The sequence below is a fragment of the Amycolatopsis lurida genome (assembly GCF_900105055.1).
Classification (GTDB): Bacteria; Actinomycetota; Actinomycetes; order Mycobacteriales; family Pseudonocardiaceae; genus Amycolatopsis; species Amycolatopsis lurida.
Window position 1 is genome coordinate 5,018,027 of the sequence record NZ_FNTA01000004.1, and the last position, 55,345, is coordinate 5,073,371.

At 68.5% G+C, this 55,345-nt stretch carries 57 protein-coding genes (1 of these 57 only partly in view); 27 read left to right on the top strand and 30 right to left on the bottom strand.

Annotated features, from left to right (window positions below):
* Positions 1-1,659 carry the 3' portion of an SDR family oxidoreductase gene (locus BLW75_RS29115; RefSeq protein ID WP_034308706.1) on the top strand. The gene continues 33 nt to the left of window position 1, outside the view, so 1,659 of the gene's 1,692 nt are visible here — the last part of the coding sequence; its start codon lies off the left edge, out of view; it ends in the stop codon at positions 1,657-1,659.
* Positions 1,660-1,676: 17 nt separating this feature from the next.
* Entirely contained in the window at positions 1,677-2,267 is a 591-nt protein-coding gene (locus BLW75_RS29120) for a TetR/AcrR family transcriptional regulator (RefSeq protein WP_034308502.1), read from the top strand.
* A 52-nt stretch (positions 2,268-2,319) separates the two neighbouring features.
* On the opposite strand, the gene BLW75_RS29125 is transcribed toward BLW75_RS29120, so the two are convergent.
* Positions 2,320-3,468: a citrate synthase 2 gene (locus BLW75_RS29125; protein ID WP_034308505.1), complete on the bottom strand. Its 1,149-nt coding sequence runs from the start codon at positions 3,466-3,468 to the stop codon at positions 2,320-2,322.
* Between the two features lie 292 nt (positions 3,469-3,760).
* On the opposite strand from BLW75_RS29125, the gene BLW75_RS29130 reads away from it, so the two are divergent.
* The 6 genes from BLW75_RS29130 to BLW75_RS29155 are packed head-to-tail and all read left to right on the top strand — an operon-like array spanning position 3,761 to position 8,160.
* Positions 3,761-4,063 (top strand): urease subunit gamma, encoded by a 303-nt coding sequence (locus BLW75_RS29130; protein ID WP_034308507.1) that lies wholly within the window; start codon positions 3,761-3,763, stop codon positions 4,061-4,063.
* Between the two features lie 10 nt (positions 4,064-4,073).
* A complete protein-coding gene (locus tag BLW75_RS29135; RefSeq protein ID WP_034308510.1) occupies positions 4,074-4,367 on the top strand; it encodes an urease subunit beta in 294 nt (97 codons plus the stop codon).
* Positions 4,367-6,088: an urease subunit alpha gene (locus tag BLW75_RS29140; RefSeq protein ID WP_034308512.1), complete on the top strand. Its 1,722-nt coding sequence runs from the start codon at positions 4,367-4,369 to the stop codon at positions 6,086-6,088. The genes BLW75_RS29135 and BLW75_RS29140 overlap by 1 nt, the downstream gene beginning before the upstream one ends.
* On the top strand, positions 6,088-6,762 hold the full coding sequence (locus BLW75_RS29145; RefSeq protein WP_034308514.1) for an urease accessory protein UreF: 675 nt from the start codon (positions 6,088-6,090) through the stop codon (positions 6,760-6,762). The genes BLW75_RS29140 and BLW75_RS29145 overlap by 1 nt, the downstream gene beginning before the upstream one ends.
* Complete coding sequence (gene ureG, locus BLW75_RS29150; protein WP_034308517.1) at positions 6,752-7,459, top strand: urease accessory protein UreG; 708 nt, start codon at positions 6,752-6,754, stop codon at positions 7,457-7,459. The genes BLW75_RS29145 and ureG overlap by 11 nt, the downstream gene beginning before the upstream one ends.
* The gene (locus BLW75_RS29155; protein ID WP_034308520.1) at positions 7,456-8,160 is read left to right on the top strand and encodes an urease accessory protein UreD; all 705 of its coding nucleotides are present in this window, start codon (positions 7,456-7,458) and stop codon (positions 8,158-8,160) included. The genes ureG and BLW75_RS29155 overlap by 4 nt, the downstream gene beginning before the upstream one ends.
* Before the next feature lie 79 nt (positions 8,161-8,239).
* On the opposite strand, the gene BLW75_RS29160 is transcribed toward BLW75_RS29155, so the two are convergent.
* The gene (locus BLW75_RS29160) at positions 8,240-9,340 is read right to left on the bottom strand and encodes a lipase family protein (RefSeq protein ID WP_034308522.1); all 1,101 of its coding nucleotides are present in this window, start codon (positions 9,338-9,340) and stop codon (positions 8,240-8,242) included.
* A 91-nt stretch (positions 9,341-9,431) separates the two neighbouring features.
* On the opposite strand from BLW75_RS29160, the gene BLW75_RS29165 reads away from it, so the two are divergent.
* Positions 9,432-10,052 carry a TetR/AcrR family transcriptional regulator gene (locus BLW75_RS29165; RefSeq protein ID WP_034308524.1) on the top strand — a complete coding sequence of 207 codons (621 nt, stop codon included), beginning with the start codon at positions 9,432-9,434 and terminating at the stop codon, positions 10,050-10,052.
* Positions 10,053-10,103: 51 nt separating this feature from the next.
* Here the strand turns inward: BLW75_RS29165 and BLW75_RS29170 are convergent, their stop codons facing one another.
* Genes BLW75_RS29170 through BLW75_RS29200 form a run of 7 tightly spaced genes read right to left on the bottom strand, consistent with a single transcriptional unit; the run spans position 10,104 to position 16,879 of the window.
* Positions 10,104-10,697, bottom strand: a complete 594-nt coding sequence (locus BLW75_RS29170; RefSeq protein ID WP_034308526.1) for a GTP-binding protein — start codon at positions 10,695-10,697, stop codon at positions 10,104-10,106.
* On the bottom strand, positions 10,675-11,055 hold the full coding sequence (locus BLW75_RS29175; protein WP_034308529.1) for a DUF742 domain-containing protein: 381 nt from the start codon (positions 11,053-11,055) through the stop codon (positions 10,675-10,677). The genes BLW75_RS29170 and BLW75_RS29175 overlap by 23 nt, the downstream gene beginning before the upstream one ends.
* A gap of 20 nt (positions 11,056-11,075) precedes the next feature.
* The gene (locus tag BLW75_RS29180; protein ID WP_005156032.1) at positions 11,076-11,501 is read right to left on the bottom strand and encodes a roadblock/LC7 domain-containing protein; all 426 of its coding nucleotides are present in this window, start codon (positions 11,499-11,501) and stop codon (positions 11,076-11,078) included.
* Positions 11,498-14,137, bottom strand: a complete 2,640-nt coding sequence (locus BLW75_RS29185; RefSeq protein WP_034308532.1) for a sensor histidine kinase — start codon at positions 14,135-14,137, stop codon at positions 11,498-11,500. Before BLW75_RS29185 ends, BLW75_RS29180 begins: the two co-directional genes overlap by 4 nt.
* Before the next feature lie 2 nt (positions 14,138-14,139).
* Complete coding sequence (locus BLW75_RS29190; protein ID WP_034308535.1) at positions 14,140-14,928, bottom strand: ABC transporter ATP-binding protein; 789 nt, start codon at positions 14,926-14,928, stop codon at positions 14,140-14,142.
* The gene (locus BLW75_RS29195) at positions 14,925-15,878 is read right to left on the bottom strand and encodes an ABC transporter permease (RefSeq protein WP_034308536.1); all 954 of its coding nucleotides are present in this window, start codon (positions 15,876-15,878) and stop codon (positions 14,925-14,927) included. Before BLW75_RS29195 ends, BLW75_RS29190 begins: the two co-directional genes overlap by 4 nt.
* Positions 15,875-16,879 carry an ABC transporter substrate-binding protein gene (locus tag BLW75_RS29200; RefSeq protein ID WP_034308539.1) on the bottom strand — a complete coding sequence of 335 codons (1,005 nt, stop codon included), beginning with the start codon at positions 16,877-16,879 and terminating at the stop codon, positions 15,875-15,877. The genes BLW75_RS29195 and BLW75_RS29200 overlap by 4 nt, the downstream gene beginning before the upstream one ends.
* A 376-nt stretch (positions 16,880-17,255) precedes the next feature.
* Here BLW75_RS29200 and BLW75_RS29205 point away from each other — a divergent pair, with 376 nt between their 5' ends.
* The 5 genes from BLW75_RS29205 (at position 17,256) to BLW75_RS29225 (ending at position 22,322) form a co-directional block, all read left to right on the top strand.
* The gene (locus BLW75_RS29205; protein WP_034308542.1) at positions 17,256-17,627 is read left to right on the top strand and encodes a hypothetical protein; all 372 of its coding nucleotides are present in this window, start codon (positions 17,256-17,258) and stop codon (positions 17,625-17,627) included.
* A 525-nt stretch (positions 17,628-18,152) separates the two neighbouring features.
* Complete coding sequence (gene pdxH, locus BLW75_RS29210) at positions 18,153-18,830, top strand: pyridoxamine 5'-phosphate oxidase (RefSeq protein ID WP_034308544.1); 678 nt, start codon at positions 18,153-18,155, stop codon at positions 18,828-18,830.
* 118 nt (positions 18,831-18,948) lie between these two features.
* The gene (locus BLW75_RS29215) at positions 18,949-20,232 is read left to right on the top strand and encodes an MFS transporter (protein WP_034308546.1); all 1,284 of its coding nucleotides are present in this window, start codon (positions 18,949-18,951) and stop codon (positions 20,230-20,232) included.
* 24 nt (positions 20,233-20,256) lie between these two features.
* Positions 20,257-20,841: a DUF3558 family protein gene (locus tag BLW75_RS29220; RefSeq protein WP_034308548.1), complete on the top strand. Its 585-nt coding sequence runs from the start codon at positions 20,257-20,259 to the stop codon at positions 20,839-20,841.
* A 95-nt stretch (positions 20,842-20,936) separates the two neighbouring features.
* Positions 20,937-22,322, top strand: coding sequence for an APC family permease (locus BLW75_RS29225; protein WP_034308550.1), 1,386 nt, complete (start codon positions 20,937-20,939; stop codon positions 22,320-22,322).
* 91 nt (positions 22,323-22,413) lie between these two features.
* Here the strand turns inward: BLW75_RS29225 and BLW75_RS29230 are convergent, their stop codons facing one another.
* The 3 genes from BLW75_RS29230 to BLW75_RS29240 are packed head-to-tail and all read right to left on the bottom strand — an operon-like array spanning position 22,414 to position 24,631.
* Positions 22,414-23,241: an MBL fold metallo-hydrolase gene (locus BLW75_RS29230; RefSeq protein ID WP_034308553.1), complete on the bottom strand. Its 828-nt coding sequence runs from the start codon at positions 23,239-23,241 to the stop codon at positions 22,414-22,416.
* Positions 23,238-24,068 (bottom strand): MBL fold metallo-hydrolase, encoded by an 831-nt coding sequence (locus BLW75_RS29235; protein WP_034308555.1) that lies wholly within the window; start codon positions 24,066-24,068, stop codon positions 23,238-23,240. The genes BLW75_RS29230 and BLW75_RS29235 overlap by 4 nt, the downstream gene beginning before the upstream one ends.
* Positions 24,068-24,631 (bottom strand): TetR/AcrR family transcriptional regulator, encoded by a 564-nt coding sequence (locus tag BLW75_RS29240; RefSeq protein ID WP_034308558.1) that lies wholly within the window; start codon positions 24,629-24,631, stop codon positions 24,068-24,070. The genes BLW75_RS29235 and BLW75_RS29240 overlap by 1 nt, the downstream gene beginning before the upstream one ends.
* Positions 24,632-24,752: 121 nt before the next feature.
* On the opposite strand from BLW75_RS29240, the gene BLW75_RS29245 reads away from it, so the two are divergent.
* Positions 24,753-25,469, top strand: coding sequence for a helix-turn-helix domain-containing protein (locus BLW75_RS29245; RefSeq protein ID WP_091598535.1), 717 nt, complete (start codon positions 24,753-24,755; stop codon positions 25,467-25,469).
* Entirely contained in the window at positions 25,466-26,242 is a 777-nt protein-coding gene (locus tag BLW75_RS29250) for a nucleotidyltransferase family protein (RefSeq protein ID WP_143055366.1), read from the top strand. The genes BLW75_RS29245 and BLW75_RS29250 overlap by 4 nt, the downstream gene beginning before the upstream one ends.
* On the opposite strand, the gene BLW75_RS29255 is transcribed toward BLW75_RS29250, so the two are convergent.
* On the bottom strand, positions 26,187-27,695 hold the full coding sequence (locus BLW75_RS29255) for a fatty acyl-CoA synthetase (RefSeq protein ID WP_034308562.1): 1,509 nt from the start codon (positions 27,693-27,695) through the stop codon (positions 26,187-26,189). The genes BLW75_RS29250 and BLW75_RS29255 overlap by 56 nt on opposite strands.
* Before the next feature lie 52 nt (positions 27,696-27,747).
* Here BLW75_RS29255 and BLW75_RS29260 point away from each other — a divergent pair, with 52 nt between their 5' ends.
* From BLW75_RS29260 to BLW75_RS29275, 4 genes are all read left to right on the top strand, one after another.
* Entirely contained in the window at positions 27,748-28,653 is a 906-nt protein-coding gene (locus BLW75_RS29260) for an aldose 1-epimerase family protein (RefSeq protein ID WP_034308565.1), read from the top strand.
* Positions 28,653-29,138 (top strand): GNAT family N-acetyltransferase, encoded by a 486-nt coding sequence (locus BLW75_RS29265; RefSeq protein ID WP_034308712.1) that lies wholly within the window; start codon positions 28,653-28,655, stop codon positions 29,136-29,138. Before BLW75_RS29260 ends, BLW75_RS29265 begins: the two co-directional genes overlap by 1 nt.
* Before the next feature lie 11 nt (positions 29,139-29,149).
* Positions 29,150-30,379, top strand: a complete 1,230-nt coding sequence (locus BLW75_RS29270; protein WP_034308567.1) for an amidohydrolase — start codon at positions 29,150-29,152, stop codon at positions 30,377-30,379.
* A 68-nt stretch (positions 30,380-30,447) separates the two neighbouring features.
* Positions 30,448-31,026, top strand: a complete 579-nt coding sequence (locus BLW75_RS29275) for a hypothetical protein (RefSeq protein ID WP_034308568.1) — start codon at positions 30,448-30,450, stop codon at positions 31,024-31,026.
* Between the two features lie 4 nt (positions 31,027-31,030).
* Here BLW75_RS29275 and BLW75_RS29280 read toward each other — a convergent pair whose 3' ends face one another.
* Positions 31,031-31,648, bottom strand: coding sequence for a Uma2 family endonuclease (locus tag BLW75_RS29280; RefSeq protein ID WP_091598541.1), 618 nt, complete (start codon positions 31,646-31,648; stop codon positions 31,031-31,033).
* Positions 31,649-31,721: 73 nt separating this feature from the next.
* On the bottom strand, positions 31,722-32,867 hold the full coding sequence (locus BLW75_RS29285; RefSeq protein ID WP_034308573.1) for an acyl-CoA dehydrogenase family protein: 1,146 nt from the start codon (positions 32,865-32,867) through the stop codon (positions 31,722-31,724).
* 103 nt (positions 32,868-32,970) lie between these two features.
* Between BLW75_RS29285 and BLW75_RS29290 the strand changes: the two genes are divergently transcribed.
* The 4 genes from BLW75_RS29290 to BLW75_RS29305 all read left to right on the top strand — a co-directional run bounded on the left by BLW75_RS29290 (position 32,971) and on the right by BLW75_RS29305 (position 37,515).
* A complete protein-coding gene (locus BLW75_RS29290) occupies positions 32,971-33,555 on the top strand; it encodes a TetR/AcrR family transcriptional regulator (RefSeq protein ID WP_034308575.1) in 585 nt (194 codons plus the stop codon).
* Between the two features lie 48 nt (positions 33,556-33,603).
* Positions 33,604-34,545, top strand: a complete 942-nt coding sequence (locus tag BLW75_RS29295; protein ID WP_034308577.1) for a carbohydrate kinase family protein — start codon at positions 33,604-33,606, stop codon at positions 34,543-34,545.
* A 192-nt stretch (positions 34,546-34,737) separates the two neighbouring features.
* Positions 34,738-36,054: a citrate synthase gene (locus BLW75_RS29300; protein ID WP_091598543.1), complete on the top strand. Its 1,317-nt coding sequence runs from the start codon at positions 34,738-34,740 to the stop codon at positions 36,052-36,054.
* 111 nt (positions 36,055-36,165) lie between these two features.
* On the top strand, positions 36,166-37,515 hold the full coding sequence (locus BLW75_RS29305) for a cryptochrome/photolyase family protein (RefSeq protein ID WP_034308579.1): 1,350 nt from the start codon (positions 36,166-36,168) through the stop codon (positions 37,513-37,515).
* A gap of 54 nt (positions 37,516-37,569) precedes the next feature.
* Here BLW75_RS29305 and BLW75_RS29310 read toward each other — a convergent pair whose 3' ends face one another.
* The 8 genes from BLW75_RS29310 to BLW75_RS29345 all read right to left on the bottom strand — a co-directional run bounded on the left by BLW75_RS29310 (position 37,570) and on the right by BLW75_RS29345 (position 43,350).
* The gene (locus BLW75_RS29310; RefSeq protein ID WP_034308581.1) at positions 37,570-38,760 is read right to left on the bottom strand and encodes an ABC transporter permease; all 1,191 of its coding nucleotides are present in this window, start codon (positions 38,758-38,760) and stop codon (positions 37,570-37,572) included.
* On the bottom strand, positions 38,757-39,683 hold the full coding sequence (locus BLW75_RS29315) for an ABC transporter ATP-binding protein (RefSeq protein WP_034308584.1): 927 nt from the start codon (positions 39,681-39,683) through the stop codon (positions 38,757-38,759). Before BLW75_RS29315 ends, BLW75_RS29310 begins: the two co-directional genes overlap by 4 nt.
* Positions 39,680-39,910: a hypothetical protein gene (locus tag BLW75_RS29320; protein ID WP_034308586.1), complete on the bottom strand. Its 231-nt coding sequence runs from the start codon at positions 39,908-39,910 to the stop codon at positions 39,680-39,682. The genes BLW75_RS29315 and BLW75_RS29320 overlap by 4 nt, the downstream gene beginning before the upstream one ends.
* Positions 39,907-40,362, bottom strand: coding sequence for a hypothetical protein (locus tag BLW75_RS29325; protein ID WP_034308589.1), 456 nt, complete (start codon positions 40,360-40,362; stop codon positions 39,907-39,909). The genes BLW75_RS29320 and BLW75_RS29325 overlap by 4 nt, the downstream gene beginning before the upstream one ends.
* Entirely contained in the window at positions 40,359-40,904 is a 546-nt protein-coding gene (locus BLW75_RS29330; RefSeq protein ID WP_034308592.1) for a hypothetical protein, read from the bottom strand. The genes BLW75_RS29325 and BLW75_RS29330 overlap by 4 nt, the downstream gene beginning before the upstream one ends.
* Complete coding sequence (locus BLW75_RS29335) at positions 40,901-41,170, bottom strand: helix-turn-helix transcriptional regulator (protein WP_034308595.1); 270 nt, start codon at positions 41,168-41,170, stop codon at positions 40,901-40,903. Before BLW75_RS29335 ends, BLW75_RS29330 begins: the two co-directional genes overlap by 4 nt.
* 81 nt (positions 41,171-41,251) lie before the next feature.
* Positions 41,252-42,790, bottom strand: coding sequence for a glycerol-3-phosphate dehydrogenase/oxidase (locus BLW75_RS29340; protein WP_034308598.1), 1,539 nt, complete (start codon positions 42,788-42,790; stop codon positions 41,252-41,254).
* A complete protein-coding gene (locus BLW75_RS29345; RefSeq protein WP_034308600.1) occupies positions 42,787-43,350 on the bottom strand; it encodes a TetR/AcrR family transcriptional regulator in 564 nt (187 codons plus the stop codon). The genes BLW75_RS29340 and BLW75_RS29345 overlap by 4 nt, the downstream gene beginning before the upstream one ends.
* A gap of 97 nt (positions 43,351-43,447) precedes the next feature.
* On the opposite strand from BLW75_RS29345, the gene BLW75_RS29350 reads away from it, so the two are divergent.
* On the top strand, positions 43,448-45,067 hold the full coding sequence (locus BLW75_RS29350; RefSeq protein WP_198935694.1) for an FAD-binding oxidoreductase: 1,620 nt from the start codon (positions 43,448-43,450) through the stop codon (positions 45,065-45,067).
* Here BLW75_RS29350 and BLW75_RS29355 read toward each other — a convergent pair.
* The 4 genes from BLW75_RS29355 to BLW75_RS29370 all read right to left on the bottom strand — a co-directional run bounded on the left by BLW75_RS29355 (position 45,045) and on the right by BLW75_RS29370 (position 49,979).
* Positions 45,045-45,692, bottom strand: coding sequence for a gamma-glutamylcyclotransferase family protein (locus tag BLW75_RS29355; RefSeq protein WP_034308603.1), 648 nt, complete (start codon positions 45,690-45,692; stop codon positions 45,045-45,047). The genes BLW75_RS29350 and BLW75_RS29355 overlap by 23 nt on opposite strands.
* A complete protein-coding gene (locus BLW75_RS29360; protein ID WP_034308605.1) occupies positions 45,686-46,780 on the bottom strand; it encodes an S-(hydroxymethyl)mycothiol dehydrogenase in 1,095 nt (364 codons plus the stop codon). The genes BLW75_RS29355 and BLW75_RS29360 overlap by 7 nt, the downstream gene beginning before the upstream one ends.
* A gap of 80 nt (positions 46,781-46,860) precedes the next feature.
* Positions 46,861-48,126: a peptidase C39 family protein gene (locus BLW75_RS29365; protein WP_198935695.1), complete on the bottom strand. Its 1,266-nt coding sequence runs from the start codon at positions 48,124-48,126 to the stop codon at positions 46,861-46,863.
* A gap of 131 nt (positions 48,127-48,257) precedes the next feature.
* On the bottom strand, positions 48,258-49,979 hold the full coding sequence (locus BLW75_RS29370) for a TIGR03767 family metallophosphoesterase (RefSeq protein WP_034308607.1): 1,722 nt from the start codon (positions 49,977-49,979) through the stop codon (positions 48,258-48,260).
* 159 nt (positions 49,980-50,138) lie between these two features.
* Between BLW75_RS29370 and BLW75_RS29375 the strand changes: the two genes are divergently transcribed.
* Positions 50,139-50,588, top strand: a complete 450-nt coding sequence (locus tag BLW75_RS29375; protein WP_244175798.1) for a hypothetical protein — start codon at positions 50,139-50,141, stop codon at positions 50,586-50,588.
* Positions 50,589-50,866: 278 nt separating this feature from the next.
* Here the strand turns inward: BLW75_RS29375 and BLW75_RS29380 are convergent, their stop codons facing one another.
* Positions 50,867-51,475 carry a TetR/AcrR family transcriptional regulator C-terminal domain-containing protein gene (locus BLW75_RS29380; protein WP_034308612.1) on the bottom strand — a complete coding sequence of 203 codons (609 nt, stop codon included), beginning with the start codon at positions 51,473-51,475 and terminating at the stop codon, positions 50,867-50,869.
* Between the two features lie 58 nt (positions 51,476-51,533).
* Here BLW75_RS29380 and BLW75_RS29385 point away from each other — a divergent pair, with 58 nt between their 5' ends.
* A complete protein-coding gene (locus BLW75_RS29385; RefSeq protein ID WP_034308614.1) occupies positions 51,534-51,989 on the top strand; it encodes a hypothetical protein in 456 nt (151 codons plus the stop codon).
* Here the strand turns inward: BLW75_RS29385 and BLW75_RS29390 are convergent.
* Both BLW75_RS29390 and BLW75_RS29395 read right to left on the bottom strand, forming a co-directional pair.
* Positions 51,958-53,220 carry an ABC transporter substrate-binding protein gene (locus BLW75_RS29390; RefSeq protein ID WP_034308616.1) on the bottom strand — a complete coding sequence of 421 codons (1,263 nt, stop codon included), beginning with the start codon at positions 53,218-53,220 and terminating at the stop codon, positions 51,958-51,960. The two genes, BLW75_RS29385 and BLW75_RS29390, sit on opposite strands and share 32 nt — an antisense overlap.
* A 100-nt stretch (positions 53,221-53,320) precedes the next feature.
* Entirely contained in the window at positions 53,321-54,958 is a 1,638-nt protein-coding gene (locus BLW75_RS29395) for a long-chain fatty acid--CoA ligase (RefSeq protein WP_034308618.1), read from the bottom strand.
* Between the last annotated feature and the right edge of the window lie 387 nt (positions 54,959-55,345).

Sequence of the window (55,345 nt, forward strand, 5' to 3'; positions counted from 1 at the left end):
CGGGTGACCGGCGTCGACGACGCGCCCACGGTGGTGCTCGTCCACGGCTACCCGGACAACGGCTCCATGTGGGACGGCATCGCCGCCCTGCTCGAACGCCGCTACCGGGTCGTCGTCTACGACGTCCGCGGCGCGGGTCGCTCGGACAAGCCGTCGGGACGCGCGTCCTACAAGCTGGACCAACTGTCCGATGACCTGGCCGCGGTCGTCGACGAGGTGCAGCCCGAAGGCAAGGTCCACCTGCTCGCGCACGACTGGGGCTCCATCCAGACCTGGCATTCGGTCACCGGCGAGAAGCTGCGCGGACGGCTGGCGTCGTTCACGTCGATCTCCGGGCCGAGCCTCGACCACGCCGGCGCGTGGTTCCGCGACCAGGTGCGCCCGAGCCCGAAAAGGCTCAAGAACGCGCTTGTCCAGTGGGCGCATTCGACCTACATCCTCGGGTTTCAGATCCCCCTGATCCCGCAGGTGCTCTGGCGCACCGGCGCGATGGGCGCGCTCATCGGCCGGATGGATCCGGCGGCCGCGGCGCCGTCCACTTCGGATGGTCTGTACGGACTCAACCTCTACCGCGCCAACATGTTCACCCGCCTTTCCCGGCCGCGGCCGCACCAAGCCGAGATCCCGGTGCAGGTGCTCGCGCCCACCGGCGACAAATTCGTCACCACGCCGTTGCAGACCGAGATCGAGCGCTGGGCGCCGGACCTCCGGATCCGCCGGATCGTCGGCACGCACTGGGTGGTCCGCGAGAAGCCCCAGGTGATCGCCGACGCCACCGCCGAGCTGATCGACCACGTCGAAGGCGGCGAGGAGAGCCGTGCGCTCAAGCGCGCCCGGTCCGGCGGCTTCGCGCACAAGCTCGTCGTCGTCACCGGCGCCGGCAGCGGGATCGGCCGCGCGACGGCGCTCGCGTTCGCGGACAAGGGCGCCGACCTGGTCATCACCGACATCAACGGCTCGGCCGCCACGGAAACCGCGAAACTCCTGCGGGACAAGGGTGTCACCGTCGGCGAGTACACAGTGGACTCTTCCGACGCCAAGGCGGTCGAGAAGTTCGCCCAGCAGGTCAAGGAGGAGTTCGGGGTTCCGGACATCGTCGTCAACAACGCGGGGATCGGCCTGTCCGGCCCGTTCCTCGACACGACGGTCAAGGACTGGGAACGCCTCATCGACGTGAACCTGTGGGGCGTCATCCACGGCTGCCGCGTCTTCGCCGAGCAGATGCGCGAGCGGGCCGAAGGCGGCCAGATCGTCAACGTCGCTTCGGCCGCCGCCTATCTGCCGTCGAAGATCCTTTCCGCCTACGCCACCACCAAATCCGCTGTGCTGACGTTGAGCGTGTGCCTGCGGGCCGAGCTCGCCGCCGAGAACATCGGTGTCACCGCGATCTGCCCCGGCATCGTGAACACGAACATCACCAGCACCACCCGCTTCGTGGGCGTCGACGAGATCGAGCAGAAGCGGCGCCAGAAGTCGAGCAGCAAGCTGTACGCGAAACGCGGTTTCGGCCCGGAGAAGGTCGCGCGCGACATCCTGCGCGCGGTCGAGAAGGACAAGGCCATTCAGCCGTCGACGCCGGAGGCCAAGGCCGCGCTCGTCCTCTCCCGGCTCACCCCCGGACTGCTGCGGGCCGCGGCGAAACTGGACGTCAGCCCGTGACCCGGCGCCCTCGCCGCATGTCGCCGGAAGCGCGCCGCGAGGACCTGATCCGCGCCGCGCTGGACCTGTTCGGCTCGCGCGCGCCCGAGCTCGTCACGGTCGACGACATCATCGCCCGGGCCGAGGTCTCGCGGCCGCTGTTCTACCGGTACTTCTCGAGCCTGCGCGAACTGCAGGTCGAAGCGCTGAAGACGGTCACCGAAGGGCTCATCGACGGCCTTGCCGGACTCGAGGAAGGCCCGCCCGAAACCCGGCTGCGGGCCGCCGTCCGCGGCCTGATCGACGTCGCCGATCACTACCGAGCGGGTTATGTCGCGCTGTTGCGCAGCGGCTCCGTGATCGCGACGTCGGAGACGGACGCCGCGATCGACGAGGTCCGCAACCGCGCCGTCGAGCTGATCCTCGGCGCGCTGGGAGTGCCGGAGCCCTCGCCTATGCTCCTGTTGACCTTGCGCTGCTGGACCGCGGTGGTGGAGGGCTCGCTGTTGAGCTGGCTGCAGGAGCGGGCCGTACCGCGCGAGGTGCTCGATGGGTGGCTGGTCGATCAGCTCACGGCCATGCTCTCGGCGACCGCTGCCCACGATTCTTCGGTCCCGCAGCTGCAATGAACGGGCCGTTCCTCGCGAAATTCGCAAGGAACGGCCCGTTTCATAGCGCGCGTCAGGACTGCTTGATCACCAGGTCCCAGCCTTCGACGTCTTCCGGCTTGCGCGGCTCGGGGCCGACGTACTTGGCCGACGGCCGCACGAGACGCCCGGTCTTCTTCTGCTCCAGGATGTGCGCGGCCCAGCCGGCGGTGCGCGCCGAGCTGAACATCGCGGGCATCATATGCGGCGGCACCTCGGCGAAGTCCAGGATCACGGCCGCCCAGAACTCGACGTTGGTCTCGATCGGGTGGTCCGGACGCCGCTCGCGCAGCTCCTTCAGCGCCACCTGCTCCAGCTCGGCGGCGGCCTCGTAGCGCGACGCGCCGAGCTCCTGGCACGTGCGGCGCAGCACGCGCGCCCGCGGGTCCTCCGCGCGGTACACGCGGTGCCCGAAGCCCATCATCCGTTCCTTGCGGTCCAGGATGCCCTTGACCAGGCCGACCGCGTCGCCGGTCTTCTCGACCTCTTCGATCATCGGCAGCACGCGCGCCGGCGCGCCGCCGTGCAGCGGGCCGGACATGGCGCCGATCGCGCCGGACAGCGCCGCGGCGACGTCGGCGCCGGTCGAGGCGATGACCCTGGCGGTGAAGGTGGAGGCGTTGAGGCCGTGTTCGGCGGCCGAGACCCAGTAGGCGTCGATGGCCTTGACGTGGGCCGGGTCGGGCTCGCCACGCCACCGGACCATGAACCGCTCGGTGATCGACTTGGCCTCGTCGACCCTGGTCTGCGGGACGGCGGGCTGCCCGATGCCGCGAGCGGACTGGGCGACGTACGAAAGCGCCATCACCGAGGCGCGGGCCAGCTGGTCGCGCGCTTCGTCGTCGGTGATGTCGAGCAGCGGCCGGTAGCCCCAGATGGGGGCGAGCATGGCCAGCGCGGCCTGGACGTCGACGCGGACGTCACCGGTGTGCACCGGCAGCGGGAACGGCTCGGCGGGCGGTAGCCCGTGGCCGAAGCGGCTGTCGACGAGAAGTCCCCAGACGTCACCGAAGGTCACCTTGCCGGCGAGATCCTCGATGTCGACACCGCGATAGCGCAGCGCGCCACCGTCACGGTCGGGCTCGGCGATTTCGGTCTTGAAGGCGACCACGCCTTCGAGACCGGGTCGGAAACCGTCGTCGACCTGGTCGGACGGCTTGGTGCTGATCGTGGAGGCACTCACTGTGGTGAAACCTTTCGATGCGCATTCCCCGGCTTTGTGTTTCATGCGTGGACGGGTTGCACGCAGCGAAGGCGCGCCTCATCGCACGGATGGACAAACTTTGCTCCACGTCGCGGCGCGGGGCAATCGAAAGATGTGGTGCTTTCGGTCACGATTACGAGAACGATTCAGTGAAATCGGCGCTCGTACGCGAAGAGTTACGGTTCCGTTCACTTTCCGTGTACCGGGCGCCGAGGTAAATCCTGTGTTTCGAGAACCGGCGGCGGGCGGTTTCCGGTGATAGACCTTTCCCATGCACCTGAGCCCCCAGGAGCGGGACAAACTGCTCATCCACGTCGCGGCGGACGTAGCGCGCAAACGCCTGGAACGAGGGGTCCTGCTGAACTACCCCGAGGCGGTCGCGCTGATCACCGACCACGTCCTCGAGGGCGCCCGCGACGGCCGGACGGTGAGTGAGCTCGTCGAGAGCGGGCGTTCGGTGCTCTCGCGGGCGCAGGTACTGGGCGGAGTACCGGAGATGGTCGATTCCGTGCAGGTCGAAGCCACTTTTCCGGACGGTACGAAGCTCGTCACCGTGCACGACCCGATCGTTTAGGGGGCCGCGAGTGCGACCAGGGGAGATCATCACCGGCGACGGGCCGGTGGAGCTGAACCCGGGCAGGCCGCGGGTCCGGCTGCTCGTGCGGAACCTCGGCGACCGGCCCGTCCAGGTCGGCTCGCACTACCATTTCGCGGCGGCGAATCCGGGACTCGAATTCGATCGCGACGCCGCGCGAGGACATCGGCTCGACGTGCCCGCGGGGACCTCGGTGCGGTTCGAACCGGGCGTCGAACGCGAAGTGGACCTTGTCCCGCTGGCCGGGAACCGCGCGGTGCCCGGATTGCGGATGGGGTCCTGATGCCGTCGATCGATCGCGAGCGGTACGCCGAACTGTTCGGCCCGACGACCGGCGACCGGATCCGCCTCGCGGACACCGATCTGCTGATCGAAGTCACCGAAGACCGCAGTATGGGGCCGTCCGGCAGCGGCGACGAAATGTTGTTCGGCGGCGGCAAGGTCATCCGCGAGTCCATGGGCCAGGGGATGGCGACCCGGGCCGAAGGCGCGCCGGATCTGATCATCACCGGCGCCGTGATCCTGGACCACTGGGGGATCGTCAAGGCCGACGTCGGCGTCCGCGACGGCCGGATCGTCGGCATCGGCAAGGCCGGCAATCCCGACACCATGGACGGTGTGGACCCGGCGCTGGTCGTCGGCCCGTCCACGGAGGTGCTGTCCGGCAACGGGAAGATCCTCACCGCGGGCGGGATCGACTGCCACGTCCACTTCATCTGCCCGCAGCTGACCGAGACCGCGCTGGCGTCCGGCCTCACCACCCTCGTCGGCGGCGGGACCGGCCCGGCCGAAGGCAGCAAGGCCACCACCGTCACCCCCGGCGCGTGGAACCTCGGCCGGATGCTGCAGGCGATGGACGGCCAGCCGGTCAACGTCCTGTTGCTGGGCAAGGGGAACACCGTCCGGCACGAGGCACTGCGGGAACAGCTCGCCGCCGGCGCGGGCGGGTTCAAACTCCACGAGGACTGGGGCAGCACCCCGGCCGCGATCGACGCCTGCCTCACCGTCGCCGACGAGTCCGGGGTCCAGGTGGCGATCCACACCGACACCCTGAACGAGGCGGGTTTCCTGGAGTCCACTGTGGACGCCATCCGCGGCCGCTCGATCAACGCGTACCACACCGAAGGCGCGGGCGGTGGGCACGCGCCGGACATCATCCAGGTCGCCGGGCTGCCCAACATCCTGCCGTCGTCGACGAACCCGACGCGTCCGCACACCGCGAACACCCTCGACGAACACCTCGACATGCTGGTCGTCTGCCACCACCTGAACCCGTCGGTACCCGAGGATCTCGCGTTCGCCGAAAGCCGGATCCGGCCGACGACCATCGCCGCCGAGGACGTCCTGCACGACCTCGGCGCGATCTCCATGATGAGCTCGGACTCGCAGGCGATGGGCCGCATCGGCGAGGTGATCATCCGGACCTGGCAGACCGCGCACGGGATGAAACGGCGGCGCGGCGCCCTGCCCGGCGACGGCGCGGCCGACAATCTGCGGGCTCGCCGCTATGTCGCCAAGTACACGATCAACCCCGCGATCGCGCACGGCATGGAACGCGAGATCGGCTCGGTGGAGGTCGGGAAACTCGCGGATCTCGTGCTGTGGGAGCCGAAGTTCTTCGGTGTCCGGCCGCATGTGGTGCTCAAGGGCGGTTTTCCGGCGTGGGCGGCGATGGGCGACGCGAACGCGTCCATCCCGACGCCGCAGCCGGTGCTCGCGCGGCCGATGTTCGGCGCGGCCCCGGTGGTCGCCGCCGCGAGCGGTTTCCATTTCGTGGCACCGGAAGCACTGGAAAGCGGGGTGGCGGAGCGCTTCGGCATCACGCGGAAGCTCATGCCGATCTCGAACACGCGCTCGCGAGGCAAGGCCGACATGGTGCTGAACGACGCGACGCCGGACATCCGGGTGGATCCGGACAGCTTCGCCGTGCACGTCGACGGCGACCTGATCGAGCCGCGGCCGGTGACCGAACTGCCGATGGCGCAAAGGTACTTCTTGTTCTGATGGACCTCGCCGCGCTCATCCTCGCCGACTCCCGGTTCCCCGGGGGTGGCCACGTCCATTCCGGCGGACTCGAAGAAGCCGTCACGCGGAAGCTGATCACGCATGAGCGCGATCTGCCTGGCTTCCTGTCCGGACGCTTGCGCACGGCGGGTTCGCTCGCCGCGGTGTTCGCCGCCGCGTCGGCGCACGCCGCCGCGCGGAATGTCCAGAGTGGACATTGGCGGCGGCTCGACGCCGAACTCGACGCCAGGACGCCGTCGCTCGCGCAGCGCGAGGCGTCCCGTGCGCAAGGTCGCGGGACGGCCAGAGCGGGCAAGGCGGCGTGGCCGTCGCCGGTGCTTTCCCGGCTGTTGGAGGAAACCCCGCGACCGCATCATCCGGTGGTGGCCGGTGCACTGATCGGGGTGCCCTTCGACGCGGCGATGGCGGTGGCGTACCTCGCGATCAGCGGACCCGCGAGCGCGGCCGTGCGGCTGCTCGGTCTCGACCCGTTCGCCGTCAACGCGGTCGTGGCCCGGCTCGCGAACGAGGTCCGGGACGTTTCCCTGCGCGCGGCCGAGGTCGCGGGCGACGATCCGGCCGATCTCCCGGCGCCGGGTTCTCCGGCGCTCGATCTGTTCGCCGAGGCACACGCCCGGCATCACCAGGAAGAGGTGCGTCTCTTTGCCAGCTGAACATGGTCACGGTCACGGACATGTGCACCCGGTCAACTTCGACCCGACCGCCGCGGAACCCGACCACTACGAGCAGGCGCCGACCGCGGGGCGCGCGTACCGGATCGGGATCGGCGGGCCGGTGGGGAGCGGGAAGACCGCGCTCACCGCGGCGCTGTGCCGGGCGCTCGGCGACGAGGTGAACCTCGCCGTCGTCACCAACGACATCTACACCACCGAGGACGCCGACTTCCTGCGCAAGGCGGGAGTGCTCGACCCGGCGCGGATCGAGGCCGTGCAGACCGGCGCGTGCCCGCACACCGCGATCCGCGACGACATCACCGCGAACCTCGACGCCGTCGAACGGCTGGAAGAGCGCTTCCCGGGGCTGGACCTGGTGATCATCGAAAGCGGCGGGGACAACCTCACCGCGGTGTTCAGCCGCGGGCTCGCCGACAGCCAGGTGTTCGTGGTCGACGTCGCGGGCGGCGACAAGGTGCCGCGCAAGGGCGGGCCGGGCGTCACGACGGCGGATCTGCTGGTGATCAACAAGATCGACATCGCGCATCTGGTCGGCGCGGACATGGATGTGATGACCTCGGACGCGCATCGGATGCGGGGTGAGCTGCCCGTGATCACCCAGTCCCTTGTGGACACTCCGAACGCGCCGGCGGTCGCGGACTGGGTCCGCTCGCTGCTCCCGGTCCGCACGGGGTGAAGGCGCACGCGCGGCTGACCGCCTGCTTCGAGGGCGGCCGGACCGTACTGCGTGAGCTGCGTTCGATGGCGCCGCTCACGCTCCTTCCCAAACGGGGCACCGGGGTGACGGCGGTGGTGCACCTGGTCAACTCGGCGACCTCGCCCTTGGGTGGTGACGAGCTGAAGCTGACCATCCGTGTCGGCGCCGGTGCTTCGCTGCGGCTTTCCGGGGTCGCGGCGGCCATCGCGCTTCCCGGCCTGCACGGCGAGGGAAGTTCGTCCCTTGTGGACATCGTCGTGGAGGGCGGTGGCTCGCTGGAGTATCTGCCGGAGCCGACCGTGGTGACCGCTCGTGCTCGGCACATCGCCGAGTTCCGGGCGGCTGTGTCGCCCGGCGCCTTCCTGCACACGCGGGAGGTGCTGGTGCTCGGGCGGGCCGGTGAGCGACCGGGTTCTTTGGTGACCACGCAGCAGGTGACGCGGGGTGACGTGCCGCTGCTGCGGCAGACACTGGAGATCGGAGACTCCACTTTGGACTCCAGCCTGGCGCATCTGGCCGGGCGGCGGGTGCTGGCGACCGATCTGGTCGTCGGCGGTCCGGAACTGCCCGAGGCGTCCGGCGAGTGGTGGTCCCGCACGTCCCTGGCGGCCGGTGGGACACTCACGACATCGCTGGCTCACGATGCCGTGACCGCGCTCCGGGTGTTCGAAGAGGGCTGAAGGGCCCTTTCCCCGCATGTGACGCAGCGAAAGGGCCCTTCGCCGCGTCGCATGCGGCGAAGGGCCCCTTCAGCCCACGTCAGAACTTGGTGCCCAGCCAGGTCATCGCGACCGGACCGCCCGCCGAGACACCACCGATGTGTTCCAGCAGCGGGAACTCCTGCCAGGTGACGTCGGCGCCGAGGGCGCGGTAGCGCTCGAGCAGTCCCTTGCCGACCGAAAGCGGGATCAGTTCGTCCAGCGACGCGTGGTACAGGAACACCGGCGCGCCGGGTTTGGTCTTGCCCGCCAGGTTCTCGCCGAGCCGGGCCTGCCAGCGCGGGTCCGACGAAACGTTCGGCACGGTCGTGAAGTCGTTGAGCCGCGCGAAAGGCGCCGCGGCGCCGAGTTCGACGGTGCACGCTTCCTTGACCTTCGCGACGGCCCTTTCACCCTTCGCGTTGAGCACCTCGTTGAACGGCAGTTCCGGATAAGCGGTCGCGTAGCCGACGGCGGCACCGAGCACGAGGCCGAACGCCGGCCCGCCGTCGTTGAACTTCAGGACCGCGTTCAGATCCGCCGGGACACCGCCTTCCGCGACGCCGACCAGGTTGACGTCGGGCGCGTAGGACGGCTGGAGTTCACCGGCGAAGGCCGCGGCCTGACCTCCTTGTGAGTAACCGAAAACGCCGACCGGTCCGGTCTTGGACAGGCCCGCTTCAGGGACCCGGGAAGCGGCGCGGGCGGCGTCCAGGACGGCCCGGCCTTCGGACTGACCGACGGCGTAGGTGTGCGTGCCCGGGGTGCCGAGGCCTTCGTAGTCGGTCACGACGACCGCCCAGCCGCGCGAAAGCGCTTGGCTCATCAGGAGGACTTCGTTCTCGGACCCGTTCGTCAGCCGGGTCGACGGCGCGCAGCGGTCGCCGAGGCCGTGGGTGCCCACGGCGTAGCTGACCAGCGGGCGGGCGCCCTTCGTCCACGGCGCGTGCGGGACCAGCAGGATGCCCGAAACCGTGTTCGGCTGTCCCGTCGCCGAGGTGGAGCGGTAGTGGAGTTTCCAGGCCTTCGCCGGGGCGGTGGCGACGACCGATTTGTAGTCGACCAGATCCCCTGGGGCGCTCGGCGCGGCTTGCGCGGCCGGGGCCCCGATCAGGGTGGCGGTGAGAGCTGCGACCAGAACTGTCCGAAGCGCCAGACGCATTACAGCCTCCAGTTTGGTAATTGAGATTTTCGCAATGTAGGCGGTGTTGCTAGCATCTGGCAATCCCTGTTACCGAATCGGGGGAGGTCGAGTGGCCCGCACCTATGGCGGGGTCGCGCCCGAGCAACGGCGCGCCGAGCGGCGTGAGCGCCTGCTCTCGGCTGCCTTGGACCTGTTCACCTCGACGGGTTACCGGCAGGCGAAGATCACCGAGTTGTGCACCCGCGCCGGCGTCTCGACGCGGAACTTCTACGAGGAGTTCGAGAGCAAGGAGAAGGTGCTGCTGACCCTGCACGAGCGCATCAACGCGCTCGCGCTGGAGCACGTCACCGGCACTCTGGAGCGACTGGAGAACGCCGACGCGGTCACCCGGATCGGGACGCTGCTCGACGTCTTCGTCAGCACGGTCACCTCGGATCCCCGGATGCCGCGGCTGAACTACGTCGAGGCCGTCGGCGTCAGTGCCGCTTTGGAGGCACAGCACCAGGAATGGGTCGACCGGTGGGCCGCGTTCATCGAAACCGAAGCCCGGCACGCCGCCGCGCACGGGGTCGCGCCGGATCGCGACTACCGGCTGACGGCGATCGCGCTCGTCGGCGCGGCGACCGGTCTGCTGCGCGAGTGGCAGGCGCACACCCCGCCGCTTCCGGTCGCCGACGTCGCCGCCGAACTCCGGGCCCTGATGCTGGCCGCCATCACCCGGCCCGGCTGACCCCGCGTTTCGTCCTCTGAACGCGCGGCCGCATTCAGAGGACGAAAGGCGTCAGGAGGCGGCGGAGGCCCGCCGGAAGGTGTTGTGCAGCACGGCGAGCAGCGCGTCTCGGACCGAGAGCCGTTGCCGCGCGTCGAAGGTGATCAGCGGGACGTCCTCGCCCACCGCGAGGGCCCAGCGCACGTCTTCGAGGTCGTGCTTGAGCGAACCGTCGAAGACGTTCACCCCGACCACGAACGGCAATCCCGCCTTCTCGAAGTAGTCGACGGCCGGATAGCAGTCGTCGAGCCGCCGGGTGTCGACGATGACGAGCGCGCCGAGCGCGCCCAGCACCAGGTCGTGCCACATGAACCCGAACCGGTCCTGTCCCGGCGTGCCGAAGAGGTACAGCTTCACCTCTTCGTCGATGGTGATGCAGCCGAAGTCCAGCGCCACCGTGGTGGTGGTCTTCGACGGCACGTTCCCGCCGGTGCCGTCGACGGCCGCGCCGGTCGAGGTCATGGCGGCTTCGGTGGTCAGCGGCTTGATCTCGGAGATCGCGCCGACGGTGGTCGTCTTGCCGACCCCGAACCCGCCCGCGATGACGATCTTGACCGGTGTCGGCGGCTTGGCAGGCACCGGTTCAGCGAATTGCTTCGAGTCCACGAATGACCCTTTCGATCATGCCGAGGTCCTGGGTGAAGGCGCCGGCCGGGCGACGGAGCACGACGTAGCCGAGTGCGGCGAGATCCGCCACGAGGACCCTGGCCACGCCGATGTGCAGGCCGAGCATCGCCGCCACTTCGGCGACGGATTTCGTTTCCCGGCAAAGGGAAACGATCTCCCGTCGTTCGAAGGTCAGCCTCGCGTGAGACGCCGCGCCGAGCCTGCTCGTGAGCACTTGAGCCTCGATTTCGAGCGTGCCGTCCACCGGCTGCGCGCGGCCGGCGGTGAGCAGATACGGGCGTAGCGGCGAGATGCCCTGTTCGGCGCCCCGCGGCTGAGGTACCTGGTCGTCGCTCATTCCCTTGTCCCCTCGTCAGTTCAGCTGCCGACGCTCTTCTTGAGTTCCTCGATCAGCGCGGGGGTGAGCACCTCGGTCGCGCGGTTGGCGAACATCGCCATCTCGTAGGCGATCGTGCCGAGGCTGGCCTGCTTGGTGGCGAGCACGCCGAGCGAGCACCCGATGCTGATCGTGCAGACCAGCAGGTAGCCCTGCTCAAGCTCGATGATGATCTTGTCGGGCGAACCGAGCGGGTGGCTCTCGGAGACACCGTGCGCGAGGCCGAGCATCGCCGAGCAGATCGCGGCCAGCCGGTCGGCGTTGGCCCTCTCCAGTTCGGACGACATCGCGATCAGCAGGCCGTCCGCCGAGACGGCGATCGCGCCCATCGCGCTCGCCGTGTTCTGCGCGAAGCGCGTCACCAACCAGTTGAAGTTCCGGGCTTCGACGCTGACTCCGGTCGTCATCTCTTGCTCTTCTCTCTCTGTTGCATCTCCGGGTTGACGGCTTTCTCCAACCCGTCACTGAAGGCGTCGAACGCGGCACGCTCGGCCTCGGGGTCACGCATGCCCTTGGGCTTGGTTGTGTTCAGCGCCGCCCGCGCGGTCTGGTGGCGCGCGGCCGGACCTTTCGCGAGCCCCGGCGCCAGCTGCGCGCCGGGGACCCTTCTGGTGAGTCCGCCACGCGAGGCGGCGGGCACCGGTGTCGGGGTCGGCATCGGCATCGACAACGGCGTTGCGGCTGCTGCCGGCGGTGCGGTGGCCTTCGCGAGCCCGGCCTCGAAGCCGTCGAAGGCCGCCTTGGCCGCTTCCGGATCATGCCTGGACTTCTGCCGCGAAGGCGCTTCGGGGGCTCCGGGAAGCTGCGCGCCCTTGACCCGCCGCCGCAGCCCGCCGCGGGTCTCGCCGGAATCGGCGGCGGTGAGCGTCGGCGCGGGTGCCTGGTACACGGGCGCCGGTTCGGGCACCGGCGCCGGCAGCGGTACCGGAGCCGGCGCGGGTTCGGCGATCTCCCCGTCGGTCTTGCGGAACCACCGGAAGTCCCTCGGCGGCTGACCGTCGCGCGGGATCATCCCGGCGATCGCCAGCGTCGGCGGCTCGTGCGCGGCTTCCCGCGGTTCCGGCCGGGACAGGGGCGCGGGTTCATCGCTCGGTTCCGCCGTCGGCCACACCGGCGGCGCGGGGACGGACTTCGGCGTGGGCGGCCGGTAGGTCAGCAGGTTCGGCGGGACCGTGAGCCGCGCGGTGATCCCCGCGCCCGGCTCGGTCTCGGTCAGTTCGACCTTGAGCCCGTGCCGCCGCGCGAGCCGCCCGACCACGAACAACCCGAGCACACTGGTCGGCGCCAGTTCGAGCCGTTCGCGTTCGACCAGTCGCCGGTTCTCCTCGGCGAGCCGTTCCGCGGTCATGCCGATGCCCTGGTCCACGATCACGATCAGGCAGGAACCGTCGGGCAGGATCTTCGTCCCGACATCCACAAAGGACTCCGGCGGGGAGAACGACGTCGCGTTCTCCAGCAGCTCGGCGAAGATCAGCACCAGATCGGAGCCGAACGGCGACGACAGCAGGACGTCGCCCATCGAGCCGAGCCGGACCCGCTGGTAGTCCTCGATCTCCGCGAGCGCCGAACGCAGCGCCGTCGACAGCTCGATCGGGCCGGAAATCCTTGCCTCGTCGCGGTTTCCCGACACGACGAGGAGGTTGTCCGCGTTCCGGCGCAGGCGGGTGGAGAGGTGGTCGAGCCGGTAGAGGCTGGCCAGCAGGGCGACGTCCTGTTCGTTGCGCTCCAGTTCGTCGACCAGTGCCAGCTGCCTGCCCACCAGGTTCTGCGTGCGTTTCGCGACGTTGGCGAACATGAGGCCGACGTTGCGCCGCGTGACGGCCTGCCGTTCCACCAGTTCGGCCGCGGTGGCCTGCACCCGGTTGAACGCTTCGGCCAGCTTGCCGAGTTCGTCCTGTGAGGACACGTCGATGGTGGCGAGCCGCGGCGCGAGTTCTTCGGCCTGCTCGGTGTCGGTGACGCGGACCAGTTCGGTGCTCGCGAGGTCCGCGACCGAGGTCGCCGCCGTGGTCAGCTTCCGCAGCGGATCCGCGATCGACCGGCTGACCGCGATCGCGAGACCACCGACCAGCAGGAACAGCACGCCGGCGCCGATACCGATCGTCCACGCCAGGTTCTGCGCGGCGTCGGCTCGCGCGGTCGCGGCGTCGGTGATGCCGGTGGTGACCGCGTCCTGGGCGAGCCGTCGCTGGTTCGACTGCGCGTCGACGGCGCCGAGGATGTCCGGCAGCAGGCTCTGCACGGCCTGCGGGCCACGGGCCTCGGGGAGCCTGGCTTCCAGCGCGTCGACCCGGCGGCCCGTCTCGCCCTGCTCGACCGCGACGACCTGCGTGGCCTGGGTGACGTCGGCCTGCTGCACGAACCGTTCGAGGAACAGCGACGACTGCTGCTTCGCGTCGGCCAGCACCGGTGTGCCCGATTCGGGGGTGACCAGCACGATGATCAACGCCATCCCGCGCAACGAGTTCTCCTCGTTCGCGCGCAGCAGCGCGTCGAGCGCGGTCAGCTGCTGGGTGCCCGCCGCGTCACTGGTCTGCTGCGGGACGAGGCGGAGCGAGTTGATGACCGCGTCGATCACCGCGTGGTAGGTCCGCGCCACGCTGTCGAGTGAGGCGCCGCGCCGGAGCGCGTTCTCCCGGATCTCGTTCAGCGATCCGATGCGCACCAGGGCCGCCGCGAGTTCTTCCGGCGCGTCGGCGCTCAGCTGCGAACGCACCTGGTTCACCGTGTCCGCGACGACGCTCTGCTGCTTCAGCATCGCCGAACTGCTCGCCGACGAAGACGCGATGTAGTGCGCCGTCAGCAGCCGTTCTCGCTGCAGTTCCCAGGCCAGCGTGCCGAGCGCGCGGGCCTGCGACGCGACGTCGGCGGTGGTGCGCGCGGACCGGGCGTCGTCGATCTCCCCGGCGACGTAAGGCACCGACACCAGGACCACGGCGGTCAGCGGCAGCATCAGGAGCAGGTTGAGCTTGCCCCGGATGCCGAGTCTGCCGAGCAATCCGGACCGCGGCCCGCGTTCGGGCCGGGTCTTCCCGTGCCTCATGGTCACCTTTCTCCCCGGCTCCGCCCGAGGTGTCCGCGGTGCTGCTCCCGGACGAGGTCTTCGATGGACGCGCGCAGCGCGACGAATTCCGGCGCGCGTTTGACCGCGAGGTCGCGTTCGGCGGGCAGGTCGACCACGATGTCGGCGGCCACCCGGCCCGGATCCGAGGCCAGCACCACGACGCGACGGCCGAGGAACACGGCCTCCTCGACGTCGTGGGTCACCATCAGCACGGTGGTGTGCGTGTCGGTCCAGATCCGGCGGATCAGGACCTGCATGTCCTCTTTGGTCTGGACGTCCAACGCGCCGAAAGGTTCGTCCAGCAGCAGCACGTCGGGCTCGCACACCAGCGCCCGCGCGATCGCGACCCGCTGCTTCTGCCCGCCGGAAAGCTGTTTGGGCAACGATTTCCGCAGGTGACCGAGGCCGGTCTCGTCGAGATACCAGTCGATGCGGCGCGCCCGCTCGGCCTTGTCGATGCTCAGCAGTTCGAGTCCGAACGCGACATTGGCCTCCACCGTGCGCCACGGGTACAGCGCGCCGTGCTGGAACACCAGCCCGCGTTCCGGGCCCGGTCCGGTGACGGCGTCACCGTCGAGGGTGATCAGGCCTTCGGTCGGCTCGGTCAGCCCCGCGATCAGCGACAGCAGGGTCGATTTGCCGGACCCGCTCGCGCCGACGACGCAGACGAAGTCGCCGCGCGCCACGTCGAGGTCGATGCCGTCGAGCGCCCGGGTGGTCTCGCCGCGGACCGCGTAGTCCTTGGCGACGGCCTTCAGCTGAAGCGTCATGCCGCCCACTTCCCGACCCGGGCCCGCAGGAGCCGCAAGGCGATGTCGATGACCAGGCCGAGCAGGCCGATCACGATCAGCAGCGCGAAGATCCGATCGGTCTGGGTGAACCGCTGCGCCCGCATGATCCGCAGGCCGAGGCCGGCGGTGGCGTTGATCAGCTCGGCGACCACCACGAAGTTCCACGCGGCCGCGGCGTTGACGCGGGTCGCGTCGATCATGCCGGGCAGCGCGTGCGGGACGATCACCTTCCGGAGGACCTCGCCCCGCCGCGCGCCGAGCGTGTACGACACGTCGAGCAGGGAACGCGGCACCCCGCGGACCGCGTCGGCGATCATCAGCGTGTTGAAGAAGACCGTGCCGAGGAACAGGACCGCGACCTTCGACGGTTCGCCGAGGCCGAGCCAGATCATCAGCAGCGGGATGAACGCGCTCGCCGGCAGATAGCGCAGCATCGCGATGACCGGCTCGAACAGCGCCAGCCCCGCGTCGAACGTCCCCATCACGATGCCGAGCGGTACCGAGACGAGGATCGCGAGCCCGAAGCCGAGCAGTACGCGCTGCGTGGTGGCCCAGAGGTCACTGAACAGTTCGCCCGACTCGATCATCTTCAGCAGCGCGTCGAACACCGCGACCGGCGTCGGGAGGAACATCGGTTTGATCGTGCCCAGCGCGTTCAGCGTCACCCAGATCAGCAGCGGGATCACGAACGAGGCCGCCGCCAGTGTCCACCGCCAGCGCGCGGGGATCGGCGTCCGGAGCGAAAGCAACGGAGAGGCGTTCGGCTTGAGGCCCGACCGGCGGGGCAGCGGCGACCAGTCCGGTCGCGCGCCGCGCCGCTCCTCCTGCGCCTCGGCGAGCCGCTGTTCGTCTTCGAGGCGGCGCGCTTCGGCCTCGTCGGCGGCGTCCGTCCGCTGAGCGGCCCGCCCCGACGCGTCCGTGGCGCTCACTTCACCGCCTTCACGTACTGGTCGTCGAACAGCCCGTCGAAGTTCGGCCTGCTCTGGGCGAGGCCGTTGGAGACGATGAAGTCGGCGATCTTGCCCGCCTGGAAGTTCAGGTGGGCGGGGGTGACGCCAGGGGTGAACGCGTCGAGGTTCTGCTGCTTGGTGAAGATCGTGGTGCCCGCGTCGTAGGTCTTGTACTCGTCGATCGACACCGCGCCGCGTTTGGCCATGATCCGCACGGCCTCGTCCCGGTTCTGCTTGATCCACTCGATGGTCTCGAACCAGGTGTTCACCAGCGCCTGGACCTCCTTCTTGCGCTCCTTCGACATCTGCTCGGAGACGACCAGGTGGTCGGGGATGGCGCCGGGGAACTCGGCGGACGTCGCGATCGCGCGGCTGCCGGGGCGCTCGAGCGCCTTCGTGGTGAAGGGCGCGAAGGCGGCGACGGCGTCGACCTGCTCGCCGACGAACGCGGCCGCGGCGGCGTCGGTCAGCAGCGGAACCAGCTCGATGTCCTTCTCGGTCAGCTTCGCCTCCTGCAGCGCGAGCAGCAGCAGGTAGTGGTCGACGGTGCCCTGCTCGACGGCGACCTTCTTGCCCTTGAGGTCGGCGACGCTGGTGATCCCCTGGCGGGCGATGACCTTGTCGTTGCCGGTCGAGTTGTCGTTGACCAGCACGACCGACAGCTTCGCGCCACCGCTGGCCGACGCGAGCGTGTCGTTCAGGGTCTGGCTGTTCGCGTCGATCGCGCCGGAGGAGAGGGCGTTGATGCTCTCGGTGTAGCTGTCGAACCACTTCAGGTCGACGTTCACGCCGTTCTTCTCGAAGAGGCCCTTCTCCTGGGCCACCGCCCACGGGAACCAGCCCGGCCAGGCGCTGTAACCGATGGTGACCTTGGTGCCGGAGGCGGCTGTGCTGTCGGAACAAGCCGAAAGGGCGGTCACGCCTGCCAGCGAAAGGGCGCACAACAACGCCGTCATGAGACGGCGGGAACGGGAAATCACAACGCACTCCTGGGGAAGGGGAGTAACTCGGGCGTGGAAAGTTCCGGCTGTTCGAGCGCAGGACTGATCGACCGGTGTCGAACTCCCTCGCGGAAGCCCGGCCGGTAATGACGATGGCGCGGCCGCACACCCGGCCGTCCCATCAAAACCTCTGAACACTCTGGATAGAGGTGATCACCCCGTTGCTCTCGGCGGCGATCCTATCGAGTGGCGCAAGGTCTACCTAGTGTGATCATCGGCTCTTGCACGATTCGCTGTCACATTCTGCTAAATCCGGCCGTTCGCCCCAAAGGGCGGACTCTCCTCCGGTGGGCAACCCGGTGCCGGACGCCGTACGTCCATCGGGTGGCGGGGGAAAATCCGGAGGGAGCAGAGGATGAAATTTCGTGCGGCCGCGTCGTGCGTCGCGGCGGCGGCGATCTTGTCGACCTTGGCCGGCGCGGGGCAGGCGAACGCGACCAGACCGTCCAGTCTGGTCATGAGCCCGAGCGCCGTCGTCGCAGGTGGGGCGGTCACCGCGGATATCTACTGCCTGCGCCCGTCGGGGGCGGGCGAGCTGGCGACGACGCTCGTCGCGGACGGACTCGCCGCGCCGATTCCCTTGCGGGTGGTGGGAGACGGCGGCACCGGCGGCATCGGCGTCGCGTTGCGCGGCGACGGTCCCGCCGGGACGGTGCCGGGGCGATACACGGCGTCGTACGACTGCTGGGGCTGGATCGTCCGCGCGGAGTTCACTGTCACGAACTGACAGCACGGCAGAAGGCGCGAAGGCCGGTTTCGGGGCGCGAATTGCCGTCCCGGAGCCCGCCTTCGCTGACACATCTCGCGGAGATGTTCCGGGCGGTAATTTCTGTCAACCGACAGAATTGGCTCGGGCGGGGGCAGGTGCCGTCGGGAAAGCCGGAAGAATTGTTCGCGAAGCGCCGAAACTTCGATGAAACAAAAGCGGGAAAAGGTGAACGGTAATTCCTTGCCGATCCACGCGGACCCGGTCTGTCCAGGCGATTTCCCTCGTTTAAGAAGCCGGGCGCGATTTCGCGTTTGGGTCGAACGAAGGGAGGCGAAGGCCTCGGGTGGCCGACGATCGACCTTGATCGATCAGGTCCGGCCGGGTAACGGGGAGGTGACGGCTTGCGGTCCAGCGGCTACACACAGATGATCGGGCAGGGGTGGCGGGTGTCACCGTTCAGTGGGTTTCGCCGCCGCCTTCTAGGCAATACCGTCGGCGGCAAAGCCGAAGTCATGGCCCCGATCGGGTACGGAGGTTTGGCGGATGATGCCGGAGATCAAAGAGGGCGCTGACGACGCCGTCGTTCGCCTGCCCGGGATGAGGGTGGCCTACGAAGGGGCGGCCTTCGACGAGTCCGCGCTGGCGGAGACCTGGACCGCCCAGCTGCAGGACTGGCTGAACCAGGCCGTCTCCGCCGGGATCCCCGAACCGAACGCGATGGTGCTCGCCACCGCCGACCCGGAGGGCAGGCCGTCCTCCCGGACCGTGCTGTGCAAGGGCCTCGACGAGCGCGGTGTCGTCTTCTACACGAACTACACCTCGACCAAGAGTCACGACCTCACCGCGACGCGCTACGCGTCGATCACCTTCCCGTGGTACGCCCTGCAGCGTCAGGTCCACGTGCGCGGCGAGGTGGAGAAGGTCAACGTCGCCGAGACCGCCGAGTACTGGGCGTCCCGCCCGCGGGGTTCGCAGCTCGGGGCTTGGGCGTCGCCGCAGTCCCGCGTCGTCGACGGCCGCCGTGCCCTCGAGAACGCGCTCCACGGGATCGAGCGCCGGTTCGCCGACGTCGAGAACATCCCGTTCCCGCCGCACTGGGGCGGGTGGCGCATCCGGCCCGACGTCGTCGAGTTCTGGCAGGGCCGCGAGGACCGCATGCACGACCGGCTCCGCTACGTCCGCACCGACGACGGCTGGCAGATCGAGCGCGTCGCGCCCTGATTCCACGCGCGTGAAGGCCCCCTTCCTTCGGCTGAGCCGAGGGAAGGGGGCCTTCACACGCGGCCGGTGACATAAATCGCGCGCGGATGGTTAGTTAGCGCGGCTAAGCTGTCTGGTTGTGAGTGACGACGTGGGGGTTGACCAGCGCAAAGGTGTCCGCAAGCTGTTCGGCTCGATCGTCGTCGACACCCGGCCGCTCAAGATCCCCGCGTTCCGCCGTCTGTGGCTGTCCACCGCGGTCACCGCCGTCGGCAGCCAGCTCACCGCCGTCGCGGTCCCCAAACAGGTCTTCGACCTCACCGGCTCGTCGGCCTACGTCGGCCTGACCGGTCTGGTCGCGCTCGTCCCGCTGCTCGTCTTCGGTCTCTGGGGCGGAGCGATCGCGGACGCCGTCGACCGCCGCAAACTCCTGCTCGTCACCAACGTCGGGGTCACCGTCACCTCGGCGGTCCTGTGGCTCCAGGCGTTCCTGAACATCGGCTCGGTCTGGCTGGTCCTGGGCCTGCTCGCGGTCAATCAGGCGTTCTTCGCGATCAACATGCCGACCCGCGGCGCCGTCGTCGCCCGGCTGGTCCCCGACAACCTGATCGCGCCCGCGACCGCGCTGAGCAGCACGATGTCCACCTTCGGCGCGGTCTTCGGCCCGCTGCTCGCCGGTTCGCTGATCCCGATCCTCGGCCTCTCGACGCTCTATCTGATCGACGTCATCGCACTGACCTTGACCCTCATCGCGGTCTACAAACTCCCTCCGATCCCGCCGCTCGGCGAGATCGCGCGGCGGGCCGGCCTCCGCGACATCATCGACGGCTTCAAATACCTGGCGACACAGAAGATCCTGCTGGCCTCGTTCCTCGTCGACATCATCGCGATGGTCGCGGGCATGCCGCGCGCGCTGATCCCGGAGATGGCGGAGCGCACCTTCGGCGACCCGCCCGGCGGCGGCCCGGCGCTGGGCTGGCTGTACGCCGCGCTCCCCGCGGGCGCGATGCTGATCGGTCTCTTCTCCGGCTGGTTGACCAGGATCCGCAAACAGGGTGTCGGCGTGATCGTCTCGATCTGTGTCTGGGGTGCCGCCGTCGCCGGTTTCGGGCTCGCGAACTCGCTGTGGCTCGCGGTGTTCTTCATGGCGCTCGCCGGCGCCGCCGACATGGTCAGCGCGATCTACCGCATGTCGATCCTCCAGCTCGCCACCACCGACGAGATGCGCGGACGGCTGCAGGGCGTGTTCACCGTCGTCGTCGCGGGCGGCCCGCGGATCGCCGACCTCACCCACGGCTGGGCCGCCGCCGGTGTCGGCACGGCCGCCGCGGCCTCCGGTGGCGGAGTGCTGGTCATCGTGCTGGTCATCGGCGCGGCGCTGCTCATCCCGTCGTTCTGGCGGTACCGGGCCCCGGTGGACTGAGCCGTTCGGTCTATCGTCGGGCCCATGCGTATTTCACGGGCGATCATCCTGTTCGCCGCTGTCATCGCGACCCTTTCCGCCTGTTCGTCCGGGGACGAGAAGACGGACAACGCGGCCAAGCCGTCGAGCCAGGCTCCCGCTCCTTCCGCCGCGCCGAGTTCCTCGGCCGCTCCCTCCGGTGGCGCCGCCGCGAAGGAGCCCTGCGCGCTGCTGCCCGCCGAGGCCGTGGGCAAGGCGGTCTCGATCCAGGGCGTGACGTCGGCGCCGGGTCCGGTGCAGGACAACGCCGCCAACGGCGGCAAGGCCAAGAGCTGCGTCTACTCGGCCGCCGGCAAGCAGATCGGCGCGCTCGCGGTGACCCGCTTCGAAGGCAACAAGATCAAGCCCGCCGAGATGGTCGCCGCGCTGAAGAAGGCCAAGCAGAACGCGAAGGACGTCGCCGGTGTCGGCGACGGTGCCATCTACTACACCGACGAGAACAAGACCGCGACGCTCGCGTCGGCCGAACTCGTGGACAACGTCCCGGTGCTGGTCAACTACACCGGACCGCTGAAGATGACGCAGGACATGATGCTTCCGCTGGTGAAGACCGCGGTCGACGCCAACTGAGGGAATTACCCAAAGGCGTGCTTCGTCAACCCGTGACGAAGAACTGACCAAACCGGACTGTCGGCCCCAGACGTGATACGGCACACTCTTGCCGCATGGCGGACACGACGACAACAGAACAGGCCGGCCCGGCCGGCCAACCGAGCCTCAAGCGGGTGATGGGTTCCAAACTCCTGCTGTTCTTCGTGGTGGGGGACATCATCGGGACGGGCGTCTACGCGCTCACCGGACAGGTCGCCGGCCGGGTGGGCGGCGCGCTTTGGCTTCCTTTCCTTATCGCGTTCGTGGTCGCGATCATGACCGCGTTCAGCTACCTGGAACTGGTCGGCAAGTACCCGCAGGCGGCAGGGGCCGCGCTCTACACGCACAAGGCGTTCAAACTCCGCTTCCTCACCTTCATGGTGGCGTTCGCGGTGATGTGCTCGGGGATCACGTCGGCCTCGTCGGCGGCGAAGGCCTTCGGTGACACCTACCTCAAGGAATTCATCACCGCGCCGATGCCGCTGGTGGCGATTCTCTTCGTGATCGGGCTCGCGCTGATCAACTTCCGCGGGGTCTCCGAATCGGTGAAGACCAACGTGGTGCTGACCTGCATCGAGATCGGCGGTCTGCTGATCATCATCGGGGTCGGCGTGTGGGCGGTGCTGAACGGCAGCGGGGACGCGTCGCGGCTGGTCGAGTTCGACACCGAGAACCAGACGATGCTGGTGGCGATCACCTCGGCGACGTCGCTGGCGTTCTTCGCGATGGTCGGTTTCGAGGACTCGGTGAACATGGCCGAGGAGTGCAAGGACCCGATCCGGATCTTCCCGAAGGCGATGCTGTGGGGCATGGTCATCGCCGCGACCATCTACATCCTGGTCTCCGTGACCTCTTCGCTGCTGGTTCCCGCCGACGAACTGGAGGCGGCCAAGAGCAGCGCGCTGCTGAAGGTGCTCGACGTCGGGGCCCCCGGGTTCCCGCGCGAGATCTTCTCCGCGATCGGTCTCTTCGCGGTCATCAACTCGGCGCTGATCAACATGCTGATGGCCAGCCGCCTGCTTTACGGGATGGCGAACCAGCGGATCATCCCGAAGCAGCTGGGCACCGTGCACCCGTTCCGCCGCAGCCCGTGGGTGGCGATCGTGTTCACCAGTGTCATCGCCATCGGCCTCGTGTCCTTTGTGGACATCAGTGTGCTCGGCGGCACGACGGCGTTGCTCCTGCTGGCGGTGTTCGCCATCGTCAACGTCGCCGTCCTGGTACTGCGCAAGGAGAAGGCGGCGCACCAGCATTTCCGCGCGCCGACGATCATCCCGGTGCTGGCCGCGATCTTCTGTCTCTACCTGGTGACGCCGCTGTCCGGGCGGCCCGCGCGCGACTACAAGGTCGCCGCGATCCTGCTCGGCGTCGGCATCGTGCTGTGGGGGATCAACTGGCTCGTCATGCGGGCCACGCACAAGGAAGAGGACCGGCAGCCCCTCGAGCCGCCGGTCGGCTGACCCTGATCGGGCGGTTTCGAGTGTCGTGAAGGGGACTTTCGCCGCATCGGATGCGGGGAAAGTCCCCTTCGCGACACGTCACCGAGCTAGATCAACCCCGGCTGAGCGACTGGTACTCCACCGGGCTGTGGGCCGAGAACACGGTGACCTCGTCGGCGTGTTCTCGGCTCAGCTCCCGCAGCCGCTCGACGTTCTCCAGCCGCGGTTTGCGCAGGGTCTGCACCATGTTCTGGAACGCGGTCATCCCCGGCGGGCAGTGTGGCTTCACCGGATCCATCTGGCCGTGGAAGAAGTACGCGTCGCCGGCGTGCAACAGCCAGCCGTCGCCGGTGTCGACGGCCACCCCGGTGTGGCCCTTGGTGTGCCCCGCGAGCGGTACCAGCAGGATCTCCGGCGGCAGGCCCTTCAGCTCGCGGACGGCCTGGAAGCCGAACCAGTCGTCCCCGGCCTCGTCGTACATGCTCCACAGTGGACGGTGGGCGAACTGGTTGGCACGGAATCGCAGCTTCTCACTCTGGTTGGCCGGTGAGGTCGCCGCGTCGTGCTCCGCGGTGCGGACGTGGACGACGGCGTTCGGGAAATCCGCGAGCCCTCCCGCGTGATCGACGTCGAGGTGCGTGCAGATGATGTGCCGGACGTCTTCGAGCTTGTGGCCGAGCGCTTCGACGTGGTGCGCCGCGGTCTCCGTCTCGACCGGTTTCGCGCCGACCATGATCGTGAACGGCGTGCCGAGCCACGCACCGGGATTCTCGACGCCCTTGCGGCCGAAACCGGTGTCCACCAGTACGAGTCCGTCGCCGGTCTCGATGAGCAGGCAGTGCGCCACCAGTTCCGAGCGGCGCAGCAGGCCGGGCTGGCCGTCGAGCAGCTTGCCGCCCGGTGCGCGCATCGTGCCGCAGTTCAGGTGGTGCACCTTCATAGCCTGCTCCTCTGGCTGAGCCGTTCGAATGCGGTGGCGTCGTGCGCGGCGAAGACCGTCACTTCGTCACCGTTGTTACTGACAAGTTCGCGCAGCCGGCGCTGGTTGTCCAGTCGTGCGGTCTTCTCCGTCTGCATGTACGACTCGAAGAAGCCCAAGGCCGGAGGGATGTGCGGCTTTCGCTCCAGTTCGCCGCCGTGGAAGACGGCGTCACCGGCGTTGAGGAGCCAGCCGTCACCCGTGTCGACCGCGACGCCGGCGTGCCCGCGGGTGTGCCCGGCGAGAGGGATGATCAGGACGTCCGGGACACCTTCGAGTTCGCGGACGGCGTCGAAACCGAACCACGGCTCGCCGTCGGCGCGGTACGACCTCCACAATGGACCGTGGCTGAACTGGACCTTCCGATAGCGGCTCGCCTCCTTGCGGTCGATCGGCTTCTCCAGTGCCTGGAGCTCGCGATCGTGGACGTGGACCCGGGCCCGCGGGAAGTCGACGAGCCCGCCCGCGTGGTCGAGGTCGAGGTGGGTGAGCACGATGTCGCGCACGTCGGCCGGGTCGAAGCCGAGTTTGCGGATCTGGGTGGTGGCGCTGAGGTCGTCGTCGCTGTCGGGATGGACCAGCCGGACGAAACCGGCGCCGAGCCATTCGACCGGACGGGTGACGGTCGGCGTTCCGACGCCGGTCTCGACGAGCACGAGCCCGGTGTCGGTCTCCAGCAGAAGACAGTGGCAGATCAGTTCGGCGCGACGGAACAGGCCGGGCCTGCCGTCGATGAGTTTGCCGCCGATCGGCCGCATGGTTCCGCAGTTCAGGTGATGGACACGCATCAGGGCAGCTCCCGTTCGAGGGTGGCACGGAGGTGAGGGGCGATCGCGCGCAGCGGCGCGGTGTCGTGCAATGTCTTGGCCAGCAGCAAACCGCCCTCGATGGCGGCGAGCACGACGGTGGCCAGGTGGTCCGCCTTGTCGGTGCCGAGCGCGTCGGCGATGACGGTGTGCCAGGACTTGTAGCCGTCGGCGCAGGCCTGACGGATCGCCTCGCTGTCACCCGACGCGTCGAGCGCGACCGTCGCGAGCGGGCAACCGCGCTGGAAATCCGACTTCTCCAGCGAGGTCGCCAGCGCCTCGACTACGTTCTCGATCCCGGTGACGACGTCGGGTGCGTTCGCGGCGATCGTGCGCAACTGAGCGCAGAGCCGGTCGGCCGATTGGCGGATGGCCTCGGCGGCCAGCTGTTCCTTGCCGCCGGGGAAGTGGAAGTAGAGCGATCCCTTGGGCGCGCCGACGGCGGCGACGAGCTGGTTGAGACCGGTGGCGTGGTAACCCTGCTGGTGGAAGAGCTCGGCGGCGGAGTCGAGCATGCGCTGCCGGGTGTCGGTGCGGCGGACCATGCGGCCGACTGTAGCTCAAACTATGACGACCGGTCTAGTAAGATCGATTTACACAAACCTTCTCATATACGAATGTTTGTGTAAACTTGGTGCGAACCGATCGGCGATCGAAGGGGCGGACATGGTCGATTCGGCCCAGTTGCTCCCGGTCGCGCAGGCAGCGCGAGCTCTGGAGATCTCGCGAGAGCGCGTCCGCGAACTCGTGCACGGTGGCGGTCTTGACGCGATCCGGATAGGCCGTGAACTGCTGGTCGACGCCCGGTCGGTCGAGCATCGGAAAAGCGTGGTGAAGCCCGCTGCCGGCCGGCCGCTCTCCGCGCGGATGGCCTGGGGCCTCCTGTGGTCGTTAAGCGGCTACGAGCCGTCGTGGATCTCGCCGTCGGAACGGGTCCGGCTCAAGCGCTACGCGCGGGAGTACGTGCCCGCTCAATGGCCTCGCCTGCTCTCCGGTCGCGCGCGCGTGCACCGCGTACGAATGCTGGCCGGACCGCTCGCTCGTCTACGGGACGATCCGCAGGCCGTCGTCAGCGGTCCTGTCGCCGCGGGGCGTCACGGCGCCGACCTGATGGCGGGCAGCGCCGATGAAGAGTTCTACGTGGACGCCGCCCGGTTCGACGAACTCGCGCGGTCACGGCGGCTGCGCCTGAACAGCCCGGAACCCAACGCGGTGATTCGCGTTCCTGCCTTGCCCGGTGTCCTGCGTCCGCCGGGAGCAGGCGGCCTTGCGATCCCGGCGGCTGTCGCGGCGGACCTGCTCGACGCCGGAGATGAGCGTTCTGTCCTTGCGGCGCAACAACTTCTCATTCGTTTGGGCGAGGTGCATAAGCTCGGCGGATGATCGATTCCGCGCCGCGGGCAGGTCTGGGAACACTGGCTCTGCCGCCGTTGCAGGGCGAGAGTGACCGAGTCGTCTGGCCCGCGATGTTCGACCTCGCCGACAGGTTGCCCGCGCCCTGGGTCATGATCGGCGGGCAGATGGTCATCTTGCACGGGCTGCTGGCCGATCGCTCGATCCCTCGCGTGACGAAGGACATCGATCTGCTCTTCGACGTTCGGTTCACACTTGACGCGTTCCCACGCGCCCATGCGGTGCTCAAGAAGCTGGGCTACGAAGTCGACGGTGTCAGCGCGGACGGTAAGGCCCATCGTTACCTTCACCCGGGAACCGGCATGGTGGTCGACATCCTCGCGCCGGACAAACTCGGTGCCCGTGCCGCCCCGAGGCTCCGGACACCGGCCGGAAAGATCGTGTCGATCCCAGGTGGCAAGACCGCGCTCGACGATGCGCGGCCACTCACGGCGACCTATGGAGGGAAGGCGGCGACCTTATATTTGCCGGGATTGGCCGCCGCTTTGGTGGTCATATCGCGTTCTTGGCCTCGCTCGTGGACGATCCGGACGCGCTCTTCCCTGGGGAGCCGCCGATCACGCCTCGGTTCGGATGTCTGGTCGACTGCCTTGACGATCCTCGGCATCCAAGTTGGCTCAGCCTCGGCTCGCCTCACGCCGAAGACGGCTTCAACGCGTGGGAGATCATGCGCGAACCTGCGAAACCCTAGACACCGATCGCGGACGCTGACCCGCCGAACTGTTGCCGCAGCTCGCGTTTGAGCAGTTTCCCGGACGCGTTCTTCGGCAGTTCGCCGACGAAGTGCACCGACTTCGGCACCTTGTGCGCCGCCAGCGACTTCTTGGCGAACTCGATCAGTTCCGCTTCCTCGACGGGCTCCTTCGCCACGACGACCGCCGAGATCGCCTCGATCCAGCGTTCGTGCGGCAGGCCGACGACGGCGACTTCCGCGACGGCGGGATGCGCGTACAGCGCGTCTTCCACCTCGCGCGACGCGACCAGGACGCCACCGGTGTTGACGACGTCCTTGATCCGGTCGACGACGAACAGGTAACCCTCCTCGTCCTGGCGCACCAGGTCACCGGAGTGGAACCAGCCACCCGCGAACGCCTCCACCGACTCCTCGGGTTTGCCCCAGTAGCCGGTGCACAGCTGGGGAGAGCGGTACACGACCTCGCCGAGCTCGCCCGGCGGAAGGTCGTTCAGCTCGGCGTCCACCACTCGTGTCTCGACGAAGAGGACCGGGCGGCCGACGGAATCCGGCCGCGCATCGTGCTCTTCCGGCCGCAGCACCGTCGCGAGTGGACCGATCTCCGACTGGCCGAAGCAGTTGTAGAAACCGACTTCCGGCAGTCGCGAGCGCAGTGCTTTCAGGACCGGGACCGGCATGATCGACGCGCCGTAATAAGCCTTGGTGAGGCAACTCAGATCCGCGTCCACGAGACCGGGATGGTTCGCGAGTCCCACCCAGACGGTCGGCGGGAAGAACAGGGAAGTGATGCCCTGGCGGGGAATCCGCGCGAAGATGTCGACGAGGTCGGGCGACTCGACGAGATGGTTCGTCGCGCCGACGGCCAGGCCCGGCATGAGGAAGACGTGCATCTGGGCCGAGTGGTACAGCGGCAGCGCGTGCAGTGGCACGTCACGGTCACTCAGGTCGAGCGCCGCGATACAGGACGAATACTCGTGCACCAGTGCGCGGTGGGTGAGCATCGCGCCCTTCGGCCGCGAGGTCGTCCCGGACGTGTAGAGCAGCTGGACGAGGTCTTCGTCCGCGACCCCGAACTCGTCGTGCGGCGCGACGGTTTCGTCCAGCGCCCAGTCCAGAACGTCCAGTGTGGACACGTGATCGACATCGACGTACCCGGCCAGCGAGGGGTCGACGAAGGCGACGGCGGGCTCGGACTGCGTGAGCAGGTACTCGAGTTCTTCACCGCGCGCGTTGAAGTTCACCGGCACGTGCACCAGCCCGGCCCGCGCGCAACCGAGGTACAGCAACAGGTATGCGTCGGAGTTCTTGCCGAAGGCCGCGACGCGGTCACCGTGGACGAGCCCGCGGCCGAGCAGTTTCGCCGCGACCCGGCCCGCCGCGCGGTCGAGTTCCGCGTAGGTCCACACGCGATCGGCGAACGTGAGGGCGACCCGGTCCGGGACGCGGCGCGCGCTCCGCTCCAGGACGCGGCCGACGGTGCTGGGGTAGCCGGGAACGGTCATCGCGGCGGTCTCCTTCGTCCGGGCCTGGCATTCCCACAGTAACCTCGTCGGCATGGCCAATCCCACCGGAGAGCAGTTCGAGATCACCCGCGGCAACGCGCGCGCCGTCGTCACCGAGATCGGTGCCGGGTTGCGCGCGTTCGAGGTCGGCGGAGTGCCCTACGTCGAGGCGTTCGCCGAGGACGAGAAGCCGCCGAAGGGCGCCGGGCAGGTGCTGCTGCCCTGGCCGAACCGCACCAAGGGCGGCCAGTGGGTACACCAGGGTGAGAAACAACAGCTCCCCATCACCGAGGCGGCGCGCGGCAACGCGATCCACGGCCTGACCCGGCACGAGGAGTGGGAGCTTCTCGAGCACGCGGAGTCGTCGATCACGCTGGCCATCGACGTTCCGGCGCAGGAGGGCTGGCCGGTGCCGCTGCGCGCGACGATCACCTACGAGATCGCGCCGCGCGAACTGGTCGTGACGCACGAGATCCGCAACGAGGGTGAGAGCCCGATCGGCGTCGGGCTCGGCACGCACCCTTACTTCCGCATCGGCGACGTGCCCACCGACGAGCTGACCCTGACGCTGCCCGCGAGCCGGGTCCGCCCGTATCGCGGCGACGAGCAGATGCCGTACGCCGACGAGCAGGACGTCGAGGGGACCGAGTACGACTTCCGGTCCGGCAAGGTGCTCGAAGGCGTCGATCTCGACACGGCGTTCGGCGGACTGAGTGTCGCCGAGGACGGCAACCACCACCACGTCCTCTCGCACGGGGAGCGGGAGCTGCTGGTCTGGGCCGGGCCCGACTTCCGCTGGGCGCAGGTGTTCACCCCGGACGACCTGGTCGGCCGCGGCCGGGCGGTGGCGATCGAGCCGATGACCTGCCCCGCCGACGCGCTCAACACCGGCACCGACCTGATCGACCTGGAGCCCGCGTCGTCGTGGACCGGGAGCTGGGGAATCCGGGTGCGCTGATGGAGGCGCCGCTCCGGCTCGGCCCCGTGGACGCGGGTGAAGTGCTCACGCTGCAACGTGCGGCGTACGTCCCGGAGGCCAGGGAGCACGAGAACCTCGACCTCCCACCGCTGCTGGAGACCTTCGACCAGGCCAAGGACGCCCTGGGCGACCCCGCTTGTTTCGCCTGGGGCATCAGGGAATCCGGACGGCTGGTGGCGAGCGTCCGGATGGTCGTGGACGGCGAGGCCGGTCTCGTCGGCAGGCTCATCGTGGCTCCGGACCGGCAGGGACACGGCCTCGGCAGCTCGTTGCTGCTCGCCGCCGAGGCGGCCGCGCCGCCCTCGGTGACCGTGTTCCGCCTGTTCACCGGGGAGCGGAGCGCCGGTCCGCTGCGGATGTACCGGAAGCTCGGCTACGTCGAGACGCACCGCACGCCCGAGAAGCACTACGAACTGGTCCACTTCGAAAAGCCCCGCGTGCGGACCGGCGGCCCAGTTCGTTAGCGTGTCAAAGTATGTCTGACAAAGCACAGGTCAAGGCCATCGTCGGTGGTTACGTCGTCCCGGTCGACGGTGATCCCATCGAAGGCGGCACGGTCCTCATCGAGAACGGGAAGATCGCCGCGGTCGGCACGGACGCCGACGTCGACGTCCCCGACGACGCCGAGCTGATCGACGCCGCGGGCAGCTGGGTGCTGCCCGGGTTCATCGACGCGCACGCCCACCTCGGCGTCCACGAAGACGGCGAAGGCTGGTCGGGGAACGACACGAACGAGATGACCGATCCCAACGGCGCGCGATTCCGGGCGATCGACGGCATCGACCCGTACGAGCCCGGCTTCGACGACGCGCTCGCGGGCGGCGTCACCAGTGTCGTCATCAAGCCCGGCTCCGGGAACCCCATCGGCGGGCAGACGATCGGCGTCAAGACCTGGGGCCGGACCGTGCTCGACATGATCTTCGCCGAGGGCGTCAGCGTGAAGAGCGCGCTCGGCGAAAACCCGAAGCGGGTTTACGGCGAGAAGAAGCAGACGCCGTCGACCAGGCTGGGCGTCGCGTCGACCATCCGCGACGCGTTCACCGCCGCGCGCAACTACGCCGCCCAGCGCGACCACGCCGCCGGCGAGGGCAAGCCGTTCGACGTCGACCTGACCAAGGAGACGCTGGCCAAGGTCCTCGACGGCGAGCTGTACTGGGACCAGCACGTCCACCGCGCCGACGACATGGTGACCGCGATCCGGCTGGCCGACGAGTTCGGCTACAAGCTGGTGATCAACCACGGCACCGAAGGGCACCTGATCGCGGACCTGCTCGCCGAGCGGGACGTGCCGGTGATCCTCGGCCCGCTGTTCACCACCAAGTCCAAAGTGGAGCTGCGCAACCGCACCCTGCGTGCCCCTGGCATCCTCGCCAGGGCGGGCGTGCGGATCGCGATCACCACGGACCACCCGGTCGTGCCGATCAACTTCCTGGTGTACCAAGCGGCGCTGTCGGTGAAGGACGGCCTCGACCCCGAGACCGCGCTGAAGGCGCTGACCGTCAACCCGGCCGCGATGCTGGACCTCGACGACCAGGTCGGCGCGCTGAAGCCCGGCCTCGACGCCGACGTGGTCATCTGGTCGGGTGACCCGCTGGACGTGATGAACCGGGCCATGCGCGTGTTCGTGCGCGGGCGCGAGGTCTACCACTTCGACGAGGAGACCGGCGTCGGCGTCACCGAGGAACGCCGGTACCGCGAAAGCTGACTCCGGCCTTGCCAGAACGGACCTACCTGTGCTCTCATGTGTGACACACTGGGGAGGGTGTGTAACACATGAAGCGCTGGGTTCTCGTCCTGGTCATCGGCTTCGGCTTCTTGGGTGTCTGCCTGTTGTGGGCGACCGAAGACTCGAGCGCCATCAAATGCGACGGCAGGCTCATGTCGTACGGCGACGTCTGCGAGACCACCAAGAACGGTCGCACCGTCCGCACGGAGACCTACGACCAGATGAAGAAGGGCGCCGAAACCCGCGAGAGGGCCTTTCGAAACCATGGCCTGTGGGTGGGCGGGGTCGGGGCCGGGCTGACCGGGCTGGGCGCGACGATGCTGATCCGCAGGAAGCGTCGCGCGTCGCGGGCCGGTGTGACGGCGCCGCAAGGTGGGCAGCCGCAATGGCAAGCGCAGCCCCAGTGGCAGGGTCAGCCCCAGTGGCAAGGACAGGCACAGCCGGGATTTCCGCCGCAGCAAGGAAACCCGCGGCCGTACGCGAACCAGGCGATTCAGCAGTACCCGCCACCGCAGCAGCGGCCCGGCCCTCCGCCGCAGGCCGTTCAGCAGTATCAGCAGCCGTACCCGCCGCAGGGCGGCCGCCCGCAGCAACCGCCGCAGCAGTTCGGCCCGACAGGGCACTGAGCGGCTATGTCAGAAGCCGATCGAGCTCCAGTTTCACCGGAAACGGCTCGGCGGCGGCGAATTCGCCCGTCATGGCCGGAGCGTCCTGGTAGCCGAGTTCGCCCGCTTGGTGGCACGCGACAAGCGAGACGGGCTCGCTGAGATCGACGATCCAGTAGTGCGGGATCCCCGCGTCGGCGTACTCACCGTGTTTGGTCACGTAGTCGGTGCGCTTCGAGCCCGGTGACACGATCTCGACCACCACGACGACGTCGTCCGCGTGGTACATCGTGTCGTCTTCGTCGATCCGTTCGCCCGCCTCGCGAAGGGCGATGATCAGATCCGGTCGCCTGGCGAAACCCGGCTCTCCGGGTGGAACCAGCCCTAGATCGACATCGATGTCCTGGACGAATTCGAGATGGTCGGGCAGCTGGGATTCCAGCTGCCTCGCCAAGGCGTACAGCGCCTTGTTGTGTCTCCTCTTGGGGCTCGGCGACATGACGAGGCGGCCTTCCACGAGCTCGGTGAATCCGGAATCGGGCTCACCGAGCGCCGCGTACTCCGCGACCGACAGCAGGTGATCCGGGACGGCCCACCCTGATTCACCGTGCGAGCCGGTCGTGGAATGGGGAAGGGCTGTCACAGCGTCTCCTCACGTCTTCCACAGTGTCTCACGGCCACGGGATGACCATCGGTGATCATGTCAGCGCGGAGTGTCAGCCTTTCCGGAGTTCTCGCGCGATCACCATGCGCTGGATCTGGTTCGTGCCCTCGAAGATCTGCGGCACCTTCGCCTCCCGCATGTACCGCTCCACCGGGAAGTCCTTCGTGTACCCGGCGCCACCGAGGACCTGTACGGCGTCGGTGGTCACCTTCATCGCGCCGTCGGTCGCGACGAGCTTCGCGATCGACGCCTGCCGCTGGAACGGCAGCCCGCGGTCGTGGCGGCGGGCGGCGTCGAGGTACATCGCGCGCGACGTCTCGACGGTCGCGGCCATGTCGGCGAGCAGGAATTCCAGGCCCTGGAACTCGATGATCGGCCGCCCGAACTGCGTGCGGCCCTTCGCGTACTCGAGCGCCTCGTCCAGGGCGGCCTGCGCGAGCCCGACGGCGCAAGCGGCGATGCCCAGCCGTCCGGAGCTGAGCGACGACAGCGCGATCTTCAGCCCCTGGCCCTCTTCGCCGACCCGCCGATCGGCGTCGACGGCGGCGTCCTCGAACATCAGCTGTGCCGTGGTCGACCCGGTGAGGCCCATCTTCCGCTCGGGCGGCGCGGCCGACAGGCCCGGCGTCGCCGCGTCGACGAGCAGGCAGGAGATGCCCTGACCGCCGTCGTCGCTGGTGCGCACCATGGTCGTGTAGAAGTCGGCCTCACCCGCATGGGTGATCCACGCCTTTGTGCCGTTCACGACGTACTGGTCGCCGTCGAGCCGCGCGCGGGTCGAGAGGGCGGCCGCGTCGGAGCCGGCGTGGGTCTCCGAGAGCGCGTACGCGCCCAGCAGACCGCCTTCCAGCATCGAGGGCAGCCAGCGGTCGCGCTGTTCGTCGGTGCCGTGGTGCGCCAGCGCGAAGCAGGACATCGTGTGCACGGAGAGCCCGACGCCGACCGACATCCACGCGGCCGCGATCTCCTCCAGGACCTGCAGATACACCTCGTACGGCAGCTCGCCGCCGCCCCAGCGTTCCGAGTACGGCAGGCCGAGCAGCCCGGCCTGCCCCAGCAGCCGGAACTGCTCGCGCGGGAAGTGCGCCGTCTCCTCGTACTTGCTCGCGATCGGGGCGAGCTCCTCGCGCGCGATCTCCTTGGCCAGGTCGATCAAATCCTGGGCCTCGGTACTGGGCAGCAGACGGTCCGCCGGCATGGCTCCTCCGAGCTGAGCTGTACTAAAAACAGTACTGTGGGTTGATTCAGCGTACAGTAGATGGCGTTGGGGGGACACCGTTCGCGTAGGGGATAGTGATCCGATGACCTCGCGCCGCCAGCCCACCGCGCGTCAGAGAGCACTGCTCTCGGAACTTGAAGCGGTCTTCCTCGCCGAAGGGTTCTCCCAGTTCACGCTGGACGACCTGGCCGCCAGGCTCCACTGCTCGAAGTCGACCCTCTACGCGCTGGCGCCCAGTAAGGAGCAGCTCGCGGTCAAGGTCGTCACCCACTTTTTCAAGGGCGCCGCCGAGTTGCTGGAGGAGCGGATCGACGGGATCGACGACGCCCGCAAGATCCTCGGGGAGTACCTCGCCGGGATCTCCGAGTACCTGAATCGCGCTTCGGCCGCTTTCATGACCGACATCGCCGAATTCGCGCCGGCGCGGGACGCGTATCAGCTCAACAGCCGGGTCGCGGCCGGCCGGATCCGGTCGTTCATCGATCGCGGCGTCACCGACGGTGTTTTCCGTGAGGTGCACGCGCGGCTGATCGCGGAAATGGCGGGACTGATCATCGAGGGAATCCAGACCGGTGTCATCGGTCAGCGCGCAGGGGTGACCGACGCCGAAGCGTTCACCGCTTTGTCGGAAGTCCTTCTCGGTGGCCTTGAGCCCAAAATGTCCTGAAATGACAATTCTGGTGGTCTCACCACCGTCTCGGCTAGCATCGCGCCCGTGATCGTCGTAGGTGGAGAGGCGCTGGTCGACCTCGTTCCCGGTGCCCCGTTGGATTCCACTGTGGACGGTGGGTTGCGCGCGCTGCTGCCCCGGATGGGTGGTGGTCCCTACAACGTCGCGCTCGCCGCCGGGCGGCTCGGCGTCCCGGCGGGCTTCCTCTCCCGCGTCTCGAACGACCGCTTCGGGGTCGCGCTGGTGGACCGGCTGCACGCCTCCGGTGTCGACACCGCCTTGCTGCAGCGGGGAAACGAGCCGACGACACTCGCGGTGGTCGCGCTCGACGAGAAGGGCTCCGCGCGGTACACCTTCTACACCGAGGGCACCGCGGACCGGCTGGTCGCCGACCCCGGCCCGCTGCCGGAGGATGTGACGGCGCTCTCGCTCGGCACCCTCGGCATGGTCCTGGAGCCGGGCGCGAGCACGTACGAAACCGTGTTGCGCCGCGAATCCGCCCGAGGCGTCCTGACCGTGCTCGATCCGAACATCCGTGCGGCGCTGATCACCGATCCGGCGGCCTATCGGGCGAGGTTCGAGTCCTGGCTGCCGCATGTCCGCCTGCTCAAGATCTCCGACGACGACACGGAATGGCTCACCGAGGGCGCCGACCCGGTCGACGCGGCAAAGGTCTGGACCTCTTGCGGAGTCGATGCCGTCGTGCTCACCAGGGGCGCGCAGGGGTTGTCCGTCATCACACGAGCGGGCGAAATCGCGCAGGTCCCGTCACGCCGGGTCGACGTCGTCGACACCATCGGCGCCGGCGACACCGTGCAGGGCGCCCTGCTGGCGTGGCTGTACTCGAACGGGGTGCGTGACTTGTCCACTCTCAACGCCGTCGGCTGGCGTGCGGCGCTCGAATTCGCGGCGAAAGCGGCGTCGATCACCGTCTCGCGGAGCGGGGCCGAACCGCCGACGGCGGGCGATATGGCATCCGCCGTGTGAACCTGGTCCCAAAGGGGCTGTTGTGAGCAACTCACCCGCTGCGCGTTGACCCCATTCTCGACTAGCGTAGAGGGGAATTCATACCCCAGCGGGGCGGTGTGCAGCGAGGCCGTGGGTCACGCGCGTGAAAGAGGGCGTACCTGTGGAACCTACAGGCGCCGCCGGCCCGTGCTGAACGTGAGAGGGACTTACATGTCCGACGCGACGACGGCTGCGGGGCAGTCCGGCGAGACCGCGACGCTGCGCCTGCCCAACGGCGAGCACGAGTTCAAGGTGATCCACCCGGTCGAGGGCGCGCCTGGGATCGAGCTGGGGAAGCTGCTGGCGACGACCGGGTACATCACCCACGACCCGGGGTTCGTGAATACCGGCGCCGCGTCCTCGGCCATCACCTACATCGACGGTGACGCCGGCATTCTGCGCTACCGCGGGTACCCGATCGAGCAGCTGGCCGAGAAGTCGACCTTCATCGAGGTCTCGTACCTGCTCATCTACGGCGAGCTGCCGACTCAGGCCCAGCTGGAGGAGTTCACCGGGAAGATCCAGCGGCACACCCTGCTGCACGAGGACCTCAAGGCCTTCTTCAGCGGCTTCCCGCGCGACGCGCACCCGATGCCGGTGCTCTCCAGCGCCGTATCCGCGCTGTCGACCTTCTACCAGGACTCGCTCAACCCGTTCGACGAAGCGAACGTGGAGCTGTCCACCATCCGCCTGCTGGCCAAGGTCCCGACCCTGGCCGCGTACGCGTACAAGAAGTCCGTCGGCCAGCCGCTGCTGTACCCGGACAACTCGCTCGGCCTCGTCGAGAACTTCCTGCGGATGACCTTCGGCTTCCCGGCCGAGCCCTACGAGGTCGACCCGGACGTCGCCAAGGCGCTCGACCTGCTGTTCATCCTGCACGCCGACCACGAGCAGAACTGCTCGACCTCGACCGTGCGCCTCGTCGGCTCCTCCGAGGCGAACCTGTTCGCCTCGATCTCGGCCGGTATCAACGCGCTCTTCGGCCCGCTGCACGGTGGCGCCAACAGCGCGGTCCTGGACATGCTCGAGGGCATCCAGGCCGAGGGCGGCGACGTCGCGAACTTCGTCACCCGCGTGAAGAACAAGGAAAAGGGTGTCCGCCTGATGGGCTTCGGGCACCGGGTCTACAAGAACTACGACCCGCGCGCGAAGATCATCAAGAACACCGCGGACGAGATCCTCTCCAAGCTCAAGGGCGGCGACCAGCTGCTCGACATCGCGAAGAAGCTGGAAGAGACCGCGCTCTCGGACGACTACTTCATCGAGCGGAAGCTGTACCCGAACGTCGACTTCTACACCGGTTTGATCTACCGGGCGCTCGGCTTCCCGACCAAGTACTTCACCGTGCTCTTCGCGCTCGGCCGCCTGCCGGGCTGGATCGCGCACTGGCGCGAGATGATCCAGGACCCGGCGACCAAGATCGGCCGCCCGCGGCAGATCTACACCGGCTACGCGTCGCGGGACTACGCGCCCATCTCGGAGCGCTGACCTCCCCTCTCAAATGCGATGAAGGACGCTTTCATAGCAGAATTCGCTATGAAAGCGTCCTTCATCGCATCCGGGCATGCAGGGGGAGGCGAGGGCGTTTAGGGTTTCCCGGTGACCAGAGAAGCCCCTGTAGTGCTGTGGTTCCGCCGCGACCTCCGGCTCGGAGACCACGCCGCCCTGCTGGAGGCTTCGAAGCACAGTAAGCACGTCCTCGCGCTATACGTCCTCGACGACGCGCTCCTCAAGCCCTCCGGCGCCCCGCGCGTCGCGTTCCTGCACGGCTGCCTGAAGGCGCTGGACGATCAGCTCGGCGGACGGCTGATGCTCGTCAAGGGCGACCCGGCCGAGCAGGTCGTCAAGGCCGCGCGCGACATCGGCGCCGCGGCGGTGCACGTCAGCGCGGACACCGGCCCGTACGGCCGCCGCCGCGACGACGAGGTCAAGAAGGCGTTGGCGGAGCACGACATCGCGTGGGTGGAGACGGGTTCTCCGTACGCGATCACCCCAGGCCGCATCAGCAAACCCGACGGCGACCCCTATCGCGTCTTCACCCCGTTCTACCGCGCGTGGGTGCGCCACGGCTGGCCGCGGCCGGCGGACACCGGTAAGTCCATTGTGGACTGGGTGGAGCCGCCACGTTCGGTCAAGCTCCCGAAATCCCCGTCGCTCAAGGGAATGGAGCTGCCGGAGCCCGGTGAGCGGGCGGCGCTCGAACGCTGGCACGAGTTCCTGGACGACGGGCTCGAAACCTACGACGAAGATCGTGACCGGCCGGATCGTCCCGGCACGACAAGGCTTTCGCCGTATCTGCGCTGGGGTTGCGTCCACCCCCGCACCCTGCTGGCCGACCTCGCCGGGAACGAGGGATCCGGCGCCAAGGCGCTGCGCGGCGAGTTCGCCTGGCGCGAGTTCCACGCCGACGTCCTTTGGCACCGTCCCGAAACCGCGCGGAAGAACTACGATTCCCGCTTCGACGCCATGGAACACGAGAGCGACGAAGAGGCTTTCCGGCGGTGGTGCGAGGGACGCACCGGGTTCCCCATCGTCGACGCGGGGATGCGGCAGCTGCTCGCCGAGGGCTGGATGCACAACCGCGTCCGGATGATCGTCGCGAGTTTCCTGGTCAAGGACCTGCATCTGCCGTGGTGGCTCGGCGCGCGGCATTTCATGAAGCATCTGGTCGACGGCGACCTCGCGTCGAATCAGCTGAACTGGCAGTGGGTGGCGGGCAGCGGCACCGACGCCGCGCCGTACTTCCGGATCTTCAACCCGACCACGCAGGGGGAGAAGTTCGACCCCGCCGGCGACTATGTCCGCCGTTACGTCCCCGAACTCCGCTCGGTGCAAGGCAAAGCCGTGCACAAACCGAAGGACGTCAAGGGTTACCCCGCCCCCATGGTCGACCACGCCCACGAACGTCAGGTCGCGCTGGAGCGCTACGGCGCCATCAAAGGTCCGTGAAGGCCCCCTTCCCTCGGCTCAGCCGAGGGAAGGGGGCCTTCACGCGCGAAACGGTCAGCCGCGAAGGGCTTCCGAAAGCTTGATCCGGCTGCCGACCCGCAGGACGCTGTTCTGGTAGATCCGCGCCCCCAGCCAGGTGAACAGGGCGATGGCGCCCACGCTCAGGCCCAGCGACAACGCGATCTCCCACGTCTCGACGGTCCCGGCGGCGATCCTGGCGGGCATCAGCACCGGGGAAAGCAGCGGTACCAGGGAAAGCACCTGCGTCCCCGTGCCCTCCGGCGCCTGGGCCAGCAGGTTGAACCCGACGATGAAGCCCAGGATCAGCACGATGTTGACCGGGCCGATCACGGACTGGGTGTCCTCCTGCCGGGAGACCAACGAACCCATGGCGCCGTAGATGGTGGCGTACAACAGGAATCCGAGCAGGTACCACACCACGCCCCACAGCAGCGCGCCCGTCGCGACCCCGGACAGCGTCAGCACGTTGGTCGCCGACGCGACGACGAACCCGGCGCCGCCGATGATCAAGAGCTGGGTCAGCCCGACCAGGCCGAGCCCGATCACCTTGCCCAGCAACAGATGCCACGGCCGGACCGTGGACAGCAGGATCTCCACCACGCGGCTGGACTTCTCCTCGACCACGCCCTGCGCGACCAGCGTCCCGTAGGTCACGATGCTCATGTACAGCAGCACCGCCACGATCAGCCCGATCACCATCCGCTGCGACTTCTCCGGGTCCGGCGGTTTGATCGAGTCGACCTCGACCTGGGTCTGGTGGACCGTGCGCATCACCTCTTCCGGCGACTTCTGGGCCTCGGAAAGGATGCCGTTCAGCACTTCCTGCTGGGACACGCCGTTCAGCAGGGAACGCAGCTTCGTGTCCAATTCGGACTTGACGAGCACCTTCAGCTCGGTGGCGTTGCCGGACAGCAGCGCGTCGAGATCGCCGTTCTCGACCTGCGTCCGGCCTTGCGCCGGATCGGCGACGGTGACGGTCTCGATCTTCTCGCCGATCGCCTCACCCGCGGTCTGGAGCTGCTGCGCGATCCCGGCGGTCTGGCCGGTGAGCCCGACCTTGCTCTTGTCCTCGTTGCTGATCAGCGTGGACTGCAGCAGGACGTATCCCATCAGCATGACCAGCAGCACGGCGGTGCCGACCACGAAGGACCTGGTGCGCAGCCGGGTGTTCAGCTCGCGTTTGGCGATGAGCCAGACCGCGCGCCACGAAGATACGGTGTTCATGCGGAAACTCCCTGTGCCGCCGGCTTCTCGGCGACCGCGTCGCGGAAAAGCTCGGTCAGCGAACGCCTGCGTTTGGTGAATTCGGTGACCGGGCCGGTCGCCAGTGCCGCGGCGAGCACGGCCTGATCGTCGGCGCCCGCCTCGAGTTCGAGGATCGTCGTCGGGCCGGTCTGGTCGACCGTCCGGACACCGGGAACGGACGAAGCCCAGCCGGGTGCGGCGGCGGGCGCGGTGACGACGAGACCGTTGCCCGCACCGGCGGTCAGCTCCGCGACGGTACCGGAGGCGACCATCCGTCCACTTCGGATGATGCCGACCCGGTCGCACAGCCGCTCGACCAGATCCAGCTGGTGACTGGAGAACACCACCGGCACGCCGGTCGCGGCCTTCTCGCGCAGCACACCGCTCATCACGTCCACGGCCAGCGGGTCGAGACCGGAGAACGGCTCGTCCAGCACCAGCACCTTCGGATCGTGCACCAGCGCCGCGGCGAGCTGCACGCGCTGCTGATTGCCGAGGCTCAGCTTCTGGACCTCGTCCTTGCGCCGTTCGGTCAGCCCGAGGCGGGCGATCCAGTTCTCGGCGCTGCGGTGGGCGTCGTTGGTCGACATCCCGTGCAGTTCGGCGAGATAGACCAGCTGCTCCAGCACCTTCATCTTCGGGTACAGCCCGCGTTCTTCCGGCATGTACCCGATGTGGGTGCGGGTCTCGTGGGTGATCGGGGCGCCGTCGAAGCGCACCTGGCCGGAGTCGGCCGCGAGCACCCCGAGCACGATCCGCATCGTGGTGGTCTTGCCGGCACCGTTGCTGCCGACGAACCCGAACAACTCACCGGGCTGGACCTCGAAGCTCACCTCGTCCAGCGCGACCTTCGCGCCGTACCTCTTGGAGATCCGGTCGATCTCCAGCTTCCCCTCGCTCATTTCCACTTCCCCTCTTCGAAATACCGCACCAGCGCCGTGAATCCCCGATGGACGCCGGAAACCGTGCGGTTCCGCTGGATCAGCCCGTCCAGCTCGACGTTGCTCATCACCGAGGTGGCCCGGTAGACCAGCACCGCCCGGCCCGCGCCGGCGAGGACCCCACCCGCCACCAGCACGACGGCGACCACACCGATGGACACCTTGTACCGCTTCTTGTCCCCGGTCATGCCGGAGTCACCCCCTCGAAGTCTTCAGGGTCGTCGTCCGGCAGCCGCCACGCGAGCCAAAGTGCCGGAAGCGACGTCCCGAAGACGAACAACGCCGCTGTCATCGAAGAAAGCAGAGAACCGGAGTCCGGTTGTCCTGCCGCGTAGAGCCCGTACACGAGATCCACCAGCATCAGCGCGCACATCCCTTGGAACGCGGCGTAGTGCGCGCGGTCGCGCAGCAGCAGTTCGCGCTCGTCGAGATCCTTCGCCGCGGAGCCGGTTCTGCCGACGGCCTTGCGCAGCACCGCCGCGGCGCCGACGCAGAGACACAGCCCCGGCCCCATCATGCCGACGGCGAACCACAGCGTGGGCTCGCGGAGCAGCGCGGCTCCGGCGATCACGACCAGGTGGCCGATCACGGCCGCGATGGCGAGGCGGCGGCGGTCCGATCGCGTCCTGGTGACGGTCACGTGGGGCTCACCTCGTCGAAATCCTCAGGATCGTCGTCCGGCAGCGACCAGCCGAGGATGACGCCGGAGAGCGTGGTGCCGGTGACCAGCAGCGCGCAGGCCATCATCGCGCCGCGCGCGCCGCCGTCCTCCGTGCCGGAGATGACCAGGCTGTAGAGCACCGCGATCATCATCAGCCCGACCAGGACCTGGTAACCGACGAAGGTGACACGGTGGCGCCATTCCCGCTCGCGTTCGTCGAGCCGGAGCGAGAACCCGCCGCTCATCTTGCCGGTGAGGATCCGCAGCAGGTAATGGGCGCCGCCGGCGATCACCGCGCCCCCGAACCAGCACGCGAAGAAGACCGGTTCCGGTTGCCGATGGAACACGGCGGCCCCGGCGACCAGGATCAGATCGCCTGCCAGCACCAGCACGCTCAACGTCCGCCGCCGTTTCCGCGTGCGCCAGGTCGGCAGCCTCAGCGCCCGCTTGCGTTCCACTTCGTCCAGCCGTTCCTGCTGGCGCTCCCAGTACGCCGCGAGACGGCCTCGCTCCTCGCTCATGTTCCCCCCTCCCGGTAGACCTGAGTGGACAGCGGCGTGAACGGTTCGCGGCTGAACACGGCCTCGACCGGGAGGTCGAACACCGCGCAGATGCGGAACGCCAGGTCCAGGCTCGGGTAGTGGTCCCCCCGTTCGAGCGCGCCGATCGTCTGCGGGTTGACCTCGACGGCCGCCGCGAGGGCGGCCCTGCTCAGTCCGCGCTCCGCCCGGAGCACGGGTAGCCGGTTGTAGATCGGCAGCTCTTTGCCGCGTCTGACCGGGCTCATGGAACATACTGTTGCAAAAACCCAACGACTCGTCAAGTTGAGGGCGCACTTCACCGCAAGTAGGTGACTAATTGCGAAGGGTCAGACGAGGCCGGCGAGTGATTTGTCGACAAGCTCCCGGACGCGGCCACGGGCGGCCTCGGCGTCCGGGATGACGAGGCCGAGCCGGGTGCGGCGTTCCAAGACGTCCTCGACGTCGAGAGCGCCCTCGTGCCGCACCGCCCAGACGACCTCCGCCGCGCTGATCTCGCTCCCGTCGAACAGGGGCAGGCCCAGTTCCGGATCGACCTCGCCGAGCGCCGCGACCCGGGGCGCTTCGGTGCCGTACTTCGCGACGAGCCGAGGCGGAGCGTCCACAGTGGATAGACGGTCGCGCGGTGTCGCGCCGAGCAGGGGGAGCCGGGACGTGGTCGACGGCCCGGCGAGAAGCCCGGACCGGTTCAGCGCCGCGTCGACGGCGTCCTCGGCCATCTTCCGGTACGTCGTCAGCTTGCCGCCCACTACGGTGAGCACGCCGTCGGCGCCGGTCACCACCGCGTGTTTGCGCGAGAGGTCCGCGCTGCGGCCGCCGCCCTCGACCAAAGGTCGCAGCCCGGCGAACGAACCCGCGACGTCGGCCCGCGTCAGCGGGCGGGTGAACGCCGTCGACGCCACTTCGAGCAGGAAGTCCACATCGGACTCCGGCACGGACGGCACCCGGGGGACCGGCCCGTCGGTCGGTTCGTCGGTGACCCCGACGAACACCCGGCCGTCCGGTTGGGGCAGCAGGAAGACGAAGCGGTTGTTCTCGCCGGGGACGGGCACGTTGACCGACGTCGCGCCGATCGGTGCCGCGCCCGAAGCCAGGATGAGATGCGAACCGCGGGAAGGCCGCAGCCGCACCGATTCCGCCAGTTCGCCCGCCCAGACCCCGGTCGCGTTGATCACCTGACGAGCGCGGATCTCGACCTCCTGCCCGGTGAGCCGGTCCCTGGCCCGCACCGACTCGGCGTCGAGCCGGAGTGCCTCGACCTTCGTCAGGATCTTCGCGCCGCGTGACGCCGCCGTGCGGGCCAGGTTCACGACGAGGCGCGCGTCGTCGGTCAGCGCGCCGTCGTAGGCCAGCAGCGCGCCGCGCAGGCCTTTCGGGGACAGGCCGGGTGCGAGCGCCAGCGCCTCCGCGGCCGGGATCGACCTGGGCCGCGGCAGCACCGACGCCGGGGTCCCGGCCGCGCGGCGGAGGCCGTCACCGGCGACGAGGCCGGTCATGATGAACGCCTGCTGGCCGCGGGAGGTCTTGCGGTACATCGGGAACAGCTGAGGGATCGCCCTGGTGAGATGCGGGGCCGTGCGGGTCATCAGGATCCCGCGCTCGACGGCGCTTTCGTGTGCCAGCGCCAGATCGCCCTTGGCCAGGTACCGGAGGCCGCCGTGGACGAGCTTGCTGGACCAGCGCGACGTCCCGTACGCCAGGTCGTACGCCTCGATCAGGGCGACCGAGAGCCCGCGCGCGGCCGCGTCCAGCGCGATCCCCGCGCCGGTGACACCGCCGCCGACCACCACCAGATCGACCCGCTCGCCGCCGGCCAGCGCCGTGAGTTCCCGGTCGCGCCGCAGAGCGTTGAGCGAGCCCGGCGTCACGGCCGCAACGCCGCGTCGAGCACGTGGGCGAACTCCGCCATCAGCTCCTTCTCGTTCACGTCCGCGGTGGCGGGGCGGTAGGAGAAGGCGAAGGACTGGATGAGCAGCAGCAGGGTGCGCGCCTGCGAGGGCAGGTCGCCCTTGCGGATCGAGCCGTCTTCTTGGCCCGACTTCAGCAGGTGCAGGATCACGCCTTCGGCGAAGCGCTGGGTCTTGCCCAGCCGCTCGACGATGTAGGGGAGGACCAGTTCGGAGTCGAGGTCCAGCAGGGTGCGAAACAACGGGTCGCCCGACAGCGCGGCGACGGCGGCGGACGAACTCTGTACGAGCTTCTCGCGGAAGTTGGCGGGCTCGACCTCCGGCTCGGCGGCGCCCTGAAGCAGCCCGCCGAACTCACGGGTCATGAGGGTCGCGAGCACGCTGCGCACGTCCGGGAACCGCCGGTAGACCGTCATCCGGCTGACCTTCGCGGTACGGGCGATCTCGGCGAGGGTGGTCCGCCTCACGCCGACGGCGAGCACGCACTTCTTCGCGGCGTCGAGCAGAACGTCGTCGGACACGCGCGTGGAGGCCTGGCGGGATCGGGTGTCCGCCAGCGCCGAAACGCCTGTTTCCGCAGGTGAGTGACGTTTTACGTCCATATGTAACACTGTAGTCGTGACGGAGCTTATTGACCACCGGTTAAGACGATCCTGGACGCCCGAAGGCGGTGACGCGGCCCACCTTCCGGCGAAGGCCTTGCGGTGGCTCGTCCAGCGTATCGGTCCACTGGGCTCCGCGGCGCCCCTCGCGCCCGATTCGGCACTGTCCGTTCCCGAATCGGCGCTGCGAGAACAGCCGAAACGAGACCTCGAGGAGCTTGTCGGCGCCGACCGAGTCCTGCTGACGCCGGGGGAACGGCTCGCGCGGGCGAGTGGTCTGTCCTATCTGGACCTGGTGCGGCGGCGCGGATTCGGTGATTTTCCGGTGCCGGACGCCGTCGTCCTGCCGGAGAATCCCGCCGAAGTCCAGTCGGTACTGGAAATCTGTGCACGGCACGACGTCGGCGTCGTCCCGTTCGGCGGCGGGACGTCGGTGGTCGGCGGGGTTTCGGCACTGCGCGGGGACAAGAGCGCGGTGATCGCGCTCGACCTCACCAGGCTCGGCGAACTGGTCTCCGTCGACCCGGTCTCCCGGATCGCGGTCCTCCAGGCGGGCGTCACCGGTCCGGAGGCGGACCGGCTGCTCGCCGCGCACGGCTTCACACTCGGGCACGTGCCCCAGTCCTACGAACGCGCCACCATCGGCGGGTTCGCCGCCACCCGGTCCGCCGGGCAGGCTTCGTCGGGTTATGGCCGGTTCGAGGACATGGTCACGGGTGTCCGGCTCGCGACTCCGCGTGGGGAATGGAAGCTCGGGGTCGCGCCGGCATCGGCCGCTGGACCCGATCTGCGGCAGCTGGCCATCGGCAGCGAAGGGGCGCTCGGGGTGATCACCGAGGTCGCCCTCCGCGTCCGCCCGGTGCCGGAAGTGCGCCGTTACGAGGGTTATGTCCTGGATGGCTGGGATAACGGCACCGACGCGGTCCGCGAACTCGCCCAGCGGCACGTGCTCGCGGACGTCACGCGACTGTCCGATGTGGACGAAAGCGAGGTTTCGCTGGCGCTCAACGACAGTGTGAAGACCAAGGTGCTCCGCCGGTACCTCAAGGCACGGGGAGTCCACGCACCCTGCCTGTTGATCGTCGGCTGGGAGGGCGCGTCGAAGCGCGAGGTCGCGCGGCGCCGTCAGGAGACCACCCGCGTCCTGGGGCGGTTCGGTGCCGTCCGCATCGGGGCCGCGCTCGGCGAATCCTGGCGCCGCGGCCGGTTCTCCGGTCCTCGGCAACGGGATGCCTTGATGGACAACGGTGTCTGTGTCGAAACCCTCGAAACCGCCGCGTACTGGACGGAACTGAGCGACCTGCGAGACGCCGTCCGTGCCGCGCTCACCGCGACGCTCGGCAACGCCGTCATCATGTGCCACGTTTCGCACGCCTACGAAACCGGTGCGTCGCTGTACTTCACCGTGCTCACCGCCCGCGACGAGGCCGACCCGGTCGGCCAATGGCAACGGGCGAAGGCTGCGGCGTCCGAGGCGATCACCGGGATCGGCACGATCTCGCATCACCACGCCGTCGGCGTCGACCACGCGCGCTACCTGGCGGCGGAGATCGGTTCGCTCGGGGTCGACGTGTTGCAAGCGGCGAAGAAGGCCGTCGACCCGGCCGGGATCCTCAATCCCGGGAAGCTTCTCTGATCAGGGTGCCGGCCTCGACCAGCGTGCAGTCCAGACCGTGCGTTTCGGCGGGGATCCCTTCCAGTGCCGCGGCCCGGCGCTGTTCGAGGTCGGCGACGCGGATATGCCTGCCGTCCACCAGGATCGGCAGGCGGATGTCCGCGGCGCCGACGTACGCCACGACGTCGTCGAGCACGGTGCCGTCGTCGAGGGTGATGGCCGGGGCGGTCAACCGCACCAGGTGATAGCGCTGTCCATTGCCCTCGCAGCGATCGAGGACGGCGAGCTGTTCCGGCGTCGCGAACCAGACGGAGTGCTCCTCGACGACACCCGGCGCGGCGGCGAGCGTCGCGGGCCGTTGCCCGTCCCGGAACCGCACGCCGGACGCCCAGACCGCGGCGAGGTCGATGCAGCGCGCGTGACAGACGACGACCGGACCGGTCAGGCCCATGTTCTCCCGCAGCCAGGTGATCTTGGACGGGCACGCGTTCGAGCCGTACGCGAGCACGGCCTGGCGTTCGCGCCAGCCCTCCGGCGCGGTGTCGAGGCTGTGCCCGACGCCGTCGAAGTGGACGAACGAATGCCCCGGCCGCGCGCCCGGGTACGGATCGGCGGGGAAATCGGCGTCGGTGAAGAGTTTCACCACGTCACCACGCTGCGGAGGACGTCGCTGCGGTGCATACGCTCGAAGGCCTGCTCGACACCGTCGAGGGCGATCCGTTCGGTGACGAACTTGTCGAGCGGGAGCCTGCCCTGGAGATAGAGGTCGATCAGCATCGGGAAATCGCGTGAGGGCAGGCAATCGCCGTACCACGACGACTTGAGCGAGCCGCCGCGCGAGAAGAAGTCGATCAGCGGCAGATCCAGCCGCATGTCCGGGGTCGGGACGCCGACGAGCACGACCGTGCCCGCCAGATCGCGGCCGTAGAACGCCTGCCGCCACGTTTCGGGCCTGCCGACCGCGTCGATCACGACGTCCGCGCCGAACGAGCCGGTGAACTCCCGGATCGCCTCGACGACCTGTTCTTCGCTCAGTCCCTTGCTGTTCAGCGTGTGCGTGGCGCCGAAGTCCTCGGCCCAGGCGAGTTTCCGGTCGTCGGTGTCGACGGCGACGATGGTCTTCGCGCCGGCCAGGTTCGCCCCGGCGATCGCTGCGTCACCGACGCCGCCGCAACCGATGACCGCGACGGAATCTCCGCGGCTCACCGCGCCGGTGTTCAGCGCCGCGCCGAGACCGGCCATCACCCCGCAGCCGAGCAGCCCGGCGACGGCCGGTTCGGCGGCGGGGTCGACCTTCGTGCATTGTCCACTGTGGACCAGTGTCTTCTCGAGAAAGGCCCCGACACCGAGCGCGGGCGACAGGGCGGTGCCGTCGGCCAGCGTCATCGGCCGGGTGGCGTTGAACGTCGAGAAGCAGTACCAGGGCTTTCCCCGGCGGCAGGCCCGGCAGGTGCCGCAGACCGCGCGCCAGTTCAGGATCACATAGTCGCCCGGTTCGAGGCCGGTGACGCCGTCGCCGACGGCCTCCACGAAACCCGCTGCCTCGTGGCCGAGCAGGAACGGGAATTCGTCGTTGATCCCGCCCTCGCGGTAGTGCAGGTCGGTATGGCAGACACCGCACGCCTTGACCGAGACGACGGCCTCGCCGGGCCCGGGATCGGGCACCGTCACGGACTCCAGCGAGACCGGTTCACCCTTGGCGCGGGAAACGACGCCTTGGACCTCGTACGGCATGCCCACCTCCGAGTCGTGGACTTCGCAGCTTGCCACGAAGACGACCGGGATCGCGACATCCGCTCGGGTGCGGTACCGATTCAGCGCCCAGGCGTGATGATGTAAGCGACGCCACCGGGACCACTGGAAACGCCGCCATTCGTGTTGTACCGCTTGGTGCGCTGCCAGATCGTCTCGAACTGGTGTCGTTTGTAGACGTTTCGGACCCGGTCGTTGCTGTTGGCGGCCGGGTCGTTCGCGATCACGTCGCCGTCCTTCGTGAAGCCGACGACGACCATGATGTGCCCGGCGGTGCCGTAGCCCGCGCCGTCGAGTTCCTCGGCCTTGAACGACTGCGACGTGATCACCGGGATGCCGCGCGCGATGTAGTTCTCGAGTTCGTTCAAGGAGTGCAAACGGGTGATGTGCCCACGCAGTCCGAGTGAAGCGGCGTACGCGGTGTTGAACGGCCAGTTGCCTGTTCCGTCGTAGGCGTAGTCGAACGTGTAGCGGGCGGCGTACGCGACGGTCGGATCGACGTAACCCTCCGGGATCCACTTCATGTCCTCGGCCTTGGGCCGTTTGCCCCAGTACTCGGCGACCATCTCGGTGGACGTGGGGCTGCACCAGTTCTCGCCCCCCCCGCCGTACTCGGGAAACTGTCCTTTGTGGAGGTTCTGCGCGTAGGCGGGCACCTTGAGCTCGATGCCGGTGGCCCGGCCCGGTTTCGTCGCCTTGACCTCGAAGCGGTCCGGGACGAGCGACGTCATCGCGCCGACCGACGTCACCGACGGCGTGGCGCGGGAGCCTGCCTCGCGGTACAGGCTGACCCGCAGCTGGTACGAGCGGAGCGCGACACCGGCCTTCATGACCAGCGTGTCGACGTCGACCGCGGCGTTGGCGTCGCTCTGGCCGTCGACGCTGGTGCGTTTGACGTCGGCGTCCCCGCTCGCCCACCGGCTCATGACGTACCAGGAGGTTTCCGTGCCCGTGGCGGTGCGGCCCTTGGCTTCGACCTTGATCCACGTCTTGGCCGGCGTCTTCGCGTTCCACGAGGCGACCAGCTGGGAGGCGTCGAAGCCCTGGGCGTGGCTCCTCGACGTCCACTGGCCGTACTCGTAGGTCTTCGTGGTGCCGAGCGTGGGTTCGGTGTGCTCGATCGTGCCGATCGGGCGGTCGATGCGCAGCGCGCCGTGGTCGAGGCCGAGCCCTTCGAGCCTGCCGTCACGGAATCCGTGGTGACCGGACCATTCGTGGTAGTCGATCGACTCGTCGTCCGGGCGGCCGGGACCGGCCTCCGCCGTCTGTGCCGTCACCGCGGTCATCGTCGCGATCGTCAGCAGCGTGACCAGCCCTCGTCTGCGCATCCCCGCTCCATCCCTCGTGTCCACCCAGTAGGGAAGGGATTTTCGCCGGTCGCGCGAGGTATGTAAACAGTTACCCCCGATTGCACGAGTTACGCCGCCGGGCACGTCACTCGCGTGACTGGAGGCGTAACTCAGGCGAGCGGGTTCGGCAGCAGCAGCTCCGTGTTCTGGTCCTGGGCGGTGCCGACGGCCGAAAGCGAGGCGTGGATGTCGTTGTACGAGAACTCCCGGTAGAGCGACGCAAGCGCTTGCGTGGAGGTGTCCGAGTACGCCGCCGCATACGGGGCTTCCGCTTCGATCAGGGTCGTGAACAGCGACAACGTGCCGTCGGCGTTGTCGGCGACCTCGATGATCCGCGCGTGCTGCGGGAAGTCGATGTGCGAGGCGGTGTTGATCTCCCAGAAGCCTTGCTTCGCGGTCTTGCCGGCATGCGGGGTGATCTTGTTGCGGTGCGTGTGCCCGTTGACCCACGCCAGGACATTCGGGAACCGGTGCAGCAGCGAGACGAACGTGTCGCCGTTGAGCCGGATCTCCAGCGGGTGACGCGCGTCCGGCAGCACGTTGCCCATGGTGTCGCTGGTGTGGTGGCTGAACAGGATGAACAGCTCGTCCGTCACGTTCTGCGTGACCTTGCGCCCGAAGAAGTCGTAGTACGTCGAGCTGTTGCGCTTCAGCGTGTTCTCCACCCAGGTGAACTGCCCGAGCCCGATCGACCCGTCGGCCAGCCCGGCCATCGTCGTGGTGTCGAGGCTGATGCCGACGACGCCCGGCGCGATGCGGAAGGTGTAGTACACGTTCCGCCCGTCGGCGTTGTTCTCGCTGAACCCGTGACCGACCGGGCCGGGGCCGGTGTTGGCGGAGTCGAGGTGGTGCCGCACGAACTCCGCGGTGCTGAACGGCCGCCGTCGCTCGTCCGGGGTGATCTCGCGGATCGTGCCCGAGCCGCCGAACAGCTCCGTGACCGGGACGCCGGAGCCCGACCCGATGGCCTTGGCGAGCTTCCGCGACGTCGTCTCGTCCTTGCCGATCACCTTGAAGCGGCCGGTGTACCAGGCGTCCATTCCCGGGAAGTCCGGCACGGTGCCGACGATGCTGTCGTCGTGGTTGCCGAAGGTGCAGAACCACGGGACGTCGAGGCCGGGCGAGGTGAAGGTGTTCGAGGCCGCGCCGAGCAGGCCGGGCAGCTGCGGGAAGCCCTTCTTCGTGTACGCGTCGTCCAGTGTCTCGCCGGGGTTCCAGTAGTGCGAGGACCCGGACGTCTGGACGCCTTCGTGCACGTCCGGGTCGCCCGAGGTCGGGTTCACCGTGCCGCCGTTGAGCACCTTGAGGAACCATTCGAGCTCGATCAGCTCGTGGTTGTCGGTGTTGTCGCCGGTGGTGACCATGAAGTCGATCGGCCGTCCGGTGAACGGGCCCGCCTTCAGGCTGTTCACCCGCTCCACCAGCGCCGTCGTCGCGACGGGGCCGAGGGTTTCCTGCGGCCGGTGTGCCGAGCCGACGAACGGGTGCAGGTACTCGAACCGCGCCGGGCTTTCGGCGTCGGTGAAGTGAAGGTCGGTGAACTGCGCGAAGGATGCCATCGCGCGGCGCCGGTCGTCGCGGCCGGACTTCGGCGCGGCCAGATCGCCGCGGACGACGAGCGGCCAGCCGGGGCCCGCGGTCAGCCGCGTGTAGCCCGGTCCGCTGGTCAGCGGGGCTGCCGCGGCTTCGAGCGTGGTGCCCGCGGTCCGCACCGCGCGGCTGGCGGTGCGCGCCAGCGCCCGGTCGAGCGCGTTGGCGGTCGGCGTGCACAGCAGCAGGCCGACGCCGGCGGCGCCCGCCGCGGTGAAGGTGCGCCTCGAGATGACGGACATGGCGGTGCCCCCAGTCGTCGCGGATGGATGTCGCGAAGGACGATGCCGCAAGACGTTAGCCGTGAGGTGAACGCCAGAAAAGGGTAATGCGAAAATTTGTCACGTTCGGCGGAATGCCGGGAAGCCAAGCGGGCTGGTTACGCTGGCCGCTTGGCGAGCGTGGGAGGTGGCCAGGTGGGTGCTTCGGCATGGTCCGTCCGCGGCCGGTTCGACGGCGATCCGGAAGCGGCGCTGGACGCGATGAAGGCACGCGTTTTCGAGGAGGGCGACTACCTCTGGGAGGAGGACGAACTCGGCCGCCCGGACTCGATCGAAGAGCTGTACGAGGTGGAGAGCGTTCAGGAGTCCGGGACGCATTCCGTGCTCGACGTCCACGAGTTCATCAGCGCCACGGGCGAGGACGACTTCGGCACGATCCGCCCCTTGACCGACGCCGAACTCGTCGCCGCCTTCGGTTCCGAGGAGCCGTCCGTCGCCGACTTCGACGAACTCGACAAGGCGGGACGGCTGCCGTACGAACGCCGCCCGCGCTGGAGCGCGAACTGCGCGCTGCTGTACGAGAACGACGTCGCCGTCGAGCTGGCGATTTGGGGCGTCTCCGGGGATTAGAACCCTGCCGCCCGGTCATCTGACGTGCTTGCGAGCGCCTGAAGTGTCACCGAGGGTGAGGGGTGTGTCCTGTGCCTACGCGTGACCGGCCCGGTCACCCTGTCCATAAGGAACTTGAGGCCCGCTTCGAGCGCTTTGGTCGTGAGTGATAAAGAGCGTTAGAACGACCATTGCCACTCACGACCCCCCACGCAATCGCCCCCCATCGGACGCGCGGAGAGGTCTTGCCGTCCTTTATGGATGATCGGCAGGGTGATCGGCTCGCACCACGACACCTCTCAGGGCCCACTTGACCGCGCTTCGAGCCCGTCGAGGATCACCTCGATACCCAGGTCGAAGACGTCCTCGCCGCTCTGTGTCGCGAAGGCCGGCCCCAGCCTGCTCGCATGGGGATAGGCCGCGAGCCTCTCGAGAAACCCTTCGTCCGGCCTCCGTGCGGGAAGTGAGTCCACCGAAGCGAGCACGTGTGCGGTGAGCAGTCGTGAGATTCCGGCGGTGTCCTCTTCGGAGAATCCCGCCTCCAGCAGAATCCGCACCGTCGTCTCGATATGGCCCAGCCGGTGCGGTCCGGTCGGCGGCCGCTCGCGCAGCAGTGCGGCCGCGTCCCGATGGCGCGACAGCAGTGCGCGGAACTGGCGGAGCCCACTCGCGAGCTGGTCGCGCCACGGCAACGATCGATCGATCTCGAAGGCGTCGGCGCAGATCGCTTCGGCGACGAGGTCCAGTAACTCCGCCTTGTCCTTCACGTGCCAGTACAGCGTCGGCGAGCTGACGCCGAGCTTCGCCGCGAGCCGTCTGGTGCTCAATTCGGCGAGACCGGCTTCGTTGAGTAGTTCGACGGCCGCCTCGGTGATCTTGGCGAGGTCCAGCGAGCCTTTACGTGCCACGTGCGGACTCTATCAGTGATAGATTTGTCTCTATCACTGATAGAGAACGGGGGAAGTGATGCCTTGGACATCCGAGATCCGCCTGGTCACGGTGCTGTGCTCGATCGTCTTCGTGCTCGGGACGACGCTGCAGAACTACGTGATCGTCGATCTGGACATGATCGAGGCGAGCATGCGGCTCAAGGGGGTGGACACCGCCGACGCGCCCGCGTATCTGAGCGCGCTGCGAATGGTGGGGAACGTCTTCATCATCGGCAACGCCTTGGGCCTGCTGGTGTGGTTCCGTTGGCGTTGGCTGTTCTGGCCGGTGCTCGCGTTCAACGTCACCCAAGCCGTCGGCGTGTACGTCGTGCCCTTCGAAGTGCACCGCGCCGCGATCGCCGAACACGGGTGGCCGGGCGTGCTGCCTTCGCTGGTCACCGATGGTGGGGCGGTGATCCTGTCGATCGTGTTGATCGTCGCTCGCTTACGTTCGCGGCGGCTCACGCGGCCAGGCGGCCCAGTTCGGCTTTGACGGCCTCCACGGCGGCCTTGGTCTCGGCGACCGGGTCGGCGCCATCGCGGACGATCCGGCCCAGCGCGTCGACGAGCGCGGTGTTCGCCGTCGGTGTCCACAGTGGACCGGCGGCGCGGCCGTTCTCCTTGACCAGCTTCGCGGCGTCGGCCGCCGCCGCGACCTTGCCGAGCACGCTCAGCCGTGCGGGCAGGTGGAAACCGAACCTGGTGGCGAACTCCTGCTGGAAGTCGACCCGCTCCAGCCACAGCCATTTGACGAAGTCCTTGGCGGCGTTGGGGTTCAGGCTCTTGGAATGCACCATCGCGCTCAACCCGCTGACCGGGACGGACGGCGCGCCCGCCGCGTCGAGCCTCGGGAACGCCAGGACGCCGAAGTCGTCCTTCAGCGTGTCCTGGATCTTCGGCAGATTCCGCAGCCAGGTCCACTGCATGGCGGTGAGCCCGTCGATGAACGGGAGCGGATCCGCCCAGTCCGTCGAAGCGCCCAGCAGCAGCGAGCCGTTGAGCTCGTGGAGTTTCGCGAACGCCGTGGCGGCACGCGGATCGTCGAAGCCGGCGGATTTGCCGTCCTTGACGTAGTCGAGCCCGGCCGACCACAGCAGCGGCCCCGCGAGCGCCGCCGCTCCCGCGTCGTTGCCGGCGAACAGTCCTTTGACGCCGTCCTTGGACAGTTTCTTCGCCGCGTCCACGAGTTCGTCCAGGGTCTGCGGCGGCTGGACCCCGGCCTCCTGCAGGAAACTCTTGCGGTAGAAGAGGACTTGGGTGTCCAGCGCCTGCGGGATGCCGTAGACCTTGCCGTCGACCGTCTGCGCGGCCAGCACCGAAGGGGTGAAGTCACCGCGCACGGGCCCGATCACGTCGTCCAGCGGGACGAGGAGGTTCTGCCGGACGCGATCGACGGTGACCTGGCCTTCGAAGACGTCGGGGACCGCGCCCGCCTGCAGCGCGGCGTTCAGTTTCGTCTCGTAGTCGTCGGGATTCCACTGCACCGCGACCTTGGATTTCTGGTACGCGGCGGCGTAACGCGTGACGGCTTCCTGGACACCGGCCTCGGGATACGGGTGGTACCACTGCGCGAGGTCCACCGGTTTCGGTTTCGGCCTGGTCACCCCGGCGGAGTAGGCCGTCGACGGCGGCGGGGTTCCCCTTTGGACTGTGTTGGACCCGCAGGCGGAGAGCGCGGCCGTCCCCGCGAGTGCCAGGAACGTTCGCCTGTTTGTCTTACGCACCAACAAAACCCTTCGCCGAACGCAGTGAAGGCCATCTTCGGGGAACAGCGTCCCTCAAGATGGCCTTCACGGAAGGGCAGGCGCGCGGGAGATTAACCCGTTAGAGCTGACTGACGTCGAGTTTGCCTTCGGAGTGGAACGCCCGCAGCCGCTTCTTGTCGAACTTGCCGACACTGGTCTTCGGGACTTCGTCCACAAAGGTCCAGTTCTCCGGAAGCTGCCACTTCGCGACCTTGTCGGACAAGAACTCGCGCAGTTCCTCGGCCGTGACGTTCTGGCCCTCCTTGAGCACCACGGCGACCAGCGGGCGCTCGTCCCACTTCTCGTCGGGGATGCCGACCACGGCCGCCTCGGCCACCGCGGGATGCGCCATCACCTGGTTCTCCAGATCGACCGAGGAGATCCATTCGCCGCCGGACTTGATGACGTCCTTCGCGCGGTCGGTCAGCGTGAGATAGCCGTCCGGGCTGATCTTGCCGACGTCGCCGGTGCGCAGCCAGCCGTCGTGGAACTTCTCCGGGTCGGGCTCGTCACCGGTCGTGCCGCTGTAGTACGACGCCGCGATCCACGGGCCCTGCACCTCGAGCTCGCCGACGCTTTCGTTGTCCCACGGCAGTTCCTCGCCGTTGTCGCCGATCAGCCTGGCGCTGACGGACGCGGGGAACCGGCCCTGGGTGTAGCGGTACTCCCAGGCCTTCTCGCCGGTCGCGGAGGCGGGCGGACGCGCGACGCTGCCCAGCGGCGACGTCTCGGTCATGCCCCAGGCGTGCAGGATCGGCACGCCGTAGCGATCTTCGAACGCGTGCATCAGCGACGGCGGCGCCGCCGATCCACCGACCACGACCTCGCGCAGATGCGAGATGTCCTGCGGGTTCGCGTCAAGGTGGGAGAGCAGGCCCTGCCAGATCGTCGGGACGGCGCCGGCGAAGGTCGGCTTCTCGGCGTCCAGCATCTGGGCGATGGGCGCGGGCTGGAGGAAGCGGTCCGGCATGAGCAGCGAGGCGCCGACCATCATCGCCGCGTACGGCATCCCCCACGCCATCGCGTGGAACATCGGGACGATCGCGAGGGCCTTGTCGTGCTGGGCCAGCCGCATGCTGTCGGACATCGTGACCTGCATGGAGTGCAGCCAGATCGACCGGTGGGAGTACGCGACACCCTTCGGGTCACCCGTGGTGCCCGAGGTGTAACACATCGCGGCGGCCGAGCGCTCGTCCACGTCGGGCCAGTCGAAGGTGTCCGGCTGGCCCGACAGCAGTTCGGCGTAGGAGTGCACCTGGACGCCATCCGGCGCCGTCAGGGCGGCGGCGTCGCCGTTGGCCACGATGACGTGACGCACGGTCTTCAGCTCGGGCAGCTGCTTGGCCAGCAGCGGGATCAGGGTGCCGTCGACGATGACGACCTGGTCCTCGGCGTGGTTGGCGACGAAGACGAGCTGCTCCGGGAACAGCCGGATGTTGAGCGTGTGCAGCACCGCGCCCATGGCCGGGATGGCGAGGTACGCGGCCATGTGCTCCGCGTTGTTCCACATGAAGGTGCCGACACGCTGGTCACCGGTGATGCCGAGGCTGCGGAGCGCGTTGGCCAGGCGGGCGGCGTGCTTGCCGAGTTCGCCGTAGGTCTCCCGGCGGGCTTCTGAACCGGTCCAGGTGATGACTTCGCTTTCGGAGTGCACCGTGGTGCCATGGCGGAGCAGCCTGCCCAGTGACAGCTGTCCGTCCTGCATCGTGCTCAACATCGCGTACTCCCGTGGTGCTCGTTCTCCGGTGAACTGGGGTTGGGCCGACTCTAATCCGGGAGGGGTGAACCGGTCAGTAACATCGCAGGCAACCGTTCGGTCACAGTGTCGCGCTAACGGGTGTTCGCCGGTTCGGATCAAGATCATCAATAATTCGTATTTTTCCTGCCATGAAACGAAAAATGGCCGACTGTGCGAAGTGATGGCATCGCTCATAAGGGTGATGAACGCGAGCGAATCGCCGCTCGAACGGCGTGTTTCCGCAGGCTGGGGCGGGTTGCCCATGGCGTGGTCGAAGGGTAATAAGTGCGTGTCGGTTTCACGGCCGAGGAACGGGTGGCGTTTACTGGAGCCGTGGTACAGAGACGGCTGGCCAGCGCTTGCTCT

Coding starts and splice junctions, on each gene's coding strand:
- BLW75_RS29300 (WP_091598543.1), top strand. CDS start 34,738: ATGTCCGACGCGACGACGGCTGCGGGGCAGTCCGGCGAGACCGCGACG.
- BLW75_RS29205 (WP_034308542.1), top strand. CDS start 17,256: ATGAAATTTCGTGCGGCCGCGTCGTGCGTCGCGGCGGCGGCGATCTTG.
- BLW75_RS29190 (WP_034308535.1), bottom strand. CDS start 14,928: ATGACGCTTCAGCTGAAGGCCGTCGCCAAGGACTACGCGGTCCGCGGC.
- BLW75_RS29185 (WP_034308532.1), bottom strand. CDS start 14,137: ATGAGGCACGGGAAGACCCGGCCCGAACGCGGGCCGCGGTCCGGATTG.
- BLW75_RS29130 (WP_034308507.1), top strand. CDS start 3,761: ATGCACCTGAGCCCCCAGGAGCGGGACAAACTGCTCATCCACGTCGCG.
- BLW75_RS29140 (WP_034308512.1), top strand. CDS start 4,367: ATGCCGTCGATCGATCGCGAGCGGTACGCCGAACTGTTCGGCCCGACG.
- pdxH (WP_034308544.1), top strand. CDS start 18,153: ATGATGCCGGAGATCAAAGAGGGCGCTGACGACGCCGTCGTTCGCCTG.
- BLW75_RS29250 (WP_143055366.1), top strand. CDS start 25,466: ATGATCGATTCCGCGCCGCGGGCAGGTCTGGGAACACTGGCTCTGCCG.
- BLW75_RS29225 (WP_034308550.1), top strand. CDS start 20,937: ATGGCGGACACGACGACAACAGAACAGGCCGGCCCGGCCGGCCAACCG.
- BLW75_RS29235 (WP_034308555.1), bottom strand. CDS start 24,068: ATGCGTGTCCATCACCTGAACTGCGGAACCATGCGGCCGATCGGCGGC.
- BLW75_RS29370 (WP_034308607.1), bottom strand. CDS start 49,979: ATGTCCGTCATCTCGAGGCGCACCTTCACCGCGGCGGGCGCCGCCGGC.
- BLW75_RS29160 (WP_034308522.1), bottom strand. CDS start 9,340: ATGCGTCTGGCGCTTCGGACAGTTCTGGTCGCAGCTCTCACCGCCACC.
- BLW75_RS29245 (WP_091598535.1), top strand. CDS start 24,753: ATGGTCGATTCGGCCCAGTTGCTCCCGGTCGCGCAGGCAGCGCGAGCT.
- BLW75_RS29385 (WP_034308614.1), top strand. CDS start 51,534: ATGCCTTGGACATCCGAGATCCGCCTGGTCACGGTGCTGTGCTCGATC.
- BLW75_RS29240 (WP_034308558.1), bottom strand. CDS start 24,631: ATGGTCCGCCGCACCGACACCCGGCAGCGCATGCTCGACTCCGCCGCC.
- BLW75_RS29290 (WP_034308575.1), top strand. CDS start 32,971: ATGACCTCGCGCCGCCAGCCCACCGCGCGTCAGAGAGCACTGCTCTCG.
- BLW75_RS29145 (WP_034308514.1), top strand. CDS start 6,088: ATGGACCTCGCCGCGCTCATCCTCGCCGACTCCCGGTTCCCCGGGGGT.
- BLW75_RS29330 (WP_034308592.1), bottom strand. CDS start 40,904: ATGAGCGAGGAGCGAGGCCGTCTCGCGGCGTACTGGGAGCGCCAGCAG.
- BLW75_RS29315 (WP_034308584.1), bottom strand. CDS start 39,683: ATGAGCGAGGGGAAGCTGGAGATCGACCGGATCTCCAAGAGGTACGGC.
- BLW75_RS29275 (WP_034308568.1), top strand. CDS start 30,448: ATGAAGCGCTGGGTTCTCGTCCTGGTCATCGGCTTCGGCTTCTTGGGT.
- BLW75_RS29220 (WP_034308548.1), top strand. CDS start 20,257: ATGCGTATTTCACGGGCGATCATCCTGTTCGCCGCTGTCATCGCGACC.
- BLW75_RS29365 (WP_198935695.1), bottom strand. CDS start 48,126: ATGCGCAGACGAGGGCTGGTCACGCTGCTGACGATCGCGACGATGACC.
- BLW75_RS29120 (WP_034308502.1), top strand. CDS start 1,677: ATGTCGCCGGAAGCGCGCCGCGAGGACCTGATCCGCGCCGCGCTGGAC.
- BLW75_RS29180 (WP_005156032.1), bottom strand. CDS start 11,501: ATGACGACCGGAGTCAGCGTCGAAGCCCGGAACTTCAACTGGTTGGTG.
- BLW75_RS29260 (WP_034308565.1), top strand. CDS start 27,748: ATGGCCAATCCCACCGGAGAGCAGTTCGAGATCACCCGCGGCAACGCG.
- BLW75_RS29395 (WP_034308618.1), bottom strand. CDS start 54,958: ATGTTGAGCACGATGCAGGACGGACAGCTGTCACTGGGCAGGCTGCTC.
- BLW75_RS29360 (WP_034308605.1), bottom strand. CDS start 46,780: ATGCCGTACGAGGTCCAAGGCGTCGTTTCCCGCGCCAAGGGTGAACCG.
- BLW75_RS29175 (WP_034308529.1), bottom strand. CDS start 11,055: ATGAGCGACGACCAGGTACCTCAGCCGCGGGGCGCCGAACAGGGCATC.
- BLW75_RS29335 (WP_034308595.1), bottom strand. CDS start 41,170: ATGAGCCCGGTCAGACGCGGCAAAGAGCTGCCGATCTACAACCGGCTA.
- BLW75_RS29310 (WP_034308581.1), bottom strand. CDS start 38,760: ATGAACACCGTATCTTCGTGGCGCGCGGTCTGGCTCATCGCCAAACGC.
- BLW75_RS29320 (WP_034308586.1), bottom strand. CDS start 39,910: ATGACCGGGGACAAGAAGCGGTACAAGGTGTCCATCGGTGTGGTCGCC.
- BLW75_RS29230 (WP_034308553.1), bottom strand. CDS start 23,241: ATGAAGGTGCACCACCTGAACTGCGGCACGATGCGCGCACCGGGCGGC.
- BLW75_RS29285 (WP_034308573.1), bottom strand. CDS start 32,867: ATGCCGGCGGACCGTCTGCTGCCCAGTACCGAGGCCCAGGATTTGATC.
- BLW75_RS29270 (WP_034308567.1), top strand. CDS start 29,150: ATGTCTGACAAAGCACAGGTCAAGGCCATCGTCGGTGGTTACGTCGTC.
- BLW75_RS29265 (WP_034308712.1), top strand. CDS start 28,653: ATGGAGGCGCCGCTCCGGCTCGGCCCCGTGGACGCGGGTGAAGTGCTC.
- BLW75_RS29255 (WP_034308562.1), bottom strand. CDS start 27,695: ATGACCGTTCCCGGCTACCCCAGCACCGTCGGCCGCGTCCTGGAGCGG.